General features: G+C 48.1%; 48 protein-coding genes, 2 tRNA genes and 2 pseudogenes (2 of these 52 running past the window's edge). 26 read left to right on the plus strand and 26 right to left on the minus strand.

Annotation, left to right across the window (positions count from 1 at the left end; all coding sequences use genetic code 11):
- Together VPR01S_RS09510 and VPR01S_RS09515 are read left to right on the plus strand one after the other, a co-directional pair.
- Positions 1-322 carry the 3' portion of a MerR family transcriptional regulator gene (locus VPR01S_RS09510; protein ID WP_021705108.1) on the plus strand. 35 nt of this gene lie to the left of the window's left edge, so 322 of the gene's 357 nt are visible here — the last part of the coding sequence; its start codon lies beyond the left edge, outside the window; its stop codon occupies positions 320-322.
- Positions 323-380: 58 nt separating this feature from the next.
- The gene (locus VPR01S_RS09515) at positions 381-761 is read left to right on the plus strand and encodes a carboxymuconolactone decarboxylase family protein (protein WP_021705109.1); all 381 of its coding nucleotides are present in this window, start codon (positions 381-383) and stop codon (positions 759-761) included.
- A 46-nt stretch (positions 762-807) separates the two neighbouring features.
- On the opposite strand, the gene VPR01S_RS09520 is transcribed toward VPR01S_RS09515, so the two are convergent.
- The gene (locus VPR01S_RS09520; protein ID WP_021705110.1) at positions 808-1,287 is read right to left on the minus strand and encodes an aminoacyl-tRNA deacylase; all 480 of its coding nucleotides are present in this window, start codon (positions 1,285-1,287) and stop codon (positions 808-810) included.
- 204 nt (positions 1,288-1,491) lie between these two features.
- Here VPR01S_RS09520 and VPR01S_RS09525 point away from each other — a divergent pair, with 204 nt between their 5' ends.
- The 3 genes from VPR01S_RS09525 to VPR01S_RS09535 all read left to right on the plus strand — a co-directional run bounded on the left by VPR01S_RS09525 (position 1,492) and on the right by VPR01S_RS09535 (position 4,122).
- Complete coding sequence (locus VPR01S_RS09525) at positions 1,492-2,073, plus strand: hypothetical protein (protein WP_021705111.1); 582 nt, start codon at positions 1,492-1,494, stop codon at positions 2,071-2,073.
- 212 nt (positions 2,074-2,285) lie between these two features.
- Complete coding sequence (locus VPR01S_RS09530) at positions 2,286-3,467, plus strand: hypothetical protein (protein ID WP_021705112.1); 1,182 nt, start codon at positions 2,286-2,288, stop codon at positions 3,465-3,467.
- Positions 3,454-4,122 carry a hypothetical protein gene (locus tag VPR01S_RS09535; protein ID WP_021705113.1) on the plus strand — a complete coding sequence of 223 codons (669 nt, stop codon included), beginning with the start codon at positions 3,454-3,456 and terminating at the stop codon, positions 4,120-4,122. The genes VPR01S_RS09530 and VPR01S_RS09535 overlap by 14 nt, the downstream gene beginning before the upstream one ends.
- An 82-nt stretch (positions 4,123-4,204) precedes the next feature.
- Here the strand turns inward: VPR01S_RS09535 and VPR01S_RS09540 are convergent, their stop codons facing one another.
- The 3 genes from VPR01S_RS09540 to VPR01S_RS09550 are packed head-to-tail and all read right to left on the minus strand — an operon-like array spanning position 4,205 to position 6,665.
- Positions 4,205-5,566: an FUSC family protein gene (locus VPR01S_RS09540; RefSeq protein WP_021705114.1), complete on the minus strand. Its 1,362-nt coding sequence runs from the start codon at positions 5,564-5,566 to the stop codon at positions 4,205-4,207.
- A gap of 12 nt (positions 5,567-5,578) precedes the next feature.
- Positions 5,579-6,442: an HlyD family secretion protein gene (locus VPR01S_RS09545; RefSeq protein ID WP_021705115.1), complete on the minus strand. Its 864-nt coding sequence runs from the start codon at positions 6,440-6,442 to the stop codon at positions 5,579-5,581.
- Positions 6,443-6,452: 10 nt separating this feature from the next.
- On the minus strand, positions 6,453-6,665 hold the full coding sequence (locus tag VPR01S_RS09550) for a DUF1656 domain-containing protein (RefSeq protein ID WP_021705116.1): 213 nt from the start codon (positions 6,663-6,665) through the stop codon (positions 6,453-6,455).
- Positions 6,666-6,853: 188 nt separating this feature from the next.
- Here VPR01S_RS09550 and VPR01S_RS09555 point away from each other — a divergent pair, with 188 nt between their 5' ends.
- On the plus strand, positions 6,854-7,765 hold the full coding sequence (locus VPR01S_RS09555; protein WP_021705117.1) for a LysR family transcriptional regulator: 912 nt from the start codon (positions 6,854-6,856) through the stop codon (positions 7,763-7,765).
- Between the two features lie 79 nt (positions 7,766-7,844).
- Here VPR01S_RS09555 and VPR01S_RS09560 read toward each other — a convergent pair whose 3' ends face one another.
- The 4 genes from VPR01S_RS09560 to uraH form a co-directional block, all read right to left on the minus strand.
- A complete protein-coding gene (locus VPR01S_RS09560; RefSeq protein ID WP_021705118.1) occupies positions 7,845-9,206 on the minus strand; it encodes an 8-oxoguanine deaminase in 1,362 nt (453 codons plus the stop codon).
- Positions 9,207-9,356: 150 nt separating this feature from the next.
- Positions 9,357-10,766: a nucleobase:cation symporter-2 family protein gene (locus VPR01S_RS09565; protein WP_021705119.1), complete on the minus strand. Its 1,410-nt coding sequence runs from the start codon at positions 10,764-10,766 to the stop codon at positions 9,357-9,359.
- A gap of 165 nt (positions 10,767-10,931) precedes the next feature.
- Positions 10,932-12,275, minus strand: coding sequence for an NCS2 family permease (locus VPR01S_RS09570; RefSeq protein ID WP_021705120.1), 1,344 nt, complete (start codon positions 12,273-12,275; stop codon positions 10,932-10,934).
- Between the two features lie 102 nt (positions 12,276-12,377).
- On the minus strand, positions 12,378-12,728 hold the full coding sequence (gene uraH, locus VPR01S_RS09575) for a hydroxyisourate hydrolase (RefSeq protein WP_040902503.1): 351 nt from the start codon (positions 12,726-12,728) through the stop codon (positions 12,378-12,380).
- 349 nt (positions 12,729-13,077) lie between these two features.
- Between uraH and puuE the strand changes: the two genes are divergently transcribed.
- The 10 genes and pseudogenes from puuE to VPR01S_RS09625 all read left to right on the plus strand — a co-directional run bounded on the left by puuE (position 13,078) and on the right by VPR01S_RS09625 (position 21,074).
- Positions 13,078-14,001 (plus strand): allantoinase PuuE, encoded by a 924-nt coding sequence (gene puuE, locus VPR01S_RS09580; RefSeq protein WP_021705122.1) that lies wholly within the window; start codon positions 13,078-13,080, stop codon positions 13,999-14,001.
- A 1-nt stretch (position 14,002) separates the two neighbouring features.
- Positions 14,003-14,518 carry a 2-oxo-4-hydroxy-4-carboxy-5-ureidoimidazoline decarboxylase gene (uraD, locus tag VPR01S_RS09585; RefSeq protein WP_021705123.1) on the plus strand — a complete coding sequence of 172 codons (516 nt, stop codon included), beginning with the start codon at positions 14,003-14,005 and terminating at the stop codon, positions 14,516-14,518.
- A gap of 147 nt (positions 14,519-14,665) precedes the next feature.
- Positions 14,666-15,652, plus strand: coding sequence for an allantoicase (gene alc / locus VPR01S_RS09590; protein ID WP_021705124.1), 987 nt, complete (start codon positions 14,666-14,668; stop codon positions 15,650-15,652).
- A 20-nt stretch (positions 15,653-15,672) separates the two neighbouring features.
- The gene (locus VPR01S_RS09595; protein WP_021705125.1) at positions 15,673-16,236 is read left to right on the plus strand and encodes an ureidoglycolate lyase; all 564 of its coding nucleotides are present in this window, start codon (positions 15,673-15,675) and stop codon (positions 16,234-16,236) included.
- A gap of 15 nt (positions 16,237-16,251) precedes the next feature.
- Positions 16,252-17,145: pseudogene (locus tag VPR01S_RS09600) on the plus strand (urate hydroxylase PuuD); the annotation flags it as partial.
- Positions 17,146-17,289: 144 nt separating this feature from the next.
- Positions 17,290-17,535, plus strand: a pseudogene (locus VPR01S_RS23240) (urate hydroxylase PuuD); the annotation flags it as partial.
- A gap of 664 nt (positions 17,536-18,199) precedes the next feature.
- Positions 18,200-18,415, plus strand: a complete 216-nt coding sequence (locus tag VPR01S_RS09605) for a hypothetical protein (RefSeq protein WP_021705127.1) — start codon at positions 18,200-18,202, stop codon at positions 18,413-18,415.
- Positions 18,416-18,548: 133 nt separating this feature from the next.
- Positions 18,549-20,303 carry a hypothetical protein gene (locus VPR01S_RS21960; RefSeq protein ID WP_021705128.1) on the plus strand — a complete coding sequence of 585 codons (1,755 nt, stop codon included), beginning with the start codon at positions 18,549-18,551 and terminating at the stop codon, positions 20,301-20,303.
- Positions 20,296-20,739 (plus strand): hypothetical protein, encoded by a 444-nt coding sequence (locus tag VPR01S_RS09620; protein WP_021705129.1) that lies wholly within the window; start codon positions 20,296-20,298, stop codon positions 20,737-20,739. Before VPR01S_RS21960 ends, VPR01S_RS09620 begins: the two co-directional genes overlap by 8 nt.
- A gap of 152 nt (positions 20,740-20,891) precedes the next feature.
- Positions 20,892-21,074 (plus strand): hypothetical protein, encoded by a 183-nt coding sequence (locus VPR01S_RS09625; protein WP_021705130.1) that lies wholly within the window; start codon positions 20,892-20,894, stop codon positions 21,072-21,074.
- Positions 21,075-21,212: 138 nt separating this feature from the next.
- On the opposite strand, the gene guaD is transcribed toward VPR01S_RS09625, so the two are convergent.
- From guaD to VPR01S_RS09670, 9 genes are all read right to left on the minus strand, one after another.
- On the minus strand, positions 21,213-22,550 hold the full coding sequence (gene guaD, locus VPR01S_RS09630; RefSeq protein ID WP_021705131.1) for a guanine deaminase: 1,338 nt from the start codon (positions 22,548-22,550) through the stop codon (positions 21,213-21,215).
- Between the two features lie 27 nt (positions 22,551-22,577).
- Positions 22,578-23,429 (minus strand): xanthine dehydrogenase accessory protein XdhC, encoded by an 852-nt coding sequence (gene xdhC, locus VPR01S_RS09635; RefSeq protein ID WP_021705132.1) that lies wholly within the window; start codon positions 23,427-23,429, stop codon positions 22,578-22,580.
- A 49-nt stretch (positions 23,430-23,478) separates the two neighbouring features.
- Positions 23,479-25,869, minus strand: a complete 2,391-nt coding sequence (gene xdhB, locus VPR01S_RS09640) for a xanthine dehydrogenase molybdopterin binding subunit (RefSeq protein ID WP_040902504.1) — start codon at positions 25,867-25,869, stop codon at positions 23,479-23,481.
- Positions 25,862-27,310, minus strand: a complete 1,449-nt coding sequence (gene xdhA, locus VPR01S_RS09645; protein WP_021705134.1) for a xanthine dehydrogenase small subunit — start codon at positions 27,308-27,310, stop codon at positions 25,862-25,864. Before xdhA ends, xdhB begins: the two co-directional genes overlap by 8 nt.
- Before the next feature lie 306 nt (positions 27,311-27,616).
- Entirely contained in the window at positions 27,617-28,351 is a 735-nt protein-coding gene (locus VPR01S_RS09650) for a GntR family transcriptional regulator (RefSeq protein ID WP_021705135.1), read from the minus strand.
- Positions 28,352-28,510: 159 nt separating this feature from the next.
- A complete protein-coding gene (locus tag VPR01S_RS09655; RefSeq protein WP_021705136.1) occupies positions 28,511-29,239 on the minus strand; it encodes a class I SAM-dependent methyltransferase in 729 nt (242 codons plus the stop codon).
- Positions 29,240-29,372: 133 nt separating this feature from the next.
- Positions 29,373-29,681 carry a c-type cytochrome gene (locus tag VPR01S_RS09660; protein WP_021705137.1) on the minus strand — a complete coding sequence of 103 codons (309 nt, stop codon included), beginning with the start codon at positions 29,679-29,681 and terminating at the stop codon, positions 29,373-29,375.
- 78 nt (positions 29,682-29,759) lie between these two features.
- Positions 29,760-30,764, minus strand: coding sequence for a low-specificity L-threonine aldolase (gene ltaE, locus VPR01S_RS09665; protein ID WP_021705138.1), 1,005 nt, complete (start codon positions 30,762-30,764; stop codon positions 29,760-29,762).
- 9 nt (positions 30,765-30,773) lie between these two features.
- Complete coding sequence (locus VPR01S_RS09670) at positions 30,774-31,289, minus strand: NUDIX hydrolase (protein WP_021705139.1); 516 nt, start codon at positions 31,287-31,289, stop codon at positions 30,774-30,776.
- Between the two features lie 330 nt (positions 31,290-31,619).
- Here VPR01S_RS09670 and VPR01S_RS09675 point away from each other — a divergent pair, with 330 nt between their 5' ends.
- The 3 genes from VPR01S_RS09675 to VPR01S_RS09685 all read left to right on the plus strand — a co-directional run bounded on the left by VPR01S_RS09675 (position 31,620) and on the right by VPR01S_RS09685 (position 34,958).
- A complete protein-coding gene (locus VPR01S_RS09675; RefSeq protein ID WP_021705140.1) occupies positions 31,620-33,281 on the plus strand; it encodes an ATPase RavA domain-containing protein in 1,662 nt (553 codons plus the stop codon).
- A 9-nt stretch (positions 33,282-33,290) separates the two neighbouring features.
- A complete protein-coding gene (gene viaA / locus VPR01S_RS09680) occupies positions 33,291-34,736 on the plus strand; it encodes an ATPase RavA stimulator ViaA (RefSeq protein ID WP_021705141.1) in 1,446 nt (481 codons plus the stop codon).
- 148 nt (positions 34,737-34,884) lie between these two features.
- A tRNA-Cys gene (locus VPR01S_RS09685) sits at positions 34,885-34,958 on the plus strand.
- Positions 34,959-35,057: 99 nt separating this feature from the next.
- Here the strand turns inward: VPR01S_RS09685 and VPR01S_RS09690 are convergent.
- The gene (locus VPR01S_RS09690) at positions 35,058-36,638 is read right to left on the minus strand and encodes a BCCT family transporter (protein WP_021705142.1); all 1,581 of its coding nucleotides are present in this window, start codon (positions 36,636-36,638) and stop codon (positions 35,058-35,060) included.
- A gap of 434 nt (positions 36,639-37,072) precedes the next feature.
- On the opposite strand from VPR01S_RS09690, the gene VPR01S_RS09695 reads away from it, so the two are divergent.
- Positions 37,073-37,146: transfer RNA gene (locus VPR01S_RS09695), tRNA-Cys, on the plus strand.
- 250 nt (positions 37,147-37,396) lie between these two features.
- On the opposite strand, the gene VPR01S_RS09700 is transcribed toward VPR01S_RS09695, so the two are convergent.
- The 4 genes from VPR01S_RS09700 to VPR01S_RS09715 all read right to left on the minus strand — a co-directional run bounded on the left by VPR01S_RS09700 (position 37,397) and on the right by VPR01S_RS09715 (position 40,278).
- Positions 37,397-37,960, minus strand: a complete 564-nt coding sequence (locus VPR01S_RS09700) for a porin family protein (protein ID WP_021705143.1) — start codon at positions 37,958-37,960, stop codon at positions 37,397-37,399.
- A 291-nt stretch (positions 37,961-38,251) separates the two neighbouring features.
- Positions 38,252-38,560 (minus strand): AzlD family protein, encoded by a 309-nt coding sequence (locus tag VPR01S_RS09705; protein ID WP_021705144.1) that lies wholly within the window; start codon positions 38,558-38,560, stop codon positions 38,252-38,254.
- Positions 38,557-39,291, minus strand: a complete 735-nt coding sequence (locus tag VPR01S_RS09710; protein ID WP_021705145.1) for an AzlC family ABC transporter permease — start codon at positions 39,289-39,291, stop codon at positions 38,557-38,559. Before VPR01S_RS09710 ends, VPR01S_RS09705 begins: the two co-directional genes overlap by 4 nt.
- An 84-nt stretch (positions 39,292-39,375) precedes the next feature.
- A complete protein-coding gene (locus tag VPR01S_RS09715; RefSeq protein WP_021705146.1) occupies positions 39,376-40,278 on the minus strand; it encodes a LysR family transcriptional regulator in 903 nt (300 codons plus the stop codon).
- 93 nt (positions 40,279-40,371) lie between these two features.
- Here VPR01S_RS09715 and VPR01S_RS09720 point away from each other — a divergent pair, with 93 nt between their 5' ends.
- Complete coding sequence (locus VPR01S_RS09720) at positions 40,372-41,292, plus strand: DMT family transporter (protein WP_021705147.1); 921 nt, start codon at positions 40,372-40,374, stop codon at positions 41,290-41,292.
- Positions 41,293-41,418: 126 nt separating this feature from the next.
- Complete coding sequence (locus VPR01S_RS22640) at positions 41,419-41,568, plus strand: hypothetical protein (RefSeq protein WP_021705148.1); 150 nt, start codon at positions 41,419-41,421, stop codon at positions 41,566-41,568.
- A gap of 61 nt (positions 41,569-41,629) precedes the next feature.
- Here the strand turns inward: VPR01S_RS22640 and VPR01S_RS09725 are convergent, their stop codons facing one another.
- Positions 41,630-43,048 (minus strand): DEAD/DEAH box helicase, encoded by a 1,419-nt coding sequence (locus VPR01S_RS09725; RefSeq protein WP_021705149.1) that lies wholly within the window; start codon positions 43,046-43,048, stop codon positions 41,630-41,632.
- A gap of 1,180 nt (positions 43,049-44,228) precedes the next feature.
- On the opposite strand from VPR01S_RS09725, the gene VPR01S_RS09730 reads away from it, so the two are divergent.
- Positions 44,229-47,288, plus strand: coding sequence for an Ig-like domain-containing protein (locus VPR01S_RS09730; protein WP_021705151.1), 3,060 nt, complete (start codon positions 44,229-44,231; stop codon positions 47,286-47,288).
- Positions 47,289-47,378: 90 nt separating this feature from the next.
- Here VPR01S_RS09730 and VPR01S_RS09735 read toward each other — a convergent pair whose 3' ends face one another.
- The gene (locus VPR01S_RS09735) at positions 47,379-48,167 is read right to left on the minus strand and encodes a DsbA family protein (protein ID WP_021705152.1); all 789 of its coding nucleotides are present in this window, start codon (positions 48,165-48,167) and stop codon (positions 47,379-47,381) included.
- Between the two features lie 291 nt (positions 48,168-48,458).
- Entirely contained in the window at positions 48,459-50,903 is a 2,445-nt protein-coding gene (locus VPR01S_RS09740) for a DUF11 domain-containing protein (protein ID WP_052035739.1), read from the minus strand.
- Between the two features lie 1,615 nt (positions 50,904-52,518).
- Between VPR01S_RS09740 and VPR01S_RS09745 the strand changes: the two genes are divergently transcribed.
- Complete coding sequence (locus tag VPR01S_RS09745; RefSeq protein WP_245580787.1) at positions 52,519-54,198, plus strand: Ig-like domain-containing protein; 1,680 nt, start codon at positions 52,519-52,521, stop codon at positions 54,196-54,198.
- Between the two features lie 76 nt (positions 54,199-54,274).
- Here VPR01S_RS09745 and VPR01S_RS09750 read toward each other — a convergent pair whose 3' ends face one another.
- Positions 54,275-55,564, minus strand: a complete 1,290-nt coding sequence (locus VPR01S_RS09750; protein ID WP_021705155.1) for a hypothetical protein — start codon at positions 55,562-55,564, stop codon at positions 54,275-54,277.
- 704 nt (positions 55,565-56,268) lie between these two features.
- Here VPR01S_RS09750 and VPR01S_RS23245 point away from each other — a divergent pair.
- Together VPR01S_RS23245 and VPR01S_RS09755 are read left to right on the plus strand one after the other, a co-directional pair.
- Positions 56,269-56,337 carry a DUF2474 family protein gene (locus VPR01S_RS23245; RefSeq protein WP_425585295.1) on the plus strand — a complete coding sequence of 23 codons (69 nt, stop codon included), beginning with the start codon at positions 56,269-56,271 and terminating at the stop codon, positions 56,335-56,337.
- A 445-nt stretch (positions 56,338-56,782) separates the two neighbouring features.
- Positions 56,783-57,671, plus strand: partial view of an FdhF/YdeP family oxidoreductase gene (locus tag VPR01S_RS09755; protein WP_021705156.1) — the 5' end (the start) only. It continues 1,436 nt past the right edge of the window; 889 of the gene's 2,325 nt are visible here — the first part of the coding sequence; its start codon is at positions 56,783-56,785; its stop codon lies off the right edge, out of view.

The raw sequence follows: 57,671 nt of genomic DNA on the forward strand, positions 1-57,671 counted from the left end.
GTCTGCCCACACTTTGCGTTATTACGAGAAGATCGGTTTACTAAAAAATGTTCAGCGAAATGCCAGTGGTCATCGGGTTTATACTGCCAGAGAGCGCGAATGGGTTGGATTCATTGTACGTTTGAAATCCACCGGTATGCCGTTAGAGCAAATTCAGCGTTATGCTGAGCTACGAGAGCGGGGGGAGAAAACAATGCAAGCCCGACAACAGTTGCTCGAACAGCATCGGCGCGAATTACAGCAACATATTGATGAGCAACTCGAACATCTCGACGCACTTGAGGTAAAGATACAATTTTACCGTGATAAACTTAGTTCTTGACTTAGAGTAAGCTCTAACTTGTAAGGTGATGTTCCAACAAGTAAAAAAGGAACGCATCATGCATTCATCAAGATTTGAAATTGGGTTAGAAAAACTCTCGGAGATTGACGGCGAAGCCGGGCATAATGTTATCACCAGTCTGGAAGACATCTGCCCGGATCTGGCAAAGTTGACGATTGAGTTTCCATTCGGTGACATTTACTCCCGCCCCGGGTTGGATTTGAAATCTCGCGAAATTGCTACGGTCGCGGCACTGACTGCCATGGGCAATTGTCAGCCGCAGTTGAAGGTGCACTTACAAGCAGCGTTGAATGTCGGTTGTAGTGAAGAGGAACTCAAAGAGGTTATTCTGCAGATGGCCGTTTATGCTGGTTTTCCGGCGGCTCTTAATGGCATGTTTGCGCTGAAAGATATCCTTTCTGCGCGAAAATCTGCGTGATCAAAAAAGGCTTGCACCTGGTGCAAGCCTTTTTGTTGTGTGCCGCTTAATGGAAAACCTGACTACTGAAATGGATGAATTTGCTGTGCTCCATTAGCCGTCTGAACGCCGTTTTATCGAGCATGATCAGTGTTTCGTGATCACCTGCTTCCAGGTAGACATGATCCAAATCTGTCAGTGATGTATCACACACCATCGCCATATGATAGGCCCTGCCGACTGGCGGAATGGCGCCATTTTCACAGTCATTAAACATCCGGTAAATCTCTTGTTCTTTGACCAAGTGAAATGTGGCATTCATCTCGTCGTTCAATATCGCCAGATTGATTTTGGCGTTAGCGGGTAGGATGGCCATCATATGCTTGCCATCATGATCTTCCAGTACTACTCCTTTCGCCAGATGGTTAAGAGGAACTCCAGCGGCAATTCCGCTGTGAAGAGAGCTGTGGCTGTGTTCATGGCTGAGTGTCTGAAAGCGGATATGGTGCTCATTCAGGTAGTGACTCAGCCGGGTTGCCATGGTCATAGAAACCTCCTGTCTGAGGTGGCTTTTGTCCTCTTAATTATAGGAAATATGTCCCCATTAGGCTGTGAATTCATTAAGTCGCTGTAACGCTGCAAGATGAATAGAGTGAACGTGACCCGCCTCTAAATTCAATAACTTAACGTTGAACCTGTATTCGTAATCTTTAATATGCGTTTTTCTTATATAAAACCAAGAGCATATAAAGTGAAACAATTATTTCTGTTAACGGCCGCCTGTTGTGCGGTCTCGTCAGGGGTTCAAGCCAAAGTTGTCACCTACCCAGCAGTGTCATACTGCGCAGAGAGTATCGCGGAACGAAACGTTCAGTTTGCCAAACTGAAGAGCGAGAAGGGAAGCTATGAAGCGGCGATGAGCATTGCTATGAGTGAGAAAGTCGGGCCAGATGCCGCCTCATCTTCGTTCATTTTTGAGCCCGCCTACGGACGTACAGAACGCTATTTTACCTGTACGATCCCTTTGTCTGATGAGATCGGGCAATTTCAGGTCAACATGCACGCTTCCCTAGATAACATCAATTCTGGTCGTCCTGGAGGATGTACATTCTCGCGAGTTCGACGAATCAGTGATGGTGGCGGGTGGAAAATTTTACGTTTCGCTGAACCCGGTGGATTCTGGTGGGGAGATCTCACCCGAAACGATGGTTTTGTGACGTACTCTCAAAGTGTGGACAACCAGTTTCAACGCTCAACGACACTGGAAGCGAAGTGTCGTACCACCTGGGATCAGGGCGCTGTTAAACTGCATCACATTGAACTTGAATATTAAATCGCCAAAATGTTTCGTGAGCTTGTGTCAGATACAGGCTCTTTTTTTGTCTGATTTCTCTTCCATCGAATTACAAATTCTAATTAATCATTTTAAAAACATATAGTTAAATTTAAATCGCATTGCATACAATTCTGTACATTTACTTACTGTTCTCACAAATAAAAACGGTGTTCAATTAGCGCAATTTCTACTTGTAAGAGTAACGTCAAATGACAGCAAACAAACAACGAATCGTGAGTTTGGATTTTCTTCGCGGACTGGTGATTTTTATGGCGGTGTTTGAACACTACACCGGCTATCTGAACTACTGGTATAAGGACTTTTTTATCCGCGAATATGAAAGCTGGGATACGGTATATACCTCCCACCTACCGATGATCGGAAAGCTGCTTCCGATGGATAGCATTACCGCCAATATGTGTCTGTGGCTTGTACCCTGGGTCAGCCAAATCTATCTGGCGCTTGCCGCCTTCAACCTGGCGATGAAGACTCAGGAACAGGTTCGGGCGAAACTGGCACAAAAGCTACTCCTTTTTGCATCGATCATCGGTGTACTGTATGTCGAAGGATTTGTGATTGCGCCAAACTTTGGTGAAGCGATTTCATTCTACCCTGTGATGCTGTGGATGGTGCTGCTTGCGCTGTTCTCACTGGTGTACGGGCTGTTCGGTATTCGCGGCATGATGGTGGTGACGGTATTGAGCTTCTTTGTGGCTCAATTGGGTATTCCGGACGCATTAAGCTCATTTGAAGCAATGGTTCGTCATTACGTTCACCCTGACTATGAATTGGACGCCAGACTGGACTTGTTCATGGCGAGTGGTTGTCTTGGCTTTATGTATGGCTGGGTTTGGCACCACAAACCACACATGCGTGACATGCTGAATCAGGGGGTAATGCTGCTGTCGGTACTGGCTCTGGCGATTTTCTTCACGTTTGACAGTATTGGAACGATTTCTCTGGCGGACGTTTATGCCGAAGAGCACTCCCTGGCTGAGAATACTTTTGGGCGTATGGGTATCTGGGGAACCGAGTTCCTGGTGATCTCCACTCTGTTGTGGCTGCACTCAAAAGGCATTGATGTCAGTTGGAAGCCACTGAACTGGATTGGTATGTTCTCGCTGACGGTGTTTATCTTCCATAAGTCGATCTTCATTTTCTTATGGGGGCCGTTGATGACTTTGATCACTGCGAAGCTTGGGATGACACTAGTGAACAACTTCTTTGTGATCTTCACGTTGAGCTCTCTGTCGATTCTGATGATTTACGGCTTTAAACGTTCCGGCATTATCTGTCATCTGATGGGGTTACATCAGGACAACAGTTGGAAAGCGGTATACGCCGCTAAAAAGCCCGCCGTTACGACGGCACCGGAACATGAAGCGGCATAACCTTAGTGCAGCAATCTGGTTGGCGGTGAGTCTGGGGAGTTTTCAGGCTCACAGTGCGTCTGAACCGCTGGAGATCGGGATCACCTACCAGTGGCAAGGCGGCGAAACAGAATGGCTGCCTTATTTCGATATTGAGAAGGTGACCGACTACGGTTTGTTGTATGCCCAGGCAACGGAATTTGGTGTGGCTTTTCCGCTCTGGTCTCCGCTTTTTACCAGTGTCGCTGTTAGCCCGATGTTTGCCGAGCAACATGTTATCAGCGGAGGTCGCCATCAGCGCAACGAGACATTATCTGCCGGGGTGGTATGGCGACTTGGTGTCACCCTCAATGATGGTGGATACTTGAGTACCGGAATATTGTATGACGTGAGTGAAACGCAGGATCCGGAATGGTTTATCGATAACAGTGTTCCGATGCTGCCGGACACCTCACTGAATACCTGGTTGCGTTATAAGTCTGAGAGAGTGTACGACAAAGACCAGCACATACGTAAGAGACAGCCTGGTATCCGGGAAATGGGAATCTCAATCGAACAACAGTTTACTGTGACCGAGCGTTGGAATGCGTACGTTGAATTTGGTGCTGTGTATGAAGGATTTGAATACCACACCACTGAAGGCATGCTAAAACTGACGTTAACGCATCAGTTTTGAAATAAAACCCTCAGGCTAGCCTGAGGGTTTTGTTTATCGTTACTTGGATAATCAGTCTTGTGTTTGCTGCTCGGGTGTGGGTTTACGCAGACTGGCGAAAGAGATCAGTGAATAACTTAGAGACCATCAAAATAATTAAAATATTAGTCAGCATCAGTAGTGGTGTTTCTATTCGGTATACGGGCGTGAGATTAAGGGCTCCAGACGTCAGCACCACCAGCAGGTTAACGCCGAGAATCCGGTGGATCATCAGTTTTGGGGTAGAAAACACCGTCCAGATAACCACTACGTTAACGAAATAAAACAAAGCCAACTGCCACAGTTCGGTCATCAACGGCATGATAAAAATGTATTGCAACAAGATCACCGATCCTGTGCCTATCACGCCGAAAAAGGCGTCTTTTATCACGCTAGGCGGCAATGTCGGTACAATAGACGCAAACACACCGGCAATCATTGGAAAAATAAACCCACCGGGCACCGGTAAATAAATCCAGATCATTAACGACACGACGAACATGGCGACGCCCTGCAACACTTTGCGTCCGTCTTCGTTGAGATGTTGTACAAAGCTTCGGTGCTCTTGATGCCAGCACAAAGTGCGTTGGCTGTTCGCTTCGGCCAGAAAGTGGCCCACCAGCGAGGTTTGAGGCGCAGTAATGTCGAAGCTTTTTATCTGCTTGACTAGCGTGGTCCAGTCGATCCTGTGATCGTCGTTATTATGCTCTTCTTGGTGTGCTATATCGCTTAGGCGTGCCTGAAGTTGTGCCATTTCATCAATACGTGTTTTCCAACTGCGTTGATGCTGTTTTAGCCGATAAGCCCCGGTTTTAGGCAAACGAATCAGTTGAGACAGCTTATTGATGTTATCGGCGTTGGCTTCCAGTGCCTGAATGTCTATTTGGTGGCGACTGTTGATCGCATCGAGTAACGTTTGCCGACTGGTTTCGAAACGTTGAAAGAAATGCTGCTCTGTATTCACAGGCCACACCAACCGATACACCAGCGAAAACGTTGCGACGCCCAGCAGAGTTTCTTGTAAGCGCAGCACCGCAAAGTGGAATGTTGCCTGATTATCGAACCCGCCCATACAGGCAACGATTGAGCACACCGCAAAACCGATGGAAAAGATATAACCGTATTTTTCGTCGCTGGACATAAACAGGCATAGCGCGAGAAACAGCGTGAAGAAGGTCAGAAACAAGAACTGGTTCTGTGAAAACAGCGCAATCAGGAAGAAAGCGTAACCGGTCCCCAGTACCGTGCCTGCCAGTCGGTTATGCCCTTTGCTTATTGAGTGTGCAAAGCTTTCGTTCAATGCCATCACGGCGACCGCAATCGCTGCCCAGTAAGGTTTTTCCCATTGAAACCATAACGCCAGGCTGATGGATAGCACGATGGCGAGCGCGGCTTTGATCGCTTCTTTGGTTGAGGCACTCAACATGGCCATCTCCACTTAGTGTTTGATGATTTTAACGGATGCGGTCATGCCAACTCGAAGTTGCAAGGTGTCAGGTACTTGCTCAAGCTGAATTTTAACCGGTATACGCTGGGCCAGGCGAATCCACTGGAAGTTTGGGTTGACGTTCGGGAGCAGATCGTTGCCAGTGCTGCCATCTTGCTTTGCAATGCCGTAACCAATACTTTTCACTTTGCCTTCCAGCACGATGTCGTCGTGCGTCATCAGCGTCACGTACGCGCTGTCTTGCGGATCCACGCCAACTAAATCGGTTTCTTTGAAGTAACCTTCAATCCAGAAACTGTTTTCATCGATCAGAGCAACCACCGGAGTATTGGCCACTACTTGTGAGCCGACACGCAGGTTGAAATTGGTAATGTAGCCATCTGTTGGCGCATGCACTTGCGTGAAATCTAAGTTCAGGCGCGCTTCTTCGACGTTCGCTTTGGCTAACTCCACATTGGCCGCGGCGGTTTCTACGGCGTTGTTCAAGTTGTTCAACGTCAGTATTGGCACTGCACCTGGAGTACGTTCCTCCAGTTTCCGTGCACGCTGTGCTTCATTTTTTGCTTTTGCCAGTAGCGCTAACGCCTGTTTTTCACTGGCCAGTGCTTTGTGATAGGCCGCTTTATAGAGGCTGGCATCAATTTCAAACAGCAGGTCGCCTTTTTTTACTTGTGAGTTGTCCTGGGCATAGACCTGTGTGACTTGCCCGGTTACTCGAGGAGTCACAGAAACGATATAAGCACTGACCTGACCATCGCGTGTCCAAGGGTGGCTGGAGTACGTTTGGTACAGCTTGTAGCCTACGACACCTGCGGTGCACATCAGTATCAGAGTGAAGAGATAACGTTTAATCACAGTAACTGCCTCAAAAAATGGTAATGAATTGGCCAATAACACCAATAAAAATAACGATTAAGCTCAGCTCTGCCAGAGCGGGAAAAGCGATGTATTTGTACAACCCAAGCTTCGCGGCGGCGGTACCGACCACAATGGTCAGAAGATACGCTAATGCGACAACCAGCAATAAGGGGGGAAAGTAGACTTCTCCCCAGACGAGTTCATGTGGCATTGAGTTCATGGTTTTTCTCTATTGGTTTGATGAATAGAAAGATAAAGCCATTTATCCTTGATATGATAATCGCATATGTAGGATCCAATCCTACATGGTGATGTTATATTGACCATTAGAGAGGGTTTTGATCGCTTTTTAACCCAAGAATATGCGTTTTGACTTGGTTTGGATGTGAGAAAGATGGAGTAAGAAAAATGCAGTTTAGTTTTGAACAATTGCTCGCGTTTGTCACAGTGTATGATGTGCGCTCTTTTAGTAAGGCAGCGGCAAAATTAAGTAAGCACCGAACAACGATTGGCCAGGTGATCACAAACCTCGAAGATTTGCTGGCGGTCCGTTTGTTCGAGCGAGTGGGGCGCTCTGTCGAACCCACCGAGGATGCGCATTTGCTGTATCATTATGCCAAGCAGACCATCGAACAGGCGCGTACTTTTGACAAAGTTGCATTAAGTCTGGCGTATGGCGGGCTGGAAAATATCAACATTGCATACTCCAGCGTCATTCCGCATAACTTTCTGGTGTTGATTCGAATGCAGTTGGCGGTTGACTTTCCGATGATGCGGGTGAACTTTCTGGTCCGTAATAAAAGTGAGATAAAACAGGGCCTGCAAAGTGGTGAGTATCATTTCGGGCTGGTGAACGTACACGATAGTCAGGCCATGCACAGTTTAGACTCCACGTTTTTGGGGCATTTCGAGTTTCTCCCCTTCGTGCAGAAAAACGGGTATTTGGCGGCTCTGGCGCCTGATGAGGTATTGATGGCGCTGCGAAATTCCAAACAATTTGTACTGCGCTCTCTGCTGCAAGAGGGCATGAGCGAAAAAATCATTGTCAGTTCCAACTACGAAGAAGTGGACCAACTCGCCTTGATCATCAAAATGGTCGAAGCCGGGTTAGGGTGGTCTATCCTGCCGAAAACGTTCGCTCATTCGGAATTCTCGGATCACGCTATCCAGCCAGTGAACACATCGGCCATGTTAGAGGGGTACAAATTGGCGGTGGGGCTTTGGTGCCCGCCATCCAAGCAGATCAGCGAAGTGAAGCCGTCGATCATTAAGGTGGTGGAAGAGTATCGTCAAAAACTGCTGACAGATTTGAATGCGTAGTCTGACAGAGACACCGATTGGGTGCGGTGACGGTTGATAAGGCAGTAAAAGCCGCTTGCGCGGCTTTCGTTTATCTGAATCAGGATTGCAGGGCTTTTTCTGCCAGACGTTGGGCGGCCGCCCGGTGGCGTCGCATTAACTGGTTGAGATCAACGCCGATCACTTCACCATTGAGCACGCGCCAGTGACCGGCGATCATCACCCGGTCAGCTTGCTGAGCACCACACAGCAGCAGCGCGGCAAGAGGATCATGACTGCCGGAAAAGCGAATGTCATCAAGCTTGAACATTGCCAGGTCGGCTTGCAGACCGATCGCTAGTTCACCGATATCGCTTCTGCCCATTGCCTGCGCTGAGCCTTTGGTCGCCCAACGCAGCGCATCAAGGTGAGACACATTCGCCGAACCGTATTGCAGCCGCTGCAGATACATGGCCATGCGTACTTCCGCAATCATATTGGAACCATCGTTGGACGCAGACCCATCGACACCAAGGCCGACTTTCACTCCGGCGGCTTCCAGCTCATTGTTCTTACAGATGCCGGATGCCAGCATCATATTGGATGTAGGACAGTGGCTGACACCAACCCCGGCCTTGCCTAAGCGGCGAATTTCTTCAGCGCTGAAATGGATACCGTGCGCCAGCCAGGTGCGCTGATTCAGCCACCCGACATCTTCCAGATAATCGACGGGGCGCATGCCAAAACGCTCGATACAGAAATCTTCTTCATCCAGTGTTTCACACAGATGGGTGTGCATCATAACCCCTTCCTGAGAGGCGATGTATGCGGTTTCTTTCATCAAATCTGTGGTAACAGAAAACGGTGAGCAGGGCGCCAGTGCAATCTGGGTCATCGCACCGTCATGATGTTGGTGGTATTGGCGAATCAGACGGTAGCTGTCATCGACAATCGCTTGTTCGGTCTGAATGGTGTGACGAGGCGGTAAACCACCATCGTCTTCTCCCAGGCTCATGGAGCCACGGGTAAAAATAGCGCGCACTCCCAACTTTTGAGCCACTTCGACTTGTAAGTCGATAGCGTGTTCCAAACCGCCGGGCAATAAGTAGTGGTGATCAGACGCGGTGGTGCAGCCAGATAGCATCAGTTCAACCAGTGCCAGTTCGGTGGCGGCGCTCATCATTTCCTCGTCCAGATTAGCCCAGACGGGATACAGGCTTTTTAGCCAGTGGAACAGCTCTTTATTGAGTGCGTCCGGATAGGCGCGGGTAAGTGTCTGATAGAAGTGATGGTGGGCATTAATCAGACCGGGCGTGATCACATGATGCGATGCATCGACAGTGTAATCAATGGTATGAGAGGGAGATTGATGTTTGGCAATCAATTCGATGATCTGATTGCCTCGTATTACCAAGCCACCACGCGCATCCTGAGAGTTGCCCGTGTAGATGGCGAGTGGATTCTTAATCCAAATGGTTTCCATTCATAAATATCCTTAGCCGTATCAACCATTGCAGGGGAGACGGTCTTTGCTCCTTAGACTGGCGATAATGAACCAGTGTCGGGAGTGAATAGTCAGTGAGTTTTGCCAACGGGCCAGAAGGCCCGATGGCTCCGTAGTTGCTATGAGCAACTAATCTTGTTGTGGTTTCAGCGTATTTGCGTTCTGTGCATCCGATACTTCGGCTGCCTGTGACTTGCGAGCAATGGCTTCCTGAACCTGAGCGCGGCTCTCTTTCAACGCTTCACGCTCTTCTTTGCGAGTCGATTTTGGCAGTAACTGATGCAGCAATACAGTCACGATCGTGCCAGTCGTAATCCCGGAGTGGAGGAAGTTGGCCAGATCATGAGGCAGATGCTGCAAGAGACGCGGCTCAAAGGTCACCGCCAAACCGGACGCTAGGCCGACACACACCACCAGAGCGTTGCGTTTGGTATCGGCGGCTTTGATCAGCATGCGGATACCGGCATAAGCAATCATCCCGAACATCACAAAACCCACACCGCCGAGCACGGGCTTGGGAATGGTGACCGCAATGGCGGCCAGTTTCGGAAACAGGCCTCCGAGGATCAACAAGCCACCAGTGGCGGCAACGACGTAGCGGCTGGCGACGCCGGTGATGCCTACAATTCCGACATTCTGGCTGAATGATGCCAGCGGCATGGCGGTGAGCAAAGACGCAAGTGTACTACCAAGGCCATCGCCAAGCAGACCGCGTTGTAGATCTTTGCCGCTTACTTTGGTGTGACAGTTATTCGCCAGCGCCATGAAGTCTCCGGTCGCTTCCGCGATAACGACGATGTAGACCAGACTCATACTGATGATCGCGCTGGTGGAAAAGCTCAGGCCGTATTTCAGGGGTTCCGGTCCGCCTATCCAGGCAGAGGTGCTGATTTGTTCCAGATTGACCATGCCCAGCGATAAAGCGACGAGGTAACCGCCAGCCAGGCCAATCACGATCGCAGAGGCCGCCACCGCCCCGCGGCAGTACACGGAAACCGCAACAACAATTCCAAGAGACACAATCGCCAGGAACAGTTTCGGCAGTGTGGCGAACTTATCACTGGCCGCGGGTGCGTCACCAACCCAGTTCATTGCCACTGGCAGAATGGTCAAGCCGATCAATGTGACTACCACACCGCTGACCAGGGTAGGGAACAGTTTGCGCACCCGATCCATGTAAAAGCTGGCAAAAATGACCACGAATGAACCGATCAGCGCCGCGCCCATGATGCTGCCGACGCCACCTTCTTTGCCTATGGTGATACCAACACCGAGAAAAGCAAAGCTTGAGCCCATGACAACAGGCAGTCTTATGCCCACAGGTCCGAAGCCGATGCATTGTGCGATGGTGACGACACCAGAAGCCAACAAGGCTGCGTTGATTAAAGAAACGATTTCCTGATTCGGCAGGCCGATGGACGCCCCGACGATCAAAGGGACGGCAACGATGCCGCCGATGGAAGCCAACATGTGCTGGAGTGCCAATAGCAGAGTAATGCTGCGTGGCGGACGTTGATTGAGCGTATACAGAAGTTTCATATGTTGTTCCTCAGAGAGTGAGTCTGTTTGGGTCTCTGTTGTTCTCTCGTTGAGTCGGCAATCTATGAACTACAAACTGCGTAGTACATGAAATTTGGGTACACGAAACCAGCCAGAGAGTAAGACTCCGGGCTGGTGAACGTGTGAATTATTTTTTGATTGTAATTAACCGATGTAGACCAGTTTGGCGATGAAGATCACCGTCAGTGCGTACATCGAAATTGAAACGTCTTTGGTTTTACCAGTCGACACTTTCAAAACCGTGTAGGTGATAAAACCGAGCGCAATACCGTTCGCGATAGAGAAGGTCAGCGGCATCATCAGGGCAGTGATCGCCGCTGGGGCGGCATTGGTGAAGTCTTTCCAGTCGACATTCTGCATACTGCTCATCATGACAAAGGCGACATAAATCAGAGCGCCTGACGTGGCATAGGCTGGAATCATTCCGGCAATCGGAGAAAGGAAGATCGCAGCAACAAATAAGAGCGCGACGACAATCGCAGACAAACCGGTACGCGCGCCTGCAGAAACGCCGGCGGCACTTTCCACATAACTTGTGACCGGAGGGCAGCCAACACACGCGCCAGCAACACTGGAAATACTGTCTGCTTTGAGCGCTTTGCTCAGACCTTCAATTTTACCGGTTTCCTTGTTGACCAGATTGGCTCGTTCGGCCACGCCCATTAAGGTACCCGCGGTATCGAACATATTGACGAACAAGAACGCCAGGATCACGCTGATCATTGATACGTTCATCGCACCCGCGATGTCCATCGCCAGAAACGTAGGAGCAAGGCTTGGCGGCGCAGAGAAAAAGCCGTTGTAGTGAACCAGCCCGAGCATCATGCCAATTAACGTCACGCTGAGAATCCCAATCAGTACGGCACCAAACACACGGCGCTCACTTAAGATGGCAGTGATCAGAAACGCAATCGCGGCTAACAAAGCTTCTGGTTTCGTGAAGTCACCCAATGACACCAGTGTGGCCGGGTTATCAACGACGATCCCTGCGGTTTTAAGGCCGATGAGACCAAGAAATAAGCCCACCCCGGCTGTCATTGCATAGCGCAAGCTTTCTGGAATGCTCTCAATGATCCACTGACGTACTTTGTAAAAGCTCATGCCGACAAACAGCACCCCAGAGATAAACACGGCGCCCAGTGCGACTTCCCAGCTGTAACCCATTTCACTGACCACAGTGAAAGAGAAAAAGGCGTTCAACCCCATGCCCGGCGCTAAGCCGACAGGCCAGTTGGCAAACAAACCCATAAGCAAACAGCCAATGGCAGCACCAATACAGGTTGCGACAAACACCGCGCCGGCATCCATCCCGGACGCAGCCATAATTTGTGGATTGACGAAGATAATGTAGGCCATGGTGGCAAATGTGGTTGCACCACCGACTAACTCGTTTTTTACGCTGGTCCCATGCGCCTTTAGCTTAAAAAAACGCTCAAGAAAGCCCTCTGGCTGGCCCTCGCTCAGCACATCCGCTTTGCTTTCATTCATGTCAGCAAGTCCTTTTAAATGTATTTCCTTTAAATTGAATACAACCTGACTTCAATTCTCCCAGTGATATCTAGTCCCTGACGCTATTAGTTGTTATTGAAATCAGCTGCCACGATAAGTGGAAAAGCTGTAAGGCGAGACGAGTAGCGGGACGTGGTAGTGACTGTCTTCACTGATGCCAAAACGGATCACCACGTCATCTAAAAAAGCAATGTCACCGATATCCACACCTTTAGCGCGATAGTAGTCAGCGACATAGAAGGTGAGCTGATATTTTCCGGCGACGAACTCATTGCCCTCCAGCATTGGACTGTCTGTCCGGCCATCGAAGTTGGTGGTGACATCTTTGATGTATACCAGTGAACTACCGTCTACTTGATGCAGTTCTACTTTGATTTCCGCCCCCGGAGTACCATGCATTGTATCCAAAACATGTGTGGTTAGTTTTCCCATAATTTACGTCAGCGCGTGGCGCTCTCCTTAGCTTTGATTGAAAAACTTTGTATACAAGAGGTGGTACTTTTCTCTTGCTGATAACTATATATGTACACAAAATACTCGGTTAGTAAAGTCGTTTGTTATGTAAATGTTACGCGTATTTTTGCTTGTATGATGACTTTGTGAACTGTGTCAAAGCAGTATTTTATCATGGTTTGTCCCTAATTATTTGATATAAAAGGATGTTGTTGGAGAAATTAACTTTAACAACAAAATCTTTACATTAAGATAAATTATTGTATACAATGTTTGGGTAAGGTTTGGTTGGGCGATACGGTTTCGCCCCATATTAAGGAGAGCCTGAATGGATAAGGACTATTCAAGAAACCTCATTGGCTACGGGCCAAATCCTCCACATCCTAAATGGCCTGGGGATGCCCGAGTTGCCGTTTCGTTTGTCCTGAATTACGAGGAAGGTGGAGAGCGCTGTGTTCTTCACGGAGACAATGAGTCAGAAGCGTTTCTGTCCGAAATTCCCTCCGCACAACCCCTGAAAGGGGAGCGACACATCAGCATGGAATCGATTTATGAATATGGCAGTCGTGCCGGTGTGTGGCGGGTATTAAAGTTATTTGATGAGTACAACATTCCATTGACTGTGTTTGCGGTTGCCATGGCGTTTGAGCGTCACCCTGCTGTGGCAAAAGCCATGGTGGAAGCCGGACATGAGATTTGCAGTCATGGCTATCGATGGATTGACTATCAATACACCGATGAATCTCAAGAACGTGACCATATGATGAAAGCGATTGAAATTATTCAATCCGTTACCGGGTCACGCCCGCTGGGATGGTACACCGGACGAACCGGACCGAATACGCGACGTTTGGTCGCGGAAGAAGGGGGCTTTCTCTATGACTCTGATGCTTATGACGACGACTTGCCATACTGGCATACCGAAGCTGGGCGCCCTCAATTGGTGATCCCGTATACGCTGGACGTCAACGACATGCGCTTTGCGACCGTTCAGGGCTTCAATTCCGGCGAACAGTTTTTCCAATATCTCAAAGACACGTTCGACACTTTATACGCTGAAGGCGAGACAGCGCCGAAGATGATGTCAGTCGGTTTGCATTGTCGTCTGATTGGTCGTCCGGGTCGTATTGCATCACTGCGCCGCTTCCTGGATTACGTCAAGCAGCACGACAAGGTATGGCTGTGTCGACGCATCGATATTGCACGCCACTGGCATGAACATCACCCTTATCAACTGAATCAGGAGCAGTAACATGACACAATTTCGTTTTTGCAAACCGACCCAAATGGCGCGCGAGGAGTTTGTGTCTCACTTCGGTGATGTGTACGAGCACAGCCCGTGGGTGGCCGAAAAAGTCTATGACCAGGGCTTGTCGCAAGAAGACAATGACATCGAGAATCTTCATCTGAAAATGGCCTCCACCTTGTTGACGGCACAACCCGAACAACAACTGGCTCTCATTAATGCTCACCCGGATTTAGCCGGCCGCGCCGCGGTCAATGGTGAATTGACGGCAGCTTCCACCGCAGAGCAGGCGGGAGCGGGCATTGATCAGTGTTCACCCGAGGAATTTGAAAAATTTACTTATTACAACAACAGCTACAAGGATCGCTTCAACTTCCCTTTTATCATGGCAGTAAAAGGGGCCAATCGTTACCAAATTCTTGAATCGTTCGAGATGCGATTAGGCAATGATAGTGAAACTGAGTTTGTTACGGCGCTGAAAGAGATCAACAAGATCGCCTTTTTCCGCCTCTGGGATATGTAAGTCGCAGAGTCGGCAGCTATCTCATGCCAGTCATAAACAGCAGAGGAGCGAATTGGTTCACTGCTGTGGGGTACCTGTCTGAGCAGACGTGAAGCAGGTACAAACTCGTTTTTATTATTAATTGGATTAATTGGAAGGATGACGGAAATGTCCTTAGATTTTGAACAATACATCAACCTCGCAGACGACAAACTGGGCGCTCAGGCGCTGTACGCTACCGACGACTTTTTCGCAGACAAAAGCCGTCTGTTACGTCGGGAAGCACCAGTATGGAAAGAAGCGGTGTTCGATGACAATGGCAAGTGGATGGACGGTTGGGAAACCCGACGTAAACGCGGAGAAGGCTACGATTTCTGTGTTGTACGCTTAGGTTTAGCCGGAACGATTGCGGGCGTAGATATCGATACCAGTTTCTTTACTGGTAACTTTCCGCCTTCGGCCTCGCTGGATGCGTGTTACTCACCACAAGGCGATCCGGATGATGCCACAGAATGGGAAGAGATCCTGCCGTCACTTAGTCTGGCTGGCGACAGCCATCACCTGCGTAACATCGAGAGCGGTAAAGTGTACACCCATGTGCGCCTCAATATTTACCCAGATGGTGGTGTAGCACGTCTGCGTATTTACGGGACTCCAAGCGTGGATTGGGAAGCGATCGATACCCAGCAACAGATCGACCTGGCTGCGGTTGAGCATGGTGGTCGTGCACTGGCATGCAGTGATGAACATTACGGTAAAACGTCCAATATTCTTGGCCCGGGCCGTGGTGAAAACATGGGTGATGGCTGGGAAACGGCACGACGTCGCACTCCTGGTAACGATTGGGTGATCGTGGCCTTAGGTCATGCAGGGAATATCGAACGAGTGGTTGTCGACACCGCACACTTCAAAGGGAACTACCCGGACAGCTGTTCTATTCAGGCTGCCTACGTCAAAGGTGGTACCGACGATCAGGTTGCGACACAAAGCTTGTTCTGGCGTGAATTGTTACCAGCGCAGAAACTCAGTGCACATGAAATCCATGAGTTTGTGTCGCAAGTGAACGATATCGGGCCTGTGACGCATGTGCGTCTGAACATTTTCCCGGATGGTGGTGTTAGCCGCCTACGTTTGTTCGGCACTAAAGCCGGTTAATTCACAGCAAGGGAAGCACTATGAGCAATGGAATTCGCCGTCTGAAAATAGAACCTCTCAATAAAGATGCATTTGCTGAGTTTGGGGATGTGATTGAAACCGAAAACAGTGATTACTTCATGATCAATAACGGTTCAACGCGCCGTTACCACAAACTTGCCAGTGCGGACGTGGCGGATCAGGGTGGTCAGGCCATCCTGAGTATTTTTCAGGCCACACCGCTAGAGTATCCGCTGACGATACGGATGCTGGAACGCCATCCTTTAGGCTCTCAGGCGTTCGTTCCATTGTTTGGGCGACCTTATCTGATTGTTGTTGCGCCGAAAGGCGATCATCCGCAGTTATCTCATTGCCGGGCGTTCATTAGCAACGGACGTCAAGGGGTCAATTACCACAAAGGGGTTTGGCACCATCCGGTTCTGGCGCTGAGTGATCAGGATCAGTTTCTGATCGTTGATCGGGCTGGTGAGGGGCATAACTGTGATGAAGTATTCTTTGACACCGATTTGGTGTCACTGCATCTGGAAGACATTCCGGGCAACAGCAACAAGGAAGAGATACAGCAAGACGTGGTCTCGCTGTAATACAGGAGTTTTATTATGGATCCACATATCACGGAGTGGTTGAATCTGGCGATTCGCTGGGTTCACATGATAGTCGGCATCGCCTGGATTGGTGCGTCGTTTTACTTTGTCTGGCTTGAGAATAACCTCAACCGGGTTAACCCTAAAACCGGTTTGTCCGGTGACCTATGGGCTATCCATGGTGGAGGAATTTACCATCTGGAAAAATACAAATTGGCACCACCTCAAATGCCAGAAAACCTGCACTGGTTTAAATGGGAAGCGTACTTCACCTGGATCACCGGTATCGCTTTGTTGTTCGTGGTGTACTACCTGAATGCAGAGATTTATCTGATCGCTCCAGGATCGGGGCTAACGCCGAGCACGGCCGTTGCCATCGGTGTCGGTGCATTGGTTGCCGGTTGGTTTATATACGATTTGTTGTGTGACTCACCACTTGGAAAAACACCGGCGTTGCTGGGGTTGGTGCTGTTTGTGCTTTTGGTTGGCGCAGCGTATGGATTGTCTCAGGTATTCAGTGGTCGCGGTGCCTACATCCACGTCGGCGCGATCATCGGCACCATCATGGTCGGTAATGTCTTTCGCGTGATCATGCCTGCTCAGCGCGGCTTGGTGAAAGCGATTGAAGAAAACCGCGAGCCAGATCCGCTGCTTCCGGCCAAAGGCTTGTTGCGTTCACGTCACAATAACTATCTGACGTTACCGGTACTGTTTATTATGATCAGTAACCATTTCCCGAGTACTTACGGTTCAGAATACAACTGGGCGATTCTGGCCGGTCTGGCGGTATTCAGTATTCTGGTGCGTCACTACTTCAACACTCGTCATGGCAGTCAGAAGTATGCGTGGACCATTCCGGTGGCGGCATTAGGGATGATTACACTGGCTTTTATTACGTCACCGTATGCCAGTCAGCCATCATCAGCGCCGATTGCGAAAGTGGCCACACAAAGCAGTCAAGTGTCTGATGAGGCGCAAGCATCCGCAGGCACCAAGGCTCAACCGGTTTCTCATGACGCAGATGTCACCGAGCATGGGATCGCTTTTGCTAAGGTAAATGAAGTGATTCAGGAGCGCTGCTCAGTCTGCCATTCTGCGAATCCGACTCACGCTGCGTTTAAAACGGCGCCAGCAGGTGTCATTCTGGATACCCCGGAAGAGATCAAAAATAATGCACCAAGGATTATTGCTCAGGCGGTTGCCACTAAGGTAATGCCGTTGGGTAACCTGACTCAAATGACCGATGATGAACGAGCCCTCATCGGGAATTGGGTAGAGCAGGGCGCGAGTATCCAGTAGCGTCGGCTCAGGATCTGCCGCTTAGGCGGCAGATTGCGCTGCTTGGCAGCGCACTTAACAATCTCTCGTCATTTCGCACACCTTTCTGCGCCCCGGCCCCTGTCCGGGGATTTTTTGTATTAAGCCAATAAGCGAGTGTAGAAAGTTTTATTCAAGGCATAACCAGCGAAACGTACCTCAACTGGCCTCTGGCTTCTGAACGCTTTGTTATGAATGCAAGTAGCGCCAGTGTTTCAGACTCCGACATATAGACGTCATATGTCTATCTAGATTGTGAATTGACTAATAAAGTAAAAGCAGCCTTTTGGGCTGCTTTTACTATTTTCTATTTCTCCTACGCTGAAAATAGCGTATAGGCTGAATGTCATCATTCGGCTCCGTATATACTGGATTGTCCTTGACGATAAGTATAGAAAAGGTACTAGTTCAACAGTCATATCACTCAGGTTACCCACCAGTTCACCAGCCCCCTCATTGGTATCGATGATAACGTTACCCGCATCGATGATGCAGCGAGCGCAAGAATACAGTCTGACACAAAGTATTCCAAACGACGCTCTTTGCAAAGTCAGCGTATGCTGAATGAGCCAGTCCAGTTGGTGTCCAAACAAGTCCTGTCAGCCGCGACACTCAACAAAGCGGAGATCTTGAACCGTTCCGTGAAATGATTCAGGAGAAGCAACAGACCTTTCTTGATGAAGTGAGTCTGGTTTTTAATGTACTCAACGATGGCGACTTTTTGCCGGCACTGCAATTTGTTCTGGCATTGAATGATACGTTGCTCGCGAGTGCCTTTGACAGCGTCGATGTGTATCGATTGATGATGCAATATTCACCGAGATTATCAAAACAAAGCGCCGCCCGGTTAAGCTCACTGTGACCTTCTCCTTAAATTTCTACAAAGGGCAAAATCACCAGTCAATCCATTATTTTGCCTAGCCTTTCCGACTACGTCTGACACCTCCCCACATCGTACAATACCGGATTTGTGATGTCGTTTTTGGGAAGCCCTCATGTCAATAGACTTTGATTCGTCACGTAAGGTGGTACGCGCAGGTTATAAACTCGTTGTGGACGAGACTGCACTGACCCGTCCTGCGGAGGGGCCCGTCAAGGACATATCCGAGAAAGCGCCGGGACAAGAAGTGAACCTCAAGCTCTACTGCACCCCGGATGAGCTCAATACTTTACAGACTGGCCTCTGGCTGCTGGGTGCGACCGATAACGAAAAAGCGGTTGCCCAATGGAAAAAACAACAGACCCATGAAGGCGACTGTATTCTGACCGCTCAGTGTTTTGAGGCCGAAGAGAAGACGCTCTATCACGATCTGTTTTTGCACAGCGGCCAGTCGGACGCGTACACGGTCATACCTAACCCGACTGACAGCCAAAAAATCAATGCCGAATTTATACCGGTGAAGTTGGCTGTTCAGGTCAGTGAAACGCGCCTTGGCTGGCCGACCGCCGGGTATTTTTACCTGTTTTCTGAAGGCAAACTGACAAAAGAATTCAAAGTGGTCGGTTACGGTCGCTGGACGTTCCAGGTGACGCGATCGGATGCTTCAAACTTAACTGAAGAGCTGCTTTCTGAGCATCACTACGCCAGCATTTTGCTGCCCTATAAGATTGAAGGTCAGCCCGCGCCCGAGCAGCACCTGTTGTATCGGGAAGAAAAGCTTACTGCGGATGAGTTGGCCGATGCCAGAATCGATTGGCTGAACCAACATGCTATGACGCTGGATATGGACCAGGTGGTCGGTACTAAGCAAACACCACTGCTTGAACGCAGTGGCGAACCTACACCAGAGAATGAAGCGCCCTCACCGATAGAAACCCTGGCGGCTGTGCATCCGTACGGCGACACCTGGGGACGTTACAATCAGCATGAAATTGATGCGCAGACCGTGAACATCACGGAAAGCAAGAGCATTAAAGATAACGTGCCTGTATTAAATCCGACCTATATGTACTGGCCTCCGTACAACTTCCTTACGGGGGAAGAGATAGAAATCAAATATGTCGGAGATAAAACAACGATAGCTCTAATGTCAATCAGTGAGGCCACTGAGTTTACCGTTAATCTTGTTGAAGAACTTGGGCTAGATGTCGCTCAGTTTATTCAAGATAACTTCGATACCAACAATACGAAGAGCTATCTTACTACCATCAAAGACACCTATGGACTCTATGATGGACTAAAGGGAGCAGAGGATACAGCTATAGCCCTAGGAGGTCTTGGCGTTACTGCTTATGTTAAAGAGATTAATGGCAAAGATTGGCTAATACTAAAGAACTTTAAACGCCACCTTAAGACTTTACTCAAAGGCCAAAAGTGGGGAGCAAGTAATCCACAGGTATTAAAATATGGTATCGGACTGCTTGAAGGTCAAGGCCACTTAGCATATCTAAGAACCACCGTACAACTAGAAGTCATTTTGGCCGTCGGAATAAATGTTATAGATTATCTAGTAAACGATGAGAAAACTCTTGGTGATGTTGCAGGGCATTCAACAGCAGATATTACCAAAGCCCTTGTGTCGACAGGTATCGCTACGAGAATTGTTCAAGTGGCCATGTCCGCTGTGATTCGAGGTGCGGTCGCTGCTGGCTTTGTGACAGTTTCTTCGGCTTCTATACCAATTGTTGTAACACTAGGAGCTGTCGCGATCGTTTCATATGCAGTGGGGCAAGTTCTAGATATAATTGACAATGATTATAAGTATACACAGCCAATGATTGATTCAATTAAGGAAGCGATAGATGAGTAAAGTTAAAGATCTACTCTGGAATGCAGTAGGTATCATCGGCATTGTTATTCTAGGATGGGGGTACGCTCATCAATTTAAAGCGCACCTTAACTTATTAACAAACGGTTTTATGAGTGTGAGCACATTTACTGTATATGGCTACGCATCTTATATTGTGTTTTTTGTCATTATTGGCTTTTTGATTGCGTGTTTAACGGTTTTTGCCAAAGCCTATTATGATGTGAAATTGAAAGGTCGCTCGACAGAGTGCTATCTCCCAAAAGCTTTGACTCTAGGCCTTAGTATTTTAGTAGTATTTATCATTATGGGAGGAGCATTACGATATTTCATTGCAAATACTTACCAAAATCTTGGTTATGATATTTGCCCTAAAAATAGAGCTGTTGAACGTTACTCTAAAGACGTTTATGTCAACTCATTAAGTTTATGTGAATGATAGAGTTATAGTTTAATTAAATACTGTCGTGATTTTCCTATGTTTTGGTTTAGGCGGTAACTTAACCCCATCTCTTTTTATTAAAACACTAGCTATTCCCCGCACACCATAATAGTGTCGTATCGCCTTAAAACGAGAGTGGGAATAGCCGTATGTTACCTGTCAAAACTGATGCCCAACAACTGGTCCTTCTTATTGTGGAACATGCCCGACAGGGTGTGCCGGATCCTTATATTATTGCTGAAGCATTGCCTGATTATTCCATCCACCATGTTGCATTTGTCATTGAGCAATTGGCCCAGTTGCCTTACCCCGACCTTAGCCAACTCATATGAGACAGCTAACTGTACAAATATACAGTAAATCATGATGGGGTTGTTTCGTGTTTTGATGCCTTGAGTACCTGAGACCCGGCCCCTGGAGAGGAAGCAGCAAAGCGCCACGCGAGAAAGCGTGGCGTAAAGAGTGGCTGTTTAGCTAGCGATCTTTTTATCCCGGATGCCGCCTCGGGAGTCGTAGGCTTTTTCGCCGTAGATGTAAGTTTCGCAAACAGTTCGATCGTCGCCAAGGCTCATTAGTACGAACAATTTTTCTTCCAATGTTGTTGCCTGATTCATTCGAAAACGCATTAGCTGCGTCGCGTGCAAGTCCAGAACAACAAAATCGGCTTCTTTCCCGACATTGAGGTTGCCTATCTGATCATCCAGATGCAGCGCGCGGGCGCCGCCTAGTGTGGCGAGGAACAGTGATTTAAGCGGGTGCAACTTCTCTTGTTGCAACTGCATGATTTTGTACGCTTCGCTCATGGTTTGCAGGATAGAGAAACTGGTACCAGCGCCCACATCGGTGCCCATACCAACACGCACACCATGTTGCTCCATTTTGGGCAATCGGAACAGCCCTGAACCGAGAAACAGGTTTGATGTTGGACAGAAGGCGATGGCGGACTCTGTGTCAGCCAGACGTTGGCACTCACAGTCGGATAAGTGAATGCCATGGGCAAAGACGGATCGTTTGTGCAAGAGACCGTAATGATCGTACACATCCAGATAGCTGTTGCGTTCAGGAAACAGTTCCAAAACCCACTCGATTTCTTTTTTGTTTTCAGAAAGGTGGGTGTGCATGTAAACATCCGGGTACTCTTCGAGCAGCTTTCCGACCGTCGCTAGTTGCTCCGGTGTACTGGTGGGCGCAAAGCGGGGCGTCACTGCATATAACAAGCGACCGCGCTTATGCCATTTCTCGATCAGCGCTTTGGAGTCTGCGTAGCCAGATTCCGGTGTGTCTCTCAGGTAATCCGGTGCGTTTCTGTCCATCAGAACTTTACCAGCGATCATCCGGACATTGCGTCGTTCCGCTTCCTGAAAGAACACATCCACAGACTCTTTATGTACGGTGCCAAACACCAGAGCCGTGGTGGTACCGTTACTGGCCAGTTCATCCAAAAACAGTTTGGCGACTTTATGTGCGTACACTGGATTTTTAAATCGCCGCTCTTCCGGAAACGTGTAGTTCTCAAGCCAATCAAGAAGTTGTTCGCCATAAGAGGCGATCATTCCGGTCTGCGGATAGTGTATATGGGTATCGATAAATCCCGAAGTAATAAGCTTGTCTTTGTACTGGGTAACGTGCAACCCGCGAGGTTGGCGTTTGAGTACCTCGGTTGCCGGGCCAACATCAATGATGTGTCCATGCTCAACCACCAACAGGCCGTCTTCAAAATATTGATAAGAGTGTTCCAGCCCGACATCTTTAGGGTCGGCAATACTGTGCAGTATGCTGGCGCGATAAGCTTTTCTTTGCGTAGTCATTGATTGCTTCCTTTTAACTCTTGCGAGTTAAGCGATCTTCTCTTCCATGGTGATATCGCGCTGCGACTCTGGCTCACTGTGTGTGGCAGGGCGCTTTGGTTCAAGTGTGACACCCTGATAATGTGCGATCAGTTCACCCGCAACCGATACCGCGATTTCTGCCGGGTGTTTCCCATTTACCGCACTAATGCCTATCGGACATATCATTGAGTGAATTTGCGCTTCACTGTAGCCGCGTTGTGCCAGGCGCATATCAAATTTTTTGCGCTTGGTGACCGAGCCAATCATGCCGAAATAGGCGCTGTCTGCTCGGTTAATGATGGCTTTGGCCAGTTCAAAATCGAGCTGGTGGTTATGCGTCATCACCAGGTAATAACTGTTCGCGGGTTGGTCCGCAACGTCACCGACAGGATCATCGCTGACCACTTTCTGCACGCCGTGAGGGAGAGAATCCGGGAAGACATCTTCCCGCTCATCAATCCAGGTCACGCGAAATGGAAGAGTGGAGACGATATGCAAAAGGGCTTTGGCTACGTGGCCGGCACCAAAAACAACCAAGTGTTTCTGCTGGGTACCAATAGGTTCGAAACTGAGTGTTGCCATACCACCGCAGCATTGGCCGAGTCTTGCGCCCAGATTGAAGCGCTCCACTTTCAGCGCATGCTCGCCGGACTGCAACATGTCTTGCGCCATCTGAGTCGCGAGGTGCTCCAGATGTCCGCCGCCAATGGTGGCGATCACGCGATCCTGTGTCACCAGCATTTTGGTTCCGGCATCACGGGGTACAGAACCGCGATCTTCAAGCACAGTGACCATGACGCATGGCTCGCTGTTCTTTTCCAGTTGCGCCAGCTCTTGAATCCAATTGTCCTTAAACATAGCTCTCTCCTTGAATTCAGCCAGCTCTCAACGAACTGGCATGCTTGCGTTATGCTTTTTGAGCGCTTGCGCCGGTTGCCTCGGCCTGAGGCTGGGTGACCTGTTGAATGGCCATCAATACCCGCTCCGGTGTGGCCGGGGTGTTCAGTTTAGGTATAGCACCGTCGACTGCCACGGAGGCGATCGCATCTTTTAATGCGCTCCAGACCGACATTCCCAGCATAAACGGCGGTTCGCCGACCGCTTTGGAGTTAAAGACCGTGTCTTCCGGATTCGCGCGGTTTTCCAGCAACTGAGTGTTGAACTCAATCGGCATGTCGGCGATCGCCGGGATCTTGTAACTGGCTGGACCGCTTGTCATTAATCGGCCTTGCTCATTCCAAATCAGTTCTTCTGTGGTCAGCCAGCCGACACCCTGGATGAAGCCCCCTTCAATCTGGCCGATATCGATCGCCGGGTTGAGGGAGGCGCCGACGTCATGCAGGATATCCGCACGGAGAATTTTGTATTCGCCCGTCAAGGTGTCCACAATCACTTCGGAGCAGGAGGCTCCATACGCGAAGTAGTAGAAGGGTCGACCTCTGGCCTGCTCGTGATCGTAGTAAATCTTTGGCGTGCGATAGAAACCAGTACTCGATAATGACACCTGATTAAAATACGCCAGTTGCACAAACGCTTCGAACGTCAGTATCTCATCGCGGATCACCACCATGCCGTTTTTAAACACGATGTCTTCCTGCGACACGTTGAAATGTGACGCGGCAAATTCAATCAGACGCTGTTTTATCGTCAGTGCGGCGTTCTGGGCTGCTTTACCATTGAGGTCGGTGCCCGATGAGGCCGCAGTGGGTGATGTGTTCGGCACTTTGTCCGTGTTGGTAGCGGTGATCTGGATACGTTCGACATCGACCTGAAACTCCTCTGCAACAATTTGTGCCACTTTGATGTTCAGACCTTGACCCATCTCAGTACCGCCGTGATTCAGGTGAATACTGCCGTCAGTGTAAATATGGATCAATGCGCCGGCCTGATTCAGGAAAGTCGCGGTAAACGAGATACCAAACTTCACCGGGGTGATAGCTAATCCTTTTTTCAGGATGGGGCTGTGTTTGTTGAACTCGGCGATTGCCTTGCGGCGCGCGTGATAATCGCTGCTTTGTTCAAGTTGCTCTGTGATCTCGGGAAGGAAATTGTCTTCAACGGTTTGGTAGTAATGCGTGACGTTTCGTCCTTCACCACCATAGTAGTTTGCTTTGCGAACCTCCAGCGGGTCCTTACCCAGATAACGGGCAATTTCGTCCATGATGTGCTCTATGGTCATCATGCCCTGAGGGCCGCCAAAACCACGGTAGGCGGTATTGGACGCGATGTTGGTTTTACAACGATGGCCAGTGACGGTCGCATCACCGAGGTAGTAAGCGTTATCGGAGTGAAACATGGCGCGGTCAACAATGGAGCTCGACAGATCGGGCGAATAACCACAGTTTCCTGCCACAACGATGTCTGCGCCCTGAATGACGCCATTGTCGTCAAATCCGACTTTATATTGGTTATAAAACGGATGGCGTTTTCCCGTCATTGTCATGTCTTCCATGCGTGGAAGGCGCATTTTGGTCGGGCGCTTGGTCAGGTGAGCGATCACCGCTGCCAGACAAGCAGGAGCGGCAGCCTGCGTTTCTTTGCCGCCAAAACCGCCCCCCATTCGGCGCATATCAATGACCACTTTGTGCATCGGCACGCCAAGAACTTCAGCAACCAGCTTTTGGACTTCGGTCGGATTCTGCGTTGAGGTGTACACAATCATGCCGCCGTCTTCAGTTGGCATCACGCTGCTGACCTGAGTTTCCAGGTAAAAATGCTCTTGACCGCCAATTTCGAGATCGCCTTCAAGGACGTGTTTTGCATTCGCCAGTGCTCGCACCGAGTCACCACGTTTTTGCTGGTGGCTCTGTGTAACAAAGTGTTGTTTAGCCAACGCTTCTTTAACATCCAGAATCGCGGGTAGGGGGTCATACTCGATGATGGCCGCTTGTGCGGCCTTGCGAGCAGTGTCCATATCATTGGCCGCGACGGCGATAACGGGCTGTCCGTAGTATTCGACAATGCCGTCTGCCAACAGAGGATCGCCGGGGAGAATCGCACCGATATCAAGTTGTCCTGGCACATCCTGACTGGTAATAGCAATGGCTACACCTTCAAATTCATAACAGGGCGAGACATCCAGCTTGGTGATTTTGGCGTGTGCCTGTGTGCTGAGACGGGCATAGACATGCAGTTGATTGGGGAACTCCAACCGGTCATCAATATAGGTTGCTTCACCAGTGACCTGTTTAGGTGCGCTGTCATGCTTAACGCTTTTGCCAACGCCGGTTTTTAGATCCTGTTTAACAATGGCGATCATTTCTTCATGGCTCATTGTATTTGTGTGTGCGTTAGACATAAGACGTTACCCTTGTTTCGATCTGATGGTTGCGTTGAGTCTCTTCGATGAAAAGGCGACGCAGCATATTGGCTGCGGTGAGCGAACGGTACTCTTTGCTGGCACGGAAGTCGCTCAATGGTTCAAAGTCGAGATTGATCGCCTGCATCGCCTGTTGAATCGTGTCTTCGTTCCACGTTTGCCCGATCAAGGCGTTCTCACAGTGACTGGCACGTTTGGGTGTCGCGGCCATGCCACCAAAAGCAATACGTGCGTTCACGACTTTGTTGTCTTCGATGTGTAAATTGAAAGCACCGCATACCGCAGAGATGTCATCGTCGATCCGCTTCGAGAGTTTGTAAGCACGGAAGGTTTCATCGGTGCCTGGCTTAGGAATGATGATTTGCTCGATAAACTCGCTTTCCTGCTGGGCCGTGACTTTATAGCTGATGAAGTAGTCTTCCAGCGGTATGATACGGGTCTGTTGACCGCGGCGAAGCTTGATTTGCGCATTCAGTGCGATCAGTAGCGGCGGTGCGTCACCAATCGGTGAGGCATTGGCAATGTTCCCTCCCAGCGTGCCTTGGTTCCGCACCTGAAGCGAGGCGAATCGATGCAGCAGTTCACCGAAGTCTGGGTAGTGTTGAGTGAGCAATTGGTATGCATCGCTGATCGCGACATTCGCACCAATATGCAGGTTGGTGTCGCTCTGTTCACACACTTTCATATCGTCGACCAGGTTGACGCTGATCAGCGTTTCGATTTCACGATGAAATTGCGTGACTTCCAGCGCTAAGTCGGTGCCGCCGGCAACCAGTTTGGCTTTGGGATTGGTCACATACAACTGGGCCAGTTCGTCAACCGAACGAGGCGAGTAAGCCGTGAGTTTTCCAAAGCTCAGACTGGCGGGTTGTGCTTGTATGCTTTCCAATTTGGCGATGATTTTTTGCTCGAAATGAGTAAACTGATCCATCAAAGGTTCGTTGGATGCCAGCGACAGAGCCGCATCGACAATCGGACGGTAGCCAGTGCAGCGGCACAAGTTGCCAGCCAGCGATTCCATTACATCGGCTTTAGTCGCGGCGGGCTTGTTCTTACTCAGCGCGAACATGGACATAATGAAGCCCGGCGTACAATAGCCACATTGCGAGCCATGAAACTCGACCATCGCCTGCTGCACAGGGTGTAATGAACGATCACTGTTTTGTAGATCTTCCACTGTGATCAGCTGCTTTCCGTGAAGTGCGGAAACAAACGTCAGACAAGAGTTGACAGAGCGATAATGCAGTTGCCCGTCAATGACTTCCCCTAATACGACGGTACACGCCCCGCAGTCACCCGAACCACATCCCTCTTTGGTTCCCGTTTTGTTTACCTGGTTACGTAGGTAATTAAGTACCGTCATATTGGGGGACAGTTCGCTTTCTTGTCTGAGTTCTTGATTGAGAAGGAAAGTAATCAAGAGACCTCCTTGTACATTGACACTATAGTTCCAGTAATTATTTTCTGACCTTTGGGTCAATAATTGGATAATTTGACTATGTGGTCAACTAAAAAATTACAAAAATGCAACAATTAAAGTCAGCTCTAACTTGATGTTCTGATGGTTGTGTTTTTATAACCATATGTAATTATTGAATTATGTTTGTTCTTTAGGCTGACTTTGTAGGTTGTTAAAAAATTTAATCTTGTATGCAATTATTGTATACAAAGAGTGATAGGTACAAAAAAGCCCGAAGAATTTCGGGCTATGAGAAGGGAGGCTGGTTTATGCTTTGCGCTTCAGAAAATCTGAAAACACCACATGCAGATCGCTGGACGCAGAATTGCTGTCAAGATTGAGCTTTGAACGAATGTGATCTAAATGCTCTTGCATGAGTTCAATGGCGAGATCGCGGTCGCCAGACTCTATGGCGTCCAGCAAATTGGTATGCTCGTCCTGAGAACAATTCGAGTGATTACCGGTTTCGTATTGGGCTATCAGAAGTGATGTCTGAGATACCAGACTGCGCTGAAATGCCAACAGGGGTGCATTGTCCGCCATCTCCGCCAGACGAATATGAAATTCACCGGAAAGGCGTAACCCGCGTCCATAATCGCCTTTAGCGAACGCCTGGTTTTCTTTTTCCACCAAACGGCGACACTCTTCAACTTTGCCTGAGGTAGCATTTTCCACGGCAAGTTCGATGATCGCCAGCTCCATCACTTCCCGGGCTTTAATGATCTGCTTGGCTTCTTCCTTACTTGGTGCAGCCACCATTGCTCCGCGGTTCGGGCGGATGCTGACAACCTGTTCCATAGAGAGTCGCAGCAGGGCGCGGCGGATAATGGTGCGGCTGACGCTGAAAATTTCGGCTAACGCTTCTTCGTTGAGCTTGGTCGCAGGCGGCAAACGTTGCTCAAGTATGGCATCAAATATGTGGCAGTAGACGACGTCGTCCTGAGTCTGACCCACCACTTTGGTTTTTATATTTCTGGATACAGAGTCTTTCAGGTTGGCCATGGGTGTAACGAACCCTCATTGTTAACATTACATAATGAAACAATAATACTTCAGTTTGTATACATATGGCTACTATTGCCCCGAGAACAGCAAGTTATCTAAACGTTACGTGAATCCAGTCACACCCAAATCGGTTTTCAGTCGGAGAAAATATCGATGCTATTTCACTGCAACCAGAAAACCCACTTGTTGTGATTTCAGACCCAGACAGGCTTTCTTCACTGGGCTAAGGTTGCCAAATTCGTAACAGTGGGTGACGTACATTTCTTGAAAGCCCGCCTCTCTGAGCATTGATTTCCAGACACTCTCCGAGTGAAAACAGACCCCAACACCTGCGGTATTGGCTCCCATTCTGGCAACGACTGATTTGAGAGAGTCCGATGCGGTTAAACGGTAAATAACCTGACCAGGCATATCACTCACCCACAAACCTTCATAAAAGTTCTCAAAGATGAACACCATGCCGCCCGGTTTAAGATTCTGATAAGCTTCCGTGAGCGCGGCGCGCTGCACTTGCAGCGTAAGTTCGTAGCTGTTGGAGACAAAATGGTGCAAGACCCAGTTAAACTGAATGATATCTTGCTGATGCTGTTGGCTGGCTTGCTGAAAAGTACAGGCCAGTAATGATTTTCTGGGGTGGGGACGGTTTTTGTCTAACAGGGTTTGCTCTGGTTCAATGACGGTGACATTAGCAGCAGGAAAATGCTCCAGTACTTTGTCTGCGTAAATCCCGTTGCCACCACCAACGTCTAACAGGTTGAAAGGTCTATCGTTGGAATAACGTTCGACGATTGGTTTGGCGACCAGTTCGAACATCTCATTGCTGATGTACTCAACATCAAACGCTTCTGTCTGTGAAGCTGCCAGTTTTCTTACACTGATTGTCATTGTCGCACCTCCATGGCTATGAAGAGTACGGTTCAATATTCAAGCCAGTTTTTAGCGCTTTATTGATCAATAGGTTACGGAAGCAAGATGGCAGCACACGCAAATTGAAAACCAATTTGCATATCCACGATGCTTATTCCTGAGTTGCAAAAAACGCAGCGACATCTCTGAGATCCTCGTCATTGAGCTGACGGAGTTGATCACGCATCATTTGCGCCATCGGGCCAATGCGCTGACCATCTTGGTAGGCTTTCATGGCTTGATAGAGGTACTGCTCGTTTTGTCCCTGAAGATGCGGGTAGGCTGGGTTGTCAGCAATACCGTTTTGGCCATGGCAGAACACACAACTCGGCGCTTTGAGCTGCCCCAATTGTGGGTCGCCGCCAGCGTGAGCGAGCGTCGAAGTCAGCGCCAGTGAATAAAGTACAGCGGTGAAGTTCATCGATACCAGCCTCTCATGTCGGTTTTGATAAAGAGTAAAGCTTCCCCTAGAGGGAAGCTCAATCTTTTTGTTTAACCGTTACAGACAGTCGTTGAGTTTGCTCATTAAGGTGTCAATGTCGGCTGACGAAATATCCTTGTGAGTCACGAAACGTATCGGGTTACCGGGAGTAATGGTGATGCCATCAGCTTTGAGTTTTGTCGCGATGGCGGCGATATCGATCTGCTCATCCAGTTTGGCAAAAACAATGTTGGTTTGTACGAACTGTGGGTTCACGTCAAAGCCAGGTAGCGCCGCCAGACCGTGCGCAAGCTTTTTTGCGTTGGAGTGGTCCGTTTGCAACTGTGCAACCTGCTCAGTCAGAGCGAGTTTACCAGCCGCCGCGAGAATACCGGCCTGGCGCATGCCACCGCCAACCATCTTACGCAAGCGGCGAGCTTTGGCGATGTAAGTGGCAGATCCAAGCAACAGAGATCCGATGGGTGCGCTCAGCCCTTTGGAAAGGCAGATTGTCATCGAATCGAAGTATTGGGCGATCTCTTTTACGTCTACGTCCAGTGCCACTGCGGCATTGTATACGCGGGCACCATCCAGATGCAGGGCAAGTTGATGCTGATCGACAAATTCTCGTGCCTGAGCGAGATAGCTGAGCGGCAGGACTTTCCCGTTGATGGTATTTTCAAGACTCAGTAGGCGAGTGCGGGCAAAGTGGCAATCGTCTGGCTTGATGGCGGCTTTCAGTTTTGCAATGTCGATGGTGCCATCTGGGTTATTTTCCACCGGTTGGGGCTGGATCGAGCCCAATACTGCGGCGCCACCGGCTTCGTACTTGTAGTTGTGGGCTTGCTGGCCACATAGATATTCGTCACCACGTTCGCAATGCGCCATCAATCCGAGCAGGTTCGCTTGTGTACCGGATGTTGTGAACAGCGCGGCTTCAAATCCATGGCGATGGGCTGCCCATTGCTCAAGCTCGTTGACGTTTGGGTCATCACCATAAACGTCATCGCCAACCACAGCATGGGCCATGGCTTCACGCATTGCCGGGGTCGGTTGAGTGACCGTATCTGATCTAAAGTCCATATTCTTCTCCTAAATGTAGCCACCCAGACGCGCTTTGTAGAGGCTGGCGATGGTTTTGGCATCGGTAATTGTACCGTCAACAATATAGTGCTCCAGTGTGCTGAGTGGAAGCGCTTCTACTTCAATTTCTTCATCTTCATCACATTGATAACGCTGCGTTTTCTTAAGCGTACGCGCAATAAAAAGATGTTGGATTTCGTCACAGAAACCAGCCATAGGCGTGAGTTGTCCGAGCGATTGATACTCAGCGGCGCTAAAGCCAGTCTCTTCTTCCAGTTCACGTTGCGCGCAGGTCAGTGCGTTTTCACCCGTTTCCACAGTACCGGCGGGCAGTTCTATCAACCATTTGTTGAGTGAAGGACGAAACTGGCGGATCACGATGATATCGCCGTTGTCGTCGACAGGCAGAATCACTGCTGCACCGGGATGGTGAATGGTGGTGTGGGTGACGGTCGTACCAGAAGGCAGTTCAATATCTTGTTCAATCAGCGAGATACGCTTCCATGTGTGAATGATCTTGCTCATGTAACCTTTTCAGCCAGTGATAAAAGTGTAGGTTTCACTACCTTAACGATTAAGATCACATAAAGAAAGATTAAGCTGGTACACTGACGTATGACTTTCTAGGGTTATCCGACGCGAGTGATTGATTTATAGACGAAATCCACTGGCCGTTGGTAAAGATAGGCGGCAGGCAGGATTGCCAAATATGAAATCAAAGTTTGCACATGAAATGCAAAGTGACGGTTCTGATATAAGAGCCTGTTCAACGGAAAATGCACTTGTAACAAAGTGATAACAAATGTATAAAAGTAGACGAATTGACCTGCAGAAATATTCCGGGGGAACCCTGCAATGATTAGCCCTTCACATGCATCCCACGCGCAGAAAGCACTGCTCTCGGAACGAATTAACAAACTGGCTCAGGCCCTCTCCGATGGGGTGTATGAGCGAGAAGACACCATCAAATTATGTTTGCTTGCTGCCTTGGCAGGCGAAAGTGTTTTCCTTCTTGGCCCTCCGGGCATTGCCAAAAGTTTGATTGCCAAACGTTTGATTCAGGCGTTTGATCATTCGTCTTACTTTGAATACCTGATGACTCGTTTCTCGACTCCTGAGGAAGTGTTTGGCCCGTTGAGCATACAAGAGTTAAAAGACAATGGCCGTTATTTGAGATTGACGGACGGTTATCTGCCGACTGCGCAGGTGGTGTTTTTGGATGAAATCTGGAAAGCCGGTCCGGCAATTCTTAACACTTTGCTCACTGTCGTGAATGAGAAAACCTTTAAAAACGGCAGTGATATTGAACGGGTACCGATGCGCCTGTTGGTGTCAGCCTCGAATGAACTGCCGGATGAAGATAGCGGACTCGAAGCTCTGTACGACCGTATGCTGGTACGAATTTTTGTTAACCGTATTCAGAACAAGCAAAACTTCAAGTCGATGTTGACGGTAGGCACCCCACAGGAAGCGAAAATCCCGGATGGTCTGGCGATCACTGATCAGGAGTATCACGAGTGGCAGACCCAACTGGACAAACTGCTCCTGACCGACAATGTGTTTGAAAAGCTGTTCCAGCTCAAAACGTTACTGGAGCAGACCGTAGAGAGCCAGGGTGTGAATGCAGCAGACACTGATATGTACGTGTCTGACCGCCGCTGGAAGAAATCCGTGCGGCTGCTCAAAGCCAGTGCGTTCTTTAACGGCCGCGATGCGATCAATCCACTTGATCTATTGTTATTACAGGACTGTTTATGGAATAGCCCGGAGTCTCGGGAAGTGGTGCGAGGTGTGGTTCGCGAGTTTGCGCTTAAGCATGCCTTTGATCAACAGGACGTAGAGCATCAGATCACGCTCTGCCGTGAAGAGTTACAAGAGATTCAGGATGCGCTTGAGTCTGAGTTTGCGATTACGTTATCTACCGAATCGACGACCGGGATTCTGAAAAAGCAAATTAACCACTACGACATTTCGGGTGCGAAATCATACAAAGTCGGCAGTGCGTTTGATTTGGTGAAACTGGTGCTTTTGCAGAGCAATATGTCGGTCTCTGAGTCTGAGAAAGGCGACAGTCGCTGGGTATATGTGCCGAAGAACGAACTGGAGCGGGTGATTAAAGAAGGACACGGAGATGTGTACGGGTACGTCAACCAGAACACCAATTTATGTCGACTGCGTTTTGACGTCGATGCATCCAACAACTTGGTGATCAAAGATATCGCTAATCGTGCTGTACTGGTCGCTGTCGTGACTCAAAAGGGATTGGACGAGAGCGTGTATCAGGAGTGGTTGACTAAAGCGGAACAATCGGTGGCTCAACTGACGCAGGCGGAGCACCATTTGCGCAAAGTCCGATCCGATTTTCATGGTGCTTTGCCACACAACTTTGTTGATCCTGAGCTGCCAAGAATTATGGAAAGCAGTCTGCAGAGCTTACAGCAACAATTGGAGAGCACGCAGACAGAATGCGAGCGTACAGTTTTCCGTTTCAAAAACCTCAATCAGTTCTTCTCATAGGAGTGAATGATGCTGGGTGCTGATGGCCTTAACTTAGCGTTGATGATTGCGGATTCCGGTATTATCGATACCGCCGTGAACGATCTGATGGGGCGCTCTCAGGTGATTATGATGACAGAAAACCGCGGTGTGCGTGCCTCGGTGAAAAATCATTTGCTTAAATGGCGCGGCAGTGTAAAGAAACGCATCACAAAGGTGTGTGAGACCGAACGCTTTCAACAAGAGCTGGGGCTGTACCAGGAAGTCATTCACTGGGACGAAGAGGAATTTTTCGACAAGATCAACGATGTGGTCAAGCAGCTTGAATGGCATTCGGCATTCTACTTACCGGCTCGTCGTTTACTGGAAAAAAACAAAGGGGTGCACAACCCCATGTTTCCGCATTACTTCTGTGATCAATGGTATAAAACCTTGTCAGAAGCCATTCAGCAGGCTCAGCTTTCAGAATTAGAGGCGAACAAAGAAAAGCTGCTTAAAGATCTCTATCAACGCATGGAAACCATGAAGAACATGGATAAAGTGGCGGAAGTGGGGGATGAGGGCAGCGTTGGCCGGCTTTGGGATATGGCCGCTGCGAAACTGAGCAAAACGGACCTTGGTGTCATGAAACGTTATGCCGAGTTTCTCAAAAAGAATAAAGGGTTGCAGGAGATTGCGGAACAACTGGGCCGGATGGCGGGTCAGGTCGACGATCCGGATCTCAACCGGGCGCCAGCCGAAGAGTTGCAAATGGTCGAAGAAAAATCCGATGAAGCTACCGATGACATCGTTGGTGTTCATGAAAGCGACGATCTGAACAAACTGCTGCCAAACGAAACCATGTTTCTCGCATACCCTGAACTGGAAGTGGTGTTTTATAAACACTTGGTGGATAAACGCCTGATGAATTACCGTATGCAGGGGAAAAGCCGCACACTACGTAAAGTCAGAGCGCATCGTCCGGACAACAAGCAAGTGGATGTTGAAAAGGGGCCATTCATCTTGTGTGTTGATGCTTCCGGTTCAATGAGTGGTTTTCCGGAGCAGTGCGCTAAAGCGATGGCGTATGCCTTGATGCAAATTGCGTTGGCCGAAGATCGTGATTGCTTTGTGATTTTATTTTCTACCGAGCAGATCACCTATGAATTGACACGTCCGGATGGATTGCGTGAAGCCGCTGACTTTCTCAGTTACAGCTTTCATGGCGGAACGGACTTTGAGCCCGTAATCGTTAAGTGCATACAACTCATGCAAAGCGAAAAGTACAGAAACGCCGATTTGGTGGTGTTGTCCGACTTTATTGCACCGAAACAGACGGACGAAGTGCTTGATACCGTGACGCAATTGAAGGCGAAGAAAAACCGTTTTCATGCGGTCAGTTTGTCCAGATATGGCAACCCTGAATTAATGTCGATGTTTGATCACTGCTGGGCATACCATCCGAGTCTCGTTGGGCGACTGATGAAAAAATGGTAGAAAACCGTAAGTTGGAACGATAGTTGTGCAAAATGAGTTAAAAACCGGCAAACAGAATGAAATTACAGATTTTTGTTTGACTCTCTCGCCTCAATCCGTAAAGTATGCAGCGAACGCAGCGGTGGGTAACTAAAGCGTTGATAAAAAAGGCGCGTTGGCAGAGTGGCTATGCAGCGGATTGCAAATCCGTGGACCTCGGTTCGACTCCGGGACGCGCCTCCATTTTACAAATGACCAGCTTAAAGCTGGTTTTTTTGTGTCTGGAATTCGGGCACAAAAAAGGCCAGCGAGTGCTGACCTTTCTATTCTTTGCGCTAAGCATTATGAATACAGGGCTTGCTCTGTTTTCAATCCCTTAATCAGGCTTACACACATCAACAGCAATACAAAGCTGAATGGTAGGGCGGTTGCCACCACACCAGACTGCAGTGCCTGTAGGGCTTCTTTACCACCAATCCAGAGCATGACGGCTGCGATGGCGCCTTCGACACTTGCCCAGAAGATACGTTGAGGGATAGGTGCGTCAACTTTGCCGCCAGCCGTGATACTGTCGATCACCAGCGATCCTGAATCCGACGACGTAATAAAGAAGATGAGGATCAGGACAATCGAGATGATGGAGATTGCGCTACCAAACGGCAGCTGCTCATACACGTGAAACAACGTTAGCGAAATATCTGTCAAACCATTCGTTCCCAGTTCACCCACTTTGTTGGCTACCTGATCCAGAGCTATACCACCAAACACAGCCATCCAGATCAGCGTCAGCAGAGTCGGGATAAAGACAACAGCAAACAAAAACTCACGTACGGTACGGCCGCGGGAAACACGCGCGATAAACATACCGACGAATGGCGACCATGAAATCCACCAGGCCCAGTAAAACACCGTCCAGCCGTGCATCCATACTTCATCTTCACGGCCATGAGGGTTACTCAAACCAATGATGTTTTCTGCGTATGCCATAAAGGTCGCAGGAATGGACTCCAATGCGATGTCATAACTCACACAGACAATAAAAATCAGCAGCGCAAACGCGAATGCCATATTGATGTTACTCAGCACCTTTACACCACCGTCGATACCGCGGATCACCGAGATAATCGCAATGAAAGTGACAAAGACGATCACGCCAAGCTGCATACCAATGCCGCCATCCGTACCAAAAATATAATTGATGCCGCTGGTGGCTTGTTGAGCACCGAGACCAAGCGATGTCGCTAAACCAAACAAGGTAGCCAGTACCGCCATAATATCGATTACGTGGCCCAACCAGCCCCAGGCGCGGTCACCGAATACCGGGTAAAAGACACTACGGATGGACAAAGGCAACCCTTTATTGAAAGCAAAGAAAGCCAATGCCAGAGCTACGATGGCGTAAATCGCCCAGCCGTGAATACCCCAGTGAAACATGGTGGCGCCCATTGCCAGCGATTTGGCTTCTGGTGTATTAGCAGCAACATTCATTGGCGTACCCCCCCAATCGGTGTAATACGCTGTAGGTTCCGCAACACTCCAAAAGAGCAAGCCGATACCCATACCTGCGGCAAACAGCATTGCCAGCCAAGAAACGCGTGAATGATCCGGTGTCGCGTCTTTACCACCAATACGAATCTTGCCGAATGGTGAACACATTAATGCCAATGTGAAGAACAAAAAGAAGTTGGTGGTCCACATAAAGAACGCATCAAAGTCTTCAATGATTCCGTTTTTCAATGTGTTCAGTGCGTCGCGTGCGGTGATCGGATCAACCAGCAGCAGAGAAGCGAGAAATAAAATAATAAGTCCTGCGCTGATCCCGAAGACGGGGTTATGAACATCGAATCCCCACTTCTGAATGTTATCCTGACCTACCTGATAGTCAGTTGTATCAATACTGTATTTTTTTAAAGCGTCTTCCATAAAAAAGTCTCAAAAATGTTTTGTCGTCGATGCATTTTTTCATCCTAATGCACCGGAACACATCGAATAGTTGTTCATTATTTAGAGTTCGAAGTGTTTGTGAGGGGCGTATATTAGCAGAAATATTAAGATAAAATCAAATGTGGCCAAGTTTTTGCCCGGTTTGGACGTGCTTGTCAGGCAGTTGGTATTCGATTGAGATGGTCTAATGATATGTGCACTAAACATTTATTTGGTTTTGAGTTGTGTTGAATAACTGGCAGGCCCAAAAGCCAGAAGTCAGGTAGTTTGTGCGAGCGGCGGAATTTTGTTCATTCAGACAAGCTGAATACATTCTTTGGTTGACTGGCTCAGGATATCCGGTAGAGTACGCTTCGTTCTGAAGTTGATGGTCGGTACGTTTCGCTCGTAATCCACATCGACTCAAACAAAAAGGCGCGTTGGCAGAGTGGCTATGCAGCGGATTGCAAATCCGTGGACCTCGGTTCGACTCCGGGACGCGCCTCCATTTCACACAATACTGTTTCTCGCTGCTTCTCCCCCTCGAGTAATTGCTCCTGTCTCGTTTACCAAAGCCATATGCTCACTATCATCCATGTTATTTCAATATCTTAGCTTTCAGTTACGATGTCACGTTTTAGTTGTATGCCAGAAAGAAGTGAATGTTTTGGTAAGCTGTGTTGGAGGCATTTGGGGCGAGAAAAGCGAGTGAAGAGATGTGCGAAGCCCGATGGCTCCGCACTCCGTTTGACCACTGATTAGAAACGGTACTCAACACCCAGACTCGCTTGTTTTAAGTCGGTTTCCGTGTCTGCGCCATTGGCGACATCTTTTGCGTTGAGCTCAACGTCATACCAGGTGTATTCGACGTTGACCAGAAGGTTATTAGTCACTTTGAATCCGACACCAGCCCCCGCGAATACGCCCTGATCATCTTCGCTACCAGACAATCCGGCGACGTCATAATCGGTGGTGTACCACAACTGGCCCCCTTTAGCGTAAACATCAACTCGATCCATCACTGGAGCGGTGACTTTCAAACCGGCGGTGTAACCATCGGTTTTAGCATTGGCCACGCTGCTTCCGTACTTACCAAAGTTGATATAACCCCCTTCGACCGCCAGATACTGGTTAAATCGATAACCAACCAGCCCTTGCATTACGTCGTTTTCATCGTCGAAATCGTCTTGACCATCAACTTTTAAATAGCCGTAGTTGGCACCCACGTATACTCCATTGTCATTTGAATCGGCCGCATAAGACAGCGTGCTGAAAGTGGCTAAAGAAAGCAGGCCGGTCAGAGTGAGAATAGTACTTTTCATTGTGTTCTCCTGAGTTACTTGGTTGTTGAAATTCACTATGTATAAGTCAAAAACAATGCCAACTTTTTTACTTGAAGCTCAGGTTAACTAATTGAAAATATTCTGATAATTGTCAGGTTTATTTTAGCGGGTCAGGTACGTTGTCAGCAGTGCGACATGCTTGGGTAAATCTTAAGTTTAAGGGGAAGGCGTGGTATTTTGGGCGTGTGTGTAAATTCTTCTGGGCGGGTGCAAATCTTTCATAGTGAAGACAAAGGAAGCAAAGCCGATGAAAGCTCTGCTTCCTGATAGTTATATAGCGCGAGTAAGGGCTGCCGCAAGAATACCGGCCGCAATGGCAGGCAGCGGCTTTTTGAACAGCAGCATCACGACAGCCGTCGACAGCAGCGCTAATCTGGCGCCAGCGTCGCCTTCCACTGCTAACGGGGCGAGTAGGGCCACCAGAACAGAGCCGGACATTGCGGTGATAAATTGTTGTACGCGGTAACCGATAGGAATAAATGACATCACGAACACGCCACCCCAACGGGTGATCAACGTGACTACCGCCATCGCGAGGATGATCAATAAAGTACCGTGAAAACTGGTTTCAATATTCATACTTTCTTTTTCTCCGTCCAGAAGGCGCCTAATGTGCCTCCGGCTATTGCTCCCACGACGACGTGTGTGTTTTCTGGCAGATACCAGTAGGCAAACAGGGAAGAGCCAGCCGCCACTGCCCAGATAACAAAAATGCGCAGGTTCTTAGGCCCGATAGCCACCATAGACAGCAGGAAGCACCCCATAACCATATCCAGTCCCAGACTGACGGGATCTTGAATGGCGTTACCGAAATAAAACCCCAGCCAGGTTCCAACGATCCAAAAAGACCACAGGGCGATGCCGCCCCCGAGTAGAAGGCCCAATCCGGGTTCTTTGCGGCCAAATGCATTCATTGAGAGCGCCCAGTTTGCGTCAGACGCGAACAACATAACGCCGTAGCGCTTCATCGGGGAGAGCTGACGAAGCCAGGGGTAAAGTGTCGCGCCCATGAGCAGGTGCCGGGCATTGATGGCAAAAACCGTAATCAATACCGGAATCAGTGGTACCTGTGCGCCCCACATATCGAGCGTGGCGAATTGGGAGGCCCCCGCAAATACCAGCGTACTCATTAAAACAATGGAAAAAGGATCCAATCCGGTTTGGACGGCCGCCACACCAAAAGCAATACCGAAAATGACGACAAAAAAGGATAAAGGCACTAAATGAGTAAAGCCGTTCCAGACATCTTTGCGCGTAAATTCGTGCAATCTGTCGTCTGGCAACGCAGCGTTTTGAGCATGACTGTGCATAATTTTTTTCCTAGCCAGTAACCCCGATGAAGAAACATTTAGGGTCAGAATATGAATGTTATCATTATGTAAAGGCTATCATTATCACGAAATGGGTGTCTTTTCAAAACGTGCAATAACGAATTCAATAAATAAGCGAACACGAAGTGGCAGGTTATCCCTGTCCCGGTAGAGGAGGAACAGCGTCCTTGCTTTGCTGTGCCAGTCTGGCAATACGCGTTTTAGCTCACCACTGTCTATCATGGGTTTGGCAAAGTAATCCGGAATGTAGCCGATTCCCAGACCCGTTTTTACGCCGTGCGTAAGCATCTTAATTTCATCCACTTCCAGGCGAATATCTTTTTTCGGCTGGTAATCAAACTCTTGTCCTGTTTGTTGGTTCACCAGTTGCCAGACCGACATCGGATGACAAACGATAACCGGATGTCCACATAAGTCAGTGGGTTGCAAAATGGTGTCCGTGCAGCTGTCTGGCCGGGTACACAAAATAAAGTGGATGTCTTTCAACGGGCGTGCGATCCAGTAATCCACGACTGGGTTACCGACACGAAACACCACATCCATTCCCTCAGCTTCAATGTCAATCAGCGTATTTGAAAAGCGTAGATCCAACTGTATATCCGGGTACGTAAGCAGAAAATCATAGAACACAGCGCGAAGAAACTGGGAACCGGCGTTAATCGGCGCGCTGATCCGGATTTTACCTTTGGGCTGGTGCTTCTCTTTGTGCAGATCTTCGCTGATATCCCCCAGTTCATCGAACAGCGCATTGGAGCGCTGGAAGTACTGTTCACCAGTATGTGTCAGCGAAACTCGGTGCGCGTCGCGGTTCAGCAACCTGAGTTGTAAATCTTCTTCTAATTGACGGATGCGCCGGCTCAACGTGGACAATGGCATGTCCAGCTCCTGTGCGGCTTCTTTGAAACTGCCCAAACGCGCTACCGTGCAGAAAAAGCGCAAATCGTCGAAAGAGTAGCTAGGTTTCATTTTTGGTATTTACCGTCTTAATAATGCTTGTTTATCCATATTTTGAAATCAATACACTATGAAACATTCTTTTACAAGTCATCTGGAGTGACTATGAATTCTTCTTCTTCCATTAAAGCGGTCATCTTGCTGATCATCTGCACCTTCTTTTGGGGCAGCTGCTTTCCCATTGGCAAACATGCTCTGAATGAGGTGCATGCGCTGACGCTGGTTTTCTGGCGATTTGTGATCGCGGCAGCCTGTTTGGCGGTGTATCTGAAAGCCTCTCGCAGTCGGTTACCAGACTTGAGTATCGGCCAGTGGTCATGGGTGATTGCGGTCAGTGCTGTCGGCGTCGGCGGGCTGAATCTGGGGCTTTTCACTGGTCTGCAATATACCGAGGCGACGAACGGTTCGTTGATCATGGCGTTGAGCCCGCTGATGACATCGTTGATCGCCTGCCTGATGCTCAGAAAACTCCCGACGGCGGCACAATGTTTCAGTCTGATCGTCAGCCTTACCGGCGTACTTCTTGTGATCACGAATGGTCATTTGGAAGCGTTAGTGAACATGAAGTTTAACCACGGTGACAAACTGGTGTTCTCCGGTATGCTGGCCTGGAGCTTCTATACCTATTGCAGCCAGGGGATCAGCCGCTGGTTGCCAGTGATTCCATACACTTTCTTAGGCATGCTGAGTGGCGCCGCCGTAATTGGCCTGATGTGTCTGGTTACGCCTGGAGTACATCCTTTTTCAGAGCTGTGGAACAGTTCTTGGTTAGAAACAACGGAGGTGGTCTATATTGGTGTGTTCGGCACTGTGGCGGGGTATCTATTGTGGCTCAATGGTGTGCGTCATTTAGGTTCGTCGAATGCGTCTCTGTTCTTTAACTTTGTCCCCGTGTTTGCTGTATTGACAGCATTTTTGATGGGGCAATCTGTTACAGAGCTTCAATTAGTCGGGATTGCGGTCGTAATTGCGGGATTATTACTGCCTCGTCTTGCGATGTTGCGCCGGACGCCACAGACCAATTGAACCAGCGCCGGATGGGGAAACTCATCCGGCGACGTTTTTTCAAACCCACTGAGCCATTTTGTTCTATTCGCTGAACAGTGGTATTTCTATACTGTTCTCAATAAATGAGCAACGCAGGTCGATGCCATGGAAGATAAATTCAACGACAGCCCCGGTCAGCACTTGGCAGGAATCAGTGTGTTTTCCGCACAGATGAAAGAGTTCAGCTATGCAAAGCATGCGCATGAAGAATACAGCATCGGAGTGACACTCAGGATGTTGATTGGCACTGGATGACTGTACTTGGGTACGAAGAAATACGAAGAAAAAAGGTGAGCCTAGTGGCTCACCTTTCGTTTTAATTGGCTTTTACAGCCGGCTTTGGCGCCGCTCTGCGACGTGACTGACCGGGTTTACCTGCTGGCTTACCAGAGTTGCCATTTGTTTTGGTCGCGTTGGCGTTGTTGCCGGACGCGTTGCTATTTGGCTTGCGACGACGACGCTTATTTGGTGTCGCTGATGGGTTACCTTTGTTGCCCTCGTTAGTCGACGGCTTATTTGCGTGTGCCGCTACCGGCTTTTTAGGTTTCTTCGGTTTCTTTGGCTTAATTGGTCGTGTATCCAGTTTGGATTCCGGAACCGTATTAGTTGGTTGGTAACCGTCAAGCTCAATTCGGGGCAGCACGGTTTGTATCAGACGCTCGATACCAAACAAATCATCCGCTTCTGCAGCACAGACCAGCGAAATGGCTTTGCCTGCTTCACCAGCACGGCCGGTCCGGCCGATACGGTGAACATAATCCTCCGCTACATTAGGGAGTTCAAAGTTCACCACTTGTGGCAGTTGCGGAATATCGATACCGCGCGCTGCGATATCGGTAGCGACCAGTACACGAATGTCGCCGGATTTAAATTCGGACAGCGCTTTAGTACGGGCGCCCTGGCTCTTGTTACCGTGAATCGGGGCTGAGGTAATACCTTGTTCGTTCAGATAATGCGACAGGCGGTTAGCGCCACGTTTGGTGCGGCTGAACACCAGCGTCTGGTGCCAATTTCCGTCCTTGATCAGCTTCACCAGCATCGGTGCTTTTTTCTTAGCGTCGGCCGGGTACACACACTGTTCTACTGTTTTTGCGGTGGAGTTTGCTGGCGTGACGGAAATTTCAATTGGGTTGTTGACCAGCCCTTTCGCCAACCCACGAATATCATCGGAGAAGGTAGCCGAAAACAGTAGGTTCTGACGTTGTTCAGGCAATAGCGCGAGAATTTTGCGGATATCGCGGATAAAGCCCATGTCTAGCATACGGTCTGCTTCGTCGAGAACCAGTACATCCAGTTGGTCGAACTTGACGGCATTCTGATTGTACAGATCCATCAGTCGACCTGGTGTCGCCACCAGAATATCTGCACCTTTACGCAGACGTAGCATCTGAGGGTTAATTTTCACACCGCCGAATACGACGGTGGAGTTTAAAGATAGATGACGACTGTATGTCTCGATGTTGTCCTGAATCTGTGCTGCCAGTTCACGCGTTGGCGTGAGAATCAAAGCACGAACGTGATTCCCTTTGACACGCTGACCGTTATCCAGACGCTGAAGAATTGGTAGTGTAAATGCTGCGGTTTTACCGGTGCCGGTTTGAGCCGCTGCCATGACGTCTTTCCCTTCGATCACTGCCGGAATGGCTTGAGCTTGTATCGGGGAAGGAGTGTCGTAACCTTTTTCCTGAATGGCTTTAAGGATTGGAGCGGAGAGGCCTAAAGAGGTAAAACCCATAAATTTGATTCTCAGTTGAAGATATAACGCAGCGATCGAGTTGCTTGAGCGCGATAAGCGATCACTGACAAAGTGCGACATTCTGATGGGTTTATGAGTCTGCGGCAACCAATAATTGAGTTTTATTGACAATATAAAGGGCTTTTTGACTAAAAAATTGCGCTCGTTATGCGTCACACTCACAAGGTTAACACACGTTTTACACACACCTTCGTTACACATCAGCTAGGGCTGGTAACAATTTATGATCATGTGGCAGTGAGCGTTGTTTGTCGGTGTCCAGCGGAAGTGGGGGAAGACAAAGGATTCGATAGTAACAAAATGAATCGATGGTTTCTGTTAGATCAACGTCAGGTTGTTATCAGTAAAATGACAAGTAAATGATTACACATAGTAAAAGAAGGATTTAGTGCGCCTGATTTTTCTCATATTGTGTTGATTTCATACTTTTATAGAAATCAAAATTTAACAATGAATATCTTTATGATCTCATGATGGTTTTGCAGTTTCGATCTCTTTTCCTAATTAATTCGGTTGAATTTTGAACGTTTCGTTTGCTAGTATTTTGCCCACAATAATTCGGCACGCTCATATATTATGAAATTATTTTCAAATAAGAGGGTGTTATATCAATCTGCGCAGTACTTATGATTTTGGTTGAATTTGGTTATTATTCTGGTTGAATGGTAAACAAGTTGCCTAGAATAGAGTTACGTAGCAGTTTTTATTTTAAGTTAGGTAGAAATGGCTAAGAACACAGACTCTGTTTTAGTTGAAAATCATGGAACATGTCATATGAAATAATCCTTATTTACGTAAAAGTATATTTGTTATAAGTAAATTCTGCTGTTTAATTTAAACAAGGCTAGGTATGGGTATTCTTTCAATGCCCTGGCTTCATATATTTCAGTTGATGCTGGTATTAAATTATATGCATCATTAACTAGGTTTATATGAGTTGAATGTTTAAATTAGAATCAGGTTTCTTATGGGTTGAATCATCGTATCATTTATTGGCCGACAAGATTCAATTTTTCAAATACTAGAATAATTAACTCCTTAACAATCCTAATGCTCTAATTCATACCCGGTCAATGTATACGGTGGCCTTCTAGCGCCTGCCGTTTTGTTGCTGTGTCAAATTAGGGCTCATGAGTTAAAAGACCCTAAGAATTTAAGTATGTTTAATCTCTTTTTTCGATCCGACATTTTCACTTCTCGCTTTCGCAAGCGACATGTTCTGGCACTGGTAGGTGCAGTTACTCTGTTGACTACTGGTACAGCGTCCGCAGATCCGGTTGCGCAAGGTGGTTCAACGTTGAAACATAACCATGAGCATCATGCTGGTCAAAACGGCGCGGCCCATGAAGTAAATCAAAAACGTCAAATCGCGAAGCAGCAAACTCGGGCATTGGCTAAAGCTTTGGCTGATTATCGTGCGGCTGGCCAATCCGATAAAGCTCAGTCTCTGAACCAATTACTGAGTTTGGCGGCGCAACGTCAGACCCTGATGGCCGAACTTGTAAAGTCGGATCCAAAAGGTGCTTTGAGTATGCTTCTGACTGCGAAAGAGCGAGAAGAGCTGCCAGATGAAGCGCAGGCTTTCTTAGAAGAGCAGCAGGAGCTAGATGGTGAACTGGAAGTCTTTTACGAAGACTACGCTGATCACAGCAAAAGTCGCATGCGCCAGATTCTGAAAACAGAACACGGCCGTATTGAAATCCACTCAGCGAACAACTCACAGTTGCATAAGATGCAATCTGGAATGAAAGTGCGCGCGAAAGGTTGGCGGTTCGCAGATAGTGGTAGCTCGTCAGACTCATTGGTATTGCAAGATGGTCAGGGCAGTCTGTCGGTGTTGTCTCAGGACAGCACGGCCACTTCAACGAATTCTGGTACCACAACCGCTGCGTTGACAAATACGCTCGGTGAGCAGCGTACTTTAGTGTTGTTGGTGAATTTTCAGGACAATGCACAACAGCCATGGAGCATTGATGAAGTCAAAAACATGGTCTTTGGAACCGTCAATGAATTCGTAAAAGAGAACTCGAGTGGTCAGACTTGGCTGAGCGGTGATGTACATGGTTACAACACGCTGCCAATGGATTCTACGACTTGTGACTCAAGCGGCATTGATCGATATGCCCGTCAGTATGCCGAAGAAGATGGTATTGACTTGAGCAACTACAACCGACTGATTTATGTGTTTCCAGAGGTCAGCAGCTGTGGATGGACAGGAAAGGGGACTCTGGGCGGCACTCAATCAAGAGCTTGGGTAAATGGGGCTCTGACCTTGAACACGATTGGTCACGAGCTGGGTCATAATTTTGGATTGCATCATGCTGAAAAACTGGATTGTGGTAATGATGTGATTGGTAACAATTGTGTGTCGGTCACTTACGGAGATACCCTGGACATCATGGGCGCGGCGGGCGTTGAAGGGCATTACGGTGCTTACAACAAAGAGTTGCTGGGATGGTTAAATATCAACAATAGCGAAATCGCTATTGCGGATAGTGACGGCAGTTATCAATTAGAGCCTTATGAATCCACCAAAGTTGGTGCAGTGAAAAGCTTGAAAGTTCGACGTGGTACCGATTCAGTTACGGGTGAACCTAGCTGGTACTATATTGAATATCGTCAACCAGTGGGGTTTGATGATTTTCTTGCAGGTAAAGATGGCATTACCAACGGCGTTGTGTTTCGCATTGCGACGGAGGCTAATGACCGAGGCTCTCAGTTGCTGGATATGACACCATCCAGTTCCTGGGTTGATATGGATGATGCTGCGCTTGCGGTTGGCAGTAGCTATACCGATTCTGAAGCGGGTGTCACGATTACGACTGAGTGGGCAAACAGTACTGGTGCCAGTGTACATGTCAGTTTTTCCGAACAGACTTGCACACAGAGCAATCCGACAGTGACCGTGTCTTCGAGCTCGGCCTCTGATGGTATTGCAGGAAGCACTGTCAGTTACAATCTGATGGTGAAAAACAATGATGGTAATGGCTGCCCAGCGTCTGATTTCAATGTGTCGGCAAATGTTCCTGCTGGTTGGGTTGCAAACGACGCGACGCTGAGTATTGCGCCGGGAAGCAGTGATACCGCAACGTTAAGTATCACGTCGAGTGACACCGCGGCGGCAGGTTCATATAGCCTCGCAATCGAGGCAATAAACAGTGCTGATAGCAACTATCGAGGTCAGGTGACCGCAAACTATACAGTCGAAGCACCGGTTGCGACGTGTGTATTGGCAAGTCCGACGTTGACGCTTACAGCAAGTCAAAGTGGTGACGTGGCGCCGGGAACTACAGTCAGTTATATCGCGACACTGACCAGCCAGGATAGTGAGTTGTGTGATGCGGCCGTTGTCGATGTGATCGCCAGCGTTCCTGACGGTTGGAGTGCAGATAGCAACACAGTGACACTGGCACCGGGTGGGACGGCGTCTGTGAAGCTGGATGTTACATCCGCTATTGATGCGTCAGCAGGGGTTTATCTCGTAGATGTGAACGCATTCAATACCGCAGACATCAGTTATCGTAGTAGTGCTGAAGAGCGTTATTCTGTGGCGGCTACCGCGCCGGTTTGTGAATCAGTGGCTCCTCGAATGAGTATCTCGTCGACCTCTGGCGAGGTCGAAGCGGGTACATCCGTGGCTTATAACGTGACGGTGACCAATCAGGATAACTCAGACTGCACCGCAACAACCTTTAATGTGTTCGCTGAGTTGCCTGCAGGCTGGAGTGCGACAAACAGCAACGTGACCCTGAATCCAGGTCAGAGTGCAACGGTAAGGCTTAACGTAACGTCGGCGGCGACAGCGTCAGAGGGGGCGTATAACGTTCTTATCAAAGCGCAAAATACCGAACAAACTAATTTAGTCAGTAGTGGATCGGCCAGTTATGTTATTGCCAACGCTGTTAATACATCGCCAGTCGCCGTGAACGATGCGATTACGCTTTCTTCTAAGAACGCGATGTTGATTAATGTCCTGGCCAACGACAGCGATCCTGAAGGGGACACCTTGACCATTGTCAGCGTGACTCAGGGAGCGAAAGGATCGGTTCAAATTACCGCGGATGGACAACTGCGTTACACGCCAGCTAAAAGCTTTAAGAGCAGTGATACGTTTACCTACACCATCAGTGATGGGGATAAAACCGCGACAGCGACCGTCTCGGTCAGTCTGAGTGGTTCTGAGAGCGGCGGCGGTAACAAGGGCAAAGGCAAAAGGTAGACGATGCCAGCAGGTGACAAATAGCACAACCTAAGAGGCAATGGTGTACGTCCATTGCCTCTTTTTTACATAGATTTTGTGAGATGAACTCTAGGGTTTGGCTTCTTCTGCTAACAGTTGCTCGAACAAAGCAGAGAAAACCCGGTAGTCTTGCGCGCCAACAACCAGTTTGGGCTCAACCATTTCGTTGTTTTCAATCCGGCCGATAAGAAAGCTCGGGGTGCCTCGAACACCTAAAGACGTCGCTAAAGTAATATCTTCATTGATCTTTTCTACCACTTTGGGATCGCTGAGGCACGCAGTGAACTTAGTCATGTCCAGAGACAGCTCACCAGCCGCTTTCTGATACAGCTCGTCACCCAACTGGCGGACGTTCGCAAACAATGAATCCCGCATCGGCCAGTACGCGTTTTGTTGAAAGCTACAGACTGCGGCCACGGCAGCGCTTTTCGCCTGAGGATGGAATTTCAAAGGGAAATCCCTGGCGAGGTAGCGTAATTTTCCCGAGTCAATGTAGTTGTCTTTAATTTTGGCGAACGTTTGGTCTACATAACGTTTACAATATGGACACTGGAAATCGGAGAACTCGATGATGGCAATTTTCGCACTAGTTTCTCCCATGGAAGGGATCTGACCGTTACCGTCAAAGTCTGGCTGGTTAGGCAGTATTCTCGACTTAGGTGTCTTCGCCTCCGCGGCCGCGGTTTTTATCTCGTCGACCTGAGTGTTGATATCGGCGACATCTTGTTGTAGCTGCTTGACTTCATCTCTGAGTGAGGCGATCTCGGACTCCAGTTTACTGTCATCCTTAGGTTGGCAGGCAACGATAAATGAAATGATGACCAGTGAAAAGCACAGTTGACTTACAGACCTAAACATTGTCTATCCCTCGCTGTAAAAATTGTCTTTAGGCCAATGAAGACGTTGTTTGTACTTAGTGATTGATGCTGCGCGAGACCAACCAATGCGTTGCGTTGACGCACAAATTTGTGAAAGCCAGCAATAGCACCAATGGATGTTTTTCTTAACGGACAATACACAAATTATAGATAATTCATTCTTGGCCGCCGTCTTATGTTTAAGATGGGATAATGAAAGGACGATGAGTTACCTCATCGTCCTTTAGTTTTATTTTGTATCAGAATGACTTATTGCACGATAAGCAATGCTTTAAGGCTCATTCGTAACAAAGATCATTTCAACCTGCGTATCGACTGGAGCGGAATCGCCATCGTCCAGCGAGAAGATTAAACCGTTCGGGCCGGTAAACAGCTGGTTGATGTCTGGATCCGCAATGCCGGTAGCAAATCCTGGGTACAGTTTGATGGTAAAGCCGCACTCAAGCGTCGCTCCTTGCGAGATAACCGCGCCTGCATGACAGAACGAGTATGGTCCGTCAGCGGCATCGTAAGGTCCGAAGCCAAGCGCAGTTTCGTTGAGAATATCAAACGATCCAGGAACACCACCGCCGTCTATCAGGTTAACACCACCAATTTTCAGTGCTGCGATGGTGACATCGTCGACACCGTTATTTGGCAAGCGTACAAATACTCTGGCTTTAAGAGCAATTTCAGGAGTGATCTGCAGTGGTACATCGAGGAACTCGACGTCGGCAGGGTCACTGGCATCTTTCATTGCGCCATCAGAGTCAATACCTCGGATAGTGGCCATGTTGGTGAGTGTTTCACCTGCATTACCCTGAACTTGTAAGGTAATTTCACAGCTTGCGTATTCTCCTGGCATCAGCTCTACTCCATCGCCAAGTGGAACGGCTGGGACTAGAGGAGCGCCATTTTTGGAGTCGACGTTACATTGTGAGGTCAGGTTTGTGAATGTCGCCAGGCCATCTGGGTCAACCACATCTTCTAACGTGTCGAAGATAACGTTATCCACACTGCTGGCATCCACACTGAACTCAAACTTGTAAAGTACATCTTCAAAGTTGCTGCTATCACCGGTTTCTGGCACTTGGTGGGTCACACCATCGGCCTCGCCGCCAGCAGTTTTGATCAGCGCAATCACGGACGGTACATCAGAGAAGCTGACAGTCGCACTGTTCATCGCTGTATCAGTATCATTCTCATCGTCTGTCGCTACCGCAGTGACGGTGTTGGAGTGGGCCATATCACCGAAGTCACCTTCAATCAGGGCTGTGAATGTACAGGTATAATCGCTACCTGCCGCAATCGTAACGCCGGTATTACAGCTCGTCGCTGTGACTGCTCCACCAACACTGAGTATGTTGAAGTCGGTATCCGTTAGGCTGGTTAATGTGAGTGGTGAATCCCATGTTTCACTGGCAGCCGCTTCATTGGTGACGGTCACCGTGAACTCAACAAGATCGCCCGGTTCCAGAACGGATGTAGGGTTAGCTGTTTTTGACACGCTGATATCGGGTGGCAAGTTAGTGATTTCAACTGACTGCTTGTTACTACAGAATCGGCCTGCGACACCACCAAGTCCCATAGGACACGTTTCACCGTTGGTTACATCGTCACCATTTTTATCCAGTAGGCTCAATGCCACAACGTCGTCTATCAGCAGTGGCGCTGCGATCATAGGATCGGTGATATTAGGTAAATCACGAGCAACGACGTGTATTGTAAATTCACAGCTGTAGGTACTAGATGGAGGGATTTCACCAGCGCCGTTACCTATGTCTGCGGGCTGTGTACACACGGTGTCTGTCAGGTATATTCCGTCAGGTGTAGTTGAAGTCACAGTTGTGGTAGAACCCCATAGGTCCAGAGATTCTTCACTGTAAAGACCGTCTGCGCCGACATCAAATTCATCAGTTAGCGATGTGATAAACAGCGAAGTAGAGTTGTCGTTAGTGAAGCTCACTGAATAAGTAAATTCACCTCCTGGCTCTGGTAATGTGTTGGTAGTTTTAAGGGTTTTGGTAATTGCTGGAGGATCGGGTTTGATGAAAACATCAATATTAAAGGTGTCACAATTACATTTAGACTTGGTGTTTGGGATCTGGCCCGCATATGGGTCTTCTGCAATTGTACAGTTGTCACGCTCTATATTGTCCCATGCGGCACAATAAGTGAAATCCGCGCGATTGTCGTTGTCTTCATCGGTACACAGCATAGTGATGGTTTCGTTGGTCAGTGTGTACTCATCTGGTCCCAGCGCCTTGGTGATATCACCACAAGCATCGCCGTCAAGATCGACATCGGCTGTTTCTCCGCTGCCGCCGGGGACAGGTAGGATCATGCTACAGTTCCGGCCACCGTCTTGAACAATCTGAGGGCTATCTTCGGTTAAAGGAAGATAGAAAGTTGTATCGTAACGCTCATTAGCGTTAGTACGAATGGTCACATCCGCCTGAAATGAAAATACTTTACCTGGAGAACATTCCGCATTTGGGTCGAGTGGCGTTACTTTGGTAATTTCAACGTCATTAGCGGTACAGTTCAGTGCATCCTGAGGCAAAGAGTTCCCTGGCTTCAACAAATAAGCATCGGCCATACACACTTTTTCACTGGGTGAAAGCGAGTAGGCTTCCGCATGAGCAGGGGATTGACTCGTTATCCCGTACAGGGCAGCCGTACTAACCAGGATGACACTGAACACCCTGCAAAGCCGACTATGTATTAATCGTTCCATCGTTTACCTTCCTGTTTCATAAAAGAAGTAGATAAAAGGGCTCTGTAAATGCGGTCATACCGGATTTCCTTAAACCTCCCAGGAAAAACCGATAAGTTCAGTACCACGCCCTTGCGTCTAGACAGCACCTCCAATGCTTTGTGACATCAATGGTCAGTTCAGAGGCCTCTGCCTGGCTGACCACTTAATAGGCAAAAAGCGAACCAAAATGTATCGCATTGAATTTTATTAACTTTTTAAAATATGAAGTGCGTTTTGAGGCACGAGATTGAACAAAGTGTTCACTGTTAACACACAGCGTCAGAAGGAACTGTCCAGAATCAGAAAGAGAATCAGTTAGTTGTGGGGAAATGATATAGTGGTCGAAAATTGAGGAGGTACGTTACAGGTGAACACTTGGTTTACAGTTTGCAGTGGAGTAGGAAAAAGAGGGTAATAAAAACGCAACATTTGTGGATGCGTGGAAGTGGGTTGTATAAAGTACGAAAAGTAACTCTAGCGATATCCCATGAGTTGTTAAGCAACTGGTTGATCTATTGTCATGGCTGGTGAAGCGTTTTTAGTGGAAGAAGATATCAAAAATTGTAAAGGGCTATTGTAAAGTTGTGGTCAAGTTTTGAACCGTTATATGACAAGTTCATGATTACTAATATTAAAAAGTAATGATTACCGGTCTATAAAATTATATCTCTATGATTTCATATCTTTATCGACTTCAAAAATTAATATTTTATATCTTTCTGATTTGAAAATTGTTTTAAAACCGAGTTCTCTTTTCCTATCTATAGCGGTTGAAAATTAACCTGTTCGTTTGTTAATATTCTTCCACAATAAATCAACACACCCAATGCTATGAAATTTATTTCAATGTGGGTGTGATAATAACCTGCGCAGTGATCATGATTTTTGCAGTTTTGTATATCATTCTGGTTGAATGGTAAACAAGTTGCGTAGAATGGAGTCATGTGCCAGTTTTTATTTAAAGTTGTTTAGATATGGCTAAAACTCAAGCTCTGTTGAATTGAAAATCATGGAAAATTTCATATGAACATATCTACTTAATTATAATAAATTTACTTTATTAGGCTTCTGATATTTAATTTAAGCAATGGTCATTGTTACCTTTGATATATTATCGAATGTCTGTATATCTTGGTTTACTATGTTCTTAATGTTTAAATTAAACTCATAGCCATCGCTATCTTAAATTTATCTTTAAGGTGCGCTCATCTCAAAGTAACTCAGTATGCTTTTTACTAAGCATGATGATTACTTGTTTTTTATTAAAATTTAAACCTATTTTTGCCATGTTTATGGTGAGAAGGGTTTTGCTTTTTAATGATATTCAAGTGACTTCGGGTTGAGCTGTTTTGTTCAGAATTTTTCCGAAACTATTTTATAGCTAATTAGCTTTTCAATGATCCGCTAATCCGAGGTATATACGTTGAATTTTATTAACTCTTTCAAAATATTAAGTTTCAACACTAACTTATCATTGCGAGGGAAGGGGGCTTTTGCATTATTGCTGGCGTTCCTGTTTTCATTGTCGTCTTTTTCTGCACTCGCAAGTGTGACGCTCTCCACCAAAGGTGAACAAAAAACGTTGGTTTTACTGGTGAATTTTCAGGAGAACCCGAATGAGAAGCCCCTGTCTTTGTCGGATGCCGACAGCTTGGTTTTTGGTGATGTAAACAATTTTTATCGAGAGAGTTCGTACGGTCAAACCTGGTTAACCGGTCAGGTTTCAGGTTGGTATACCTTACCAGTCTCAAATCAAACCTGCGATTTAAACGCGGTCCAAGAGGCGGCGGACAAAATGGCGGCGGCGGATGGTGTTCCGGTGGCTGATTATGAGCGTATCATCTATTTAATGACGGAAACCACGTGCGGCGTAGCGGGATCTGCCAGTATGCAAGGTGTTCCGTCAAGGGCTTATATTAACAATGTGTTCACCGCAACCAATATTGCGCATGAACTGGGGCACAACTTCGGGCTGCACCATTCACGAGCACTGGATTGTGGCGAACAAACGCTATCGGATCACTGTACTACCTATGAATACGGGGACACGTACGACGTTATGGGTAACCCGGATATTGGTTACTTCAATACGTTCCAAAAAGAACAACTCGGTTGGTTGGATGGTGAAAACGCCTCTAAAACCATCAATGTGACTCAAGATGGAACCTACACTATTACCAATTATGAAGACCAGAGCAATAAGCCGGTTACGATCAAAGTGCCTCGGGGTATCGACCCTGAGTCCGGCAATATGCGCTGGTTTTACATCGAATACCGTCAGTCAGTAGGCTTTGATAACTTTTTGGATGCACGATCTTATCGGTTGTATCGTGGTGACGTTACCGATGGCATCATTATCCGCACGGCGACGGATGGCGATGCGCGCAGCAGCAATTTGCTCCATTTTAAAACGAATTCGGAGTTCCGCAATGTTTTCGGTCGTAATGACTGGTTTGATCCGGCCATGGCGGTTGGTGACAGTTACGTCGATCCGGTTTCAGGTGTCACGCTTAGCTTGATCAGCGCGGCGAATGGCAGCGCAGAAGTGAGTGTTGTATTTGATGGCGCCAATGTGAGTGAGCCAGGCAATAAGGTGTGTACCAATAACTCGCCAGAACTGAGTGCTGTCGCGATGACCGACAATGCAGTATTGGCGGGAGAAGCGGTGTCTTACCTGGTGACCGTCACCAACCGTGATACCGTGGATTGCGTCACAAGCAGCTTTGATGTTCGTGCTTCGGTTCCGAGTGGCTGGCAGGCAAACAACGAAGCGTTGACACTGGCTCCGGGTGAGACTGGTCAGGTGATGATTTCCGTCGCTTCTTCAGCAGATGCTGTGGCAAATGACTATTCAATTGCAGTAAGCGCGACCAACAGTTCGGCGTCGGATTCCAGCACGATAGCCACTGTGCCATTCACCGTTGTTGCAGATGACAGCACCTCTTCAGCACCGATCGCGGTAAATGATAATGTTGTTATGTCTTCAAAGTCTGCAGTGACGGTCGATGTGTTAGCGAACGATATTGTTGAGGAAACCGCGTCAGTGTCTGTGATCTCGTTCACTCAGCCTAGCAAAGGCCGCTTGGAAATGTTGTCGGACGGCACACTGCGTTACACGCCTGAAAAGCGTTTCAAAGCCAGTGATAGTTTCAGCTACACCATCAGCGATGGCAAAAACAGTTCGACGGCACGCGTATCTGTGACGCTGGAGGCGTCATCAGGGGGAGACTCTTCGGTAGGCGGCCCGGGTAACGGCAAAGGCAATAAAAAGTAAGCCTAACAAAAAAGATGCCTGATGAATCAACATCAGGCATCGATCAGTTTATCTACGACAACTTGTTTACGTGTCTTTACTCAGGGCAGTTTTCAGGCTCTGGGCATTCAGGACACAAGTTACATGTTGCCTCTGCCGGCATCACATTGACGGTACCGCCAAACACAGTAATACCACTGGCATCAACCATGTCGGTGAATCCACGAACTTCTTCGCCAGGTAATGGTAATCCTTCACCCATTTGAGGAACAGGATCATAGTTACCTGCGAAATCAGCACATTCTCCAGGGCCGAGGGCGAATGGCGCACTTAAGCCCATGCCATCTTTCATGTACGTTGGTCCATCGCTGTCTTCACTATCAGTAACAACAATGCCTTCTACAGTCACAATTGAGTTGTTACAGACGCTACCGCTGTAGTTGACTTGTAGGCCGTATTCATTGAGACCAGTCTCATCAAAGCGGTTTTTCACAACTACGTCACAATCTTTTTGAAGATCGAGTTGGCCTGGAATGTTTTGAGACGGGCAGTCGAAGGTATCATCATCATTCACCGCGGTGACTCCACCCGATGCAACAGCTGCTTCTACGGTTGCTTTGTTCATGATACCGTTCTGAGCCACTCTTAACATACCGTTAAACTCTTCGGTGCCACCGACCGCAAGCATGGCCAGATCGTACTGGTGCATACCACCATCCAAGTCTTTCTCTTCGGCAGTAACATCGATTGCTTTGATGTCATACAAAGGGAGCTGACCTGTATTTTCCACGATCAGTGAGTAGTTGTATTTCAATGATTGACCATCGTCACCCACACCACCAAATGTACAAGTTTTAGTGATTTTGATCTCGGGTTTACCCGGGGTATAGCAGAATGAGATATGACTCAAACCCGCATACTTGCCGTTTTTACCGACAGGAGAGTGCAGACCGCCGTCAGAGTTCACCAATAGTCCATCAGAGTAGTATTCATATAGGTTACCGCCAGGGCCACCTTTGACAAATACACCTTGAATAATGACAGCGCTTGAGCCTTGATCCCATGAGAAAGTTTTAGATCCTTCTTGCACGGCAATCATCACTTCCAGTGTACCGTCACTGTATGTACCGTCCGCGACAGGTTCTACTTTAAGTTGTCTTAGGTCGGGAATATCCAGAAGCTCAGAACAAGTCGGGTTACCATCAAACTCCATAGGTTGTACACCTTGATCGGATGGGTCACCTGCGGCCGCTTGCACACTCTGAACGCCCAGGATGGCACTTAAGGCTAGCAGCCATCCAAGCTGTTTAAACAAGGTCCCTATGTTAGATAAGCTGGTACAACAGAGTTCTCTGCTGTGCCACCATGCTTTCGTTGTTGCTTTCATAAAACCTCCTGCGGGTATGGGGACTAGACTTGCTGTTCCATACAACCGCCATCGTTGTTCGTACTGAAATAAGTTTGGTACCGCGACTGACAGTAAGCATAGAGTGTTCCATTTTTAACCTTTTGTATTTAAAGGTAATTTGTTTTTATACATGTAACAGTGAACAGTTTGGCTGTGCAACCAGAGGCTAAGAGATCAAGAGACATCCGGTTAACTTGCTGAATGTGTTGAATTAGAGGGGGGGGACAATACGTTGTACACGATGCGAACAACGTGTAACACCGACGAACACAGTGTGACTATTTTATTAAGTTGCATATTCGCTCATAAGACCTGCGATAGGCTGTTGATTGGACATATTTAAACGTTTGACTATTTCTAGATTTATATTGGTGGTGAGAGAAGTGAACGTTTATGGTTGCCAAATTTATTGGTTAAATGCCAAGATTATTTGTGTTGTTTAATTATACCCTAATCCATAGAAAGCATTGATAATACTATTGTACAAATCAATTTGACCAGTCTATTTAAGATATTATGATAAATAATATTTTATACAGTCTTCTTATTTCTGAACGTTGTGATTTTTAATGAGTTAAAAAGCCAAGTGTAGAGAGTTATTTATGAGTGAAAAAACAACGGAAAAATCGCGAAGCCTATCCATAGACTTGCTGTGGATGGGGGCTATCTGGTTCGGGAGCGTGATGACGCTTGGTGTTGTCGCCACGGGCTTTCGAGCGTTGATGCAGGCTGCCGGAATGAGCAGTCACTGATCCACTTTTCTAATAAAAGTTATCTTGTATTTACGTTTGCCATCTGCCTTTTTAATGATCTCATCATTGGCCACCTAAAATATCCATTTATGTTTTGTGGTTATTTTGAGAGTTTGAGTAATTAGATGATAAATAAAATCTATTGAACGAGTTTATGTCTTTGAAGGTTAATGAGTAAATAACGCCTATATCGATGTGATAGATTTTTTGAATGAAGGGTTAAATATCATTGATTAGACGTAAGTTGAGCAATTAAATAAAATTATTAAAAACAAATTCCGCCAATGATTTCTCACCGACGGAAAACAATAACCAATCAATGAACCTTATTTATTTCGTGCATCTTTGTGCATAAATATAAGCACAAATGGTCGAAATCATATTTGCCATCGCTCATCGGTAAATAACGCATCGTTCATTGAAATTCCTAGAGAGGAGTGTCGTCATGAACCAAAAGGAACACATTAAAGCGTATCCCGGACCAGCAGCCGGCTGGGGCGCGCTCAAAGCGGTCACCAAAAGCTGGTTAGGCAGTGAGAATGCGTTTCGTAACCTGAGAGCGATGTTGAAAACCAACCAGAACGGCGGCTTCGACTGTCCGGGATGTGCGTGGGGTGAATCGCCGGAAAGCGGGATGGTGAATTTCTGCGAAAACGGCGCAAAAGCCGTCAACTGGGAATCCACCAGCCGTCTTGTGGATCCGGATTTCTTTGCCAAATACAGCGTTTCGGAACTGGCGAAACAAACCGATTACTGGCTGGAATATCAGGGCCGCCTGAGTCATCCGATGCGTTATGATTCTGAAACCGATCACTACGTCGAAATCTCCTGGGACGATGCGTTTGCGATGGTCGGACGCCACCTTAACGCGCTGGCGTCTCCGGACGAAGCGGAATTTTACACCTCTGGTCGTGCCAGCAATGAGGCGGCGTACATTTATCAACTGTTTGTGCGAGCGTTTGGCACCAATAATTTCCCTGACTGTTCAAACATGTGCCACGAAGCCAGTGGGATTGGCATGTCCGACACCATCGGGGTCGGCAAAGGGACGGTGGTATTTAAAGATTTGGAGCTGGCGGATGCGATTTTTGTCATCGGTCAGAACCCGGGGACCAATCACCCGCGTATGCTTGAACCTTTGCGTGAAGCGGTTAAACGCGGCGCACAGGTGATCTGTCTGAACCCGCTCAAAGAACGCGGTTTGGAACGTTTCCAACACCCACAACACCCGATTGAAATGCTGAGCAACGGCTCGGAGCCGACCAGCAGTGCTTATTTTCGCCCCGCTTTGGGCGGGGATATGGCCGTGTTCCGCGGTATGGCGAAGTTTCTGC

This window comes from Vibrio proteolyticus NBRC 13287 (assembly GCF_000467125.1).
GTDB lineage: Bacteria > Pseudomonadota > Gammaproteobacteria > Enterobacterales > Vibrionaceae > Vibrio > Vibrio proteolyticus.

What these genes read in the sequence shown, in the direction of transcription:
- VPR01S_RS09515 (WP_021705109.1), top strand. Translation starts at nt 381, where the DNA reads ATGCATTCATCAAGATTTGAAATTGGGTTAGAAAAACTCTCGGAGATT.
- VPR01S_RS09520 (WP_021705110.1), bottom strand. Translation starts at nt 1,287, where the DNA reads ATGACCATGGCAACCCGGCTGAGTCACTACCTGAATGAGCACCATATC.
- VPR01S_RS09530 (WP_021705112.1), top strand. Translation starts at nt 2,286, where the DNA reads ATGACAGCAAACAAACAACGAATCGTGAGTTTGGATTTTCTTCGCGGA.
- VPR01S_RS09535 (WP_021705113.1), top strand. Translation starts at nt 3,454, where the DNA reads ATGAAGCGGCATAACCTTAGTGCAGCAATCTGGTTGGCGGTGAGTCTG.
- VPR01S_RS09540 (WP_021705114.1), bottom strand. Translation starts at nt 5,566, where the DNA reads ATGTTGAGTGCCTCAACCAAAGAAGCGATCAAAGCCGCGCTCGCCATC.
- VPR01S_RS09550 (WP_021705116.1), bottom strand. Translation starts at nt 6,665, where the DNA reads ATGAACTCAATGCCACATGAACTCGTCTGGGGAGAAGTCTACTTTCCC.
- VPR01S_RS09555 (WP_021705117.1), top strand. Translation starts at nt 6,854, where the DNA reads ATGCAGTTTAGTTTTGAACAATTGCTCGCGTTTGTCACAGTGTATGAT.
- VPR01S_RS09560 (WP_021705118.1), bottom strand. Translation starts at nt 9,206, where the DNA reads ATGGAAACCATTTGGATTAAGAATCCACTCGCCATCTACACGGGCAAC.
- VPR01S_RS09565 (WP_021705119.1), bottom strand. Translation starts at nt 10,766, where the DNA reads ATGAAACTTCTGTATACGCTCAATCAACGTCCGCCACGCAGCATTACT.
- VPR01S_RS09570 (WP_021705120.1), bottom strand. Translation starts at nt 12,275, where the DNA reads ATGAATGAAAGCAAAGCGGATGTGCTGAGCGAGGGCCAGCCAGAGGGC.
- uraH (WP_040902503.1), bottom strand. Translation starts at nt 12,728, where the DNA reads ATGGGAAAACTAACCACACATGTTTTGGATACAATGCATGGTACTCCG.
- puuE (WP_021705122.1), top strand. Translation starts at nt 13,078, where the DNA reads ATGGATAAGGACTATTCAAGAAACCTCATTGGCTACGGGCCAAATCCT.
- uraD (WP_021705123.1), top strand. Translation starts at nt 14,003, where the DNA reads ATGACACAATTTCGTTTTTGCAAACCGACCCAAATGGCGCGCGAGGAG.
- alc (WP_021705124.1), top strand. Translation starts at nt 14,666, where the DNA reads ATGTCCTTAGATTTTGAACAATACATCAACCTCGCAGACGACAAACTG.
- VPR01S_RS09595 (WP_021705125.1), top strand. Translation starts at nt 15,673, where the DNA reads ATGAGCAATGGAATTCGCCGTCTGAAAATAGAACCTCTCAATAAAGAT.
- VPR01S_RS09605 (WP_021705127.1), top strand. Translation starts at nt 18,200, where the DNA reads ATGATTCAGGAGAAGCAACAGACCTTTCTTGATGAAGTGAGTCTGGTT.
- VPR01S_RS21960 (WP_021705128.1), top strand. Translation starts at nt 18,549, where the DNA reads ATGTCAATAGACTTTGATTCGTCACGTAAGGTGGTACGCGCAGGTTAT.
- VPR01S_RS09620 (WP_021705129.1), top strand. Translation starts at nt 20,296, where the DNA reads ATGAGTAAAGTTAAAGATCTACTCTGGAATGCAGTAGGTATCATCGGC.
- VPR01S_RS09625 (WP_021705130.1), top strand. Translation starts at nt 20,892, where the DNA reads ATGTTACCTGTCAAAACTGATGCCCAACAACTGGTCCTTCTTATTGTG.
- guaD (WP_021705131.1), bottom strand. Translation starts at nt 22,550, where the DNA reads ATGACTACGCAAAGAAAAGCTTATCGCGCCAGCATACTGCACAGTATT.
- xdhC (WP_021705132.1), bottom strand. Translation starts at nt 23,429, where the DNA reads ATGTTTAAGGACAATTGGATTCAAGAGCTGGCGCAACTGGAAAAGAAC.
- xdhB (WP_040902504.1), bottom strand. Translation starts at nt 25,869, where the DNA reads ATGTCTAACGCACACACAAATACAATGAGCCATGAAGAAATGATCGCC.
- VPR01S_RS09650 (WP_021705135.1), bottom strand. Translation starts at nt 28,351, where the DNA reads ATGGCCAACCTGAAAGACTCTGTATCCAGAAATATAAAAACCAAAGTG.
- VPR01S_RS09655 (WP_021705136.1), bottom strand. Translation starts at nt 29,239, where the DNA reads ATGACAATCAGTGTAAGAAAACTGGCAGCTTCACAGACAGAAGCGTTT.
- VPR01S_RS09660 (WP_021705137.1), bottom strand. Translation starts at nt 29,681, where the DNA reads ATGAACTTCACCGCTGTACTTTATTCACTGGCGCTGACTTCGACGCTC.
- ltaE (WP_021705138.1), bottom strand. Translation starts at nt 30,764, where the DNA reads ATGGACTTTAGATCAGATACGGTCACTCAACCGACCCCGGCAATGCGT.
- VPR01S_RS09670 (WP_021705139.1), bottom strand. Translation starts at nt 31,289, where the DNA reads ATGAGCAAGATCATTCACACATGGAAGCGTATCTCGCTGATTGAACAA.
- VPR01S_RS09675 (WP_021705140.1), top strand. Translation starts at nt 31,620, where the DNA reads ATGATTAGCCCTTCACATGCATCCCACGCGCAGAAAGCACTGCTCTCG.
- viaA (WP_021705141.1), top strand. Translation starts at nt 33,291, where the DNA reads ATGCTGGGTGCTGATGGCCTTAACTTAGCGTTGATGATTGCGGATTCC.
- VPR01S_RS09690 (WP_021705142.1), bottom strand. Translation starts at nt 36,638, where the DNA reads ATGGAAGACGCTTTAAAAAAATACAGTATTGATACAACTGACTATCAG.
- VPR01S_RS09700 (WP_021705143.1), bottom strand. Translation starts at nt 37,960, where the DNA reads ATGAAAAGTACTATTCTCACTCTGACCGGCCTGCTTTCTTTAGCCACT.
- VPR01S_RS09705 (WP_021705144.1), bottom strand. Translation starts at nt 38,560, where the DNA reads ATGAATATTGAAACCAGTTTTCACGGTACTTTATTGATCATCCTCGCG.
- VPR01S_RS09710 (WP_021705145.1), bottom strand. Translation starts at nt 39,291, where the DNA reads ATGCACAGTCATGCTCAAAACGCTGCGTTGCCAGACGACAGATTGCAC.
- VPR01S_RS09715 (WP_021705146.1), bottom strand. Translation starts at nt 40,278, where the DNA reads ATGAAACCTAGCTACTCTTTCGACGATTTGCGCTTTTTCTGCACGGTA.
- VPR01S_RS09720 (WP_021705147.1), top strand. Translation starts at nt 40,372, where the DNA reads ATGAATTCTTCTTCTTCCATTAAAGCGGTCATCTTGCTGATCATCTGC.
- VPR01S_RS22640 (WP_021705148.1), top strand. Translation starts at nt 41,419, where the DNA reads ATGGAAGATAAATTCAACGACAGCCCCGGTCAGCACTTGGCAGGAATC.
- VPR01S_RS09725 (WP_021705149.1), bottom strand. Translation starts at nt 43,048, where the DNA reads ATGGGTTTTACCTCTTTAGGCCTCTCCGCTCCAATCCTTAAAGCCATT.
- VPR01S_RS09730 (WP_021705151.1), top strand. Translation starts at nt 44,229, where the DNA reads ATGTTTAATCTCTTTTTTCGATCCGACATTTTCACTTCTCGCTTTCGC.
- VPR01S_RS09735 (WP_021705152.1), bottom strand. Translation starts at nt 48,167, where the DNA reads ATGTTTAGGTCTGTAAGTCAACTGTGCTTTTCACTGGTCATCATTTCA.
- VPR01S_RS09740 (WP_052035739.1), bottom strand. Translation starts at nt 50,903, where the DNA reads ATGGAACGATTAATACATAGTCGGCTTTGCAGGGTGTTCAGTGTCATC.
- VPR01S_RS09750 (WP_021705155.1), bottom strand. Translation starts at nt 55,564, where the DNA reads ATGAAAGCAACAACGAAAGCATGGTGGCACAGCAGAGAACTCTGTTGT.